The 57,671-nt window shown below is 56.3% G+C and carries 49 protein-coding genes and 1 pseudogene (2 of these 50 running past the window's edge); 31 read left to right on the forward strand and 19 right to left on the reverse strand.

The annotated features are described in order from the left end of the window. Window positions 1–235 carry the 5' end (the start) of an NAD(P)H-dependent oxidoreductase gene (locus IB226_RS15655; protein ID WP_008103382.1) on the reverse strand. 344 nt of this gene lie to the left of the window's left edge, so only the first 235 of its 579 coding nucleotides appear in the window; the start codon lies at window positions 233–235; the stop codon falls past the left edge of the window. Between the two features lie 163 nt (window positions 236–398). Between IB226_RS15655 and IB226_RS15660 the strand changes: the two genes are divergently transcribed. Then, window positions 399–1,163 (forward strand): transporter substrate-binding domain-containing protein, encoded by a 765-nt coding sequence (locus tag IB226_RS15660; protein WP_192236287.1) that lies wholly within the window; start codon window positions 399–401, stop codon window positions 1,161–1,163. A 138-nt stretch (window positions 1,164–1,301) separates the two neighbouring features. Here the strand turns inward: IB226_RS15660 and IB226_RS15665 are convergent, their stop codons facing one another. From IB226_RS15665 to IB226_RS15690, 6 genes are all read right to left on the reverse strand, one after another. Continuing rightward, window positions 1,302–2,165, reverse strand: coding sequence for a ketose-bisphosphate aldolase (locus tag IB226_RS15665; protein ID WP_101763006.1), 864 nt, complete (start codon window positions 2,163–2,165; stop codon window positions 1,302–1,304). A gap of 128 nt (window positions 2,166–2,293) precedes the next feature. Then, entirely contained in the window at window positions 2,294–3,145 is an 852-nt protein-coding gene (locus tag IB226_RS15670) for a class II fructose-bisphosphate aldolase (protein WP_101763007.1), read from the reverse strand. Window positions 3,146–3,154: 9 nt separating this feature from the next. Continuing rightward, on the reverse strand, window positions 3,155–4,246 hold the full coding sequence (locus IB226_RS15675; RefSeq protein WP_101763008.1) for a PTS fructose transporter subunit IIC: 1,092 nt from the start codon (window positions 4,244–4,246) through the stop codon (window positions 3,155–3,157). An 11-nt stretch (window positions 4,247–4,257) separates the two neighbouring features. Next, window positions 4,258–4,572, reverse strand: a complete 315-nt coding sequence (locus tag IB226_RS15680) for a PTS fructose transporter subunit IIB (protein WP_101763009.1) — start codon at window positions 4,570–4,572, stop codon at window positions 4,258–4,260. 24 nt (window positions 4,573–4,596) lie between these two features. Continuing rightward, on the reverse strand, window positions 4,597–5,067 hold the full coding sequence (locus IB226_RS15685; RefSeq protein ID WP_061720482.1) for a PTS sugar transporter subunit IIA: 471 nt from the start codon (window positions 5,065–5,067) through the stop codon (window positions 4,597–4,599). A gap of 17 nt (window positions 5,068–5,084) precedes the next feature. Further along, window positions 5,085–6,647, reverse strand: coding sequence for a transcription antiterminator (locus IB226_RS15690; protein WP_101763010.1), 1,563 nt, complete (start codon window positions 6,645–6,647; stop codon window positions 5,085–5,087). A 407-nt stretch (window positions 6,648–7,054) separates the two neighbouring features. Between IB226_RS15690 and parC the strand changes: the two genes are divergently transcribed. The 3 genes from parC to ftsP all read left to right on the forward strand — a co-directional run bounded on the left by parC (window position 7,055) and on the right by ftsP (window position 11,651). After that, window positions 7,055–9,325, forward strand: coding sequence for a DNA topoisomerase IV subunit A (gene parC / locus IB226_RS15695; RefSeq protein WP_192236289.1), 2,271 nt, complete (start codon window positions 7,055–7,057; stop codon window positions 9,323–9,325). 41 nt (window positions 9,326–9,366) lie between these two features. Continuing rightward, window positions 9,367–10,104, forward strand: a complete 738-nt coding sequence (locus IB226_RS15700; protein WP_101763012.1) for a 1-acylglycerol-3-phosphate O-acyltransferase — start codon at window positions 9,367–9,369, stop codon at window positions 10,102–10,104. Between the two features lie 119 nt (window positions 10,105–10,223). After that, window positions 10,224–11,651 (forward strand): cell division protein FtsP, encoded by a 1,428-nt coding sequence (ftsP, locus tag IB226_RS15705; RefSeq protein ID WP_192236291.1) that lies wholly within the window; start codon window positions 10,224–10,226, stop codon window positions 11,649–11,651. 173 nt (window positions 11,652–11,824) lie between these two features. Here the strand turns inward: ftsP and dkgA are convergent, their stop codons facing one another. Then, entirely contained in the window at window positions 11,825–12,652 is an 828-nt protein-coding gene (gene dkgA / locus IB226_RS15710; protein WP_101761794.1) for a 2,5-didehydrogluconate reductase DkgA, read from the reverse strand. Window positions 12,653–12,857: 205 nt separating this feature from the next. Here dkgA and IB226_RS15715 point away from each other — a divergent pair, with 205 nt between their 5' ends. Beyond that, window positions 12,858–13,769: an AraC family transcriptional regulator gene (locus IB226_RS15715; RefSeq protein ID WP_192236293.1), complete on the forward strand. Its 912-nt coding sequence runs from the start codon at window positions 12,858–12,860 to the stop codon at window positions 13,767–13,769. Here IB226_RS15715 and IB226_RS15720 read toward each other — a convergent pair whose 3' ends face one another. Both IB226_RS15720 and metC read right to left on the reverse strand, forming a co-directional pair. Beyond that, window positions 13,770–14,432, reverse strand: coding sequence for a DedA family protein (locus IB226_RS15720; RefSeq protein WP_101761796.1), 663 nt, complete (start codon window positions 14,430–14,432; stop codon window positions 13,770–13,772). Window positions 14,433–14,530: 98 nt separating this feature from the next. After that, window positions 14,531–15,721, reverse strand: a complete 1,191-nt coding sequence (metC, locus tag IB226_RS15725) for a cystathionine beta-lyase (RefSeq protein WP_192236295.1) — start codon at window positions 15,719–15,721, stop codon at window positions 14,531–14,533. A 260-nt stretch (window positions 15,722–15,981) separates the two neighbouring features. On the opposite strand from metC, the gene exbB reads away from it, so the two are divergent. From exbB to IB226_RS15740, 3 genes are all read left to right on the forward strand, one after another. Beyond that, a complete protein-coding gene (gene exbB / locus IB226_RS15730) occupies window positions 15,982–16,710 on the forward strand; it encodes a tol-pal system-associated acyl-CoA thioesterase (RefSeq protein ID WP_192236537.1) in 729 nt (242 codons plus the stop codon). 5 nt (window positions 16,711–16,715) lie between these two features. Next, window positions 16,716–17,138 (forward strand): TonB system transport protein ExbD, encoded by a 423-nt coding sequence (gene exbD, locus IB226_RS15735; RefSeq protein WP_008103349.1) that lies wholly within the window; start codon window positions 16,716–16,718, stop codon window positions 17,136–17,138. Between the two features lie 181 nt (window positions 17,139–17,319). Beyond that, window positions 17,320–18,666 carry an MFS transporter gene (locus IB226_RS15740; protein WP_110867293.1) on the forward strand — a complete coding sequence of 449 codons (1,347 nt, stop codon included), beginning with the start codon at window positions 17,320–17,322 and terminating at the stop codon, window positions 18,664–18,666. A gap of 65 nt (window positions 18,667–18,731) precedes the next feature. Here the strand turns inward: IB226_RS15740 and IB226_RS15745 are convergent, their stop codons facing one another. From IB226_RS15745 to IB226_RS15765, 5 genes are read right to left on the reverse strand one after another with little or no spacing between them, the layout of a single operon-like run. After that, complete coding sequence (locus IB226_RS15745) at window positions 18,732–19,697, reverse strand: spore coat U domain-containing protein (RefSeq protein ID WP_192236297.1); 966 nt, start codon at window positions 19,695–19,697, stop codon at window positions 18,732–18,734. Then, window positions 19,694–22,129 carry a fimbria/pilus outer membrane usher protein gene (locus tag IB226_RS15750; RefSeq protein WP_225608327.1) on the reverse strand — a complete coding sequence of 812 codons (2,436 nt, stop codon included), beginning with the start codon at window positions 22,127–22,129 and terminating at the stop codon, window positions 19,694–19,696. The genes IB226_RS15745 and IB226_RS15750 overlap by 4 nt, the downstream gene beginning before the upstream one ends. After that, window positions 22,129–22,827: a molecular chaperone gene (locus IB226_RS15755; RefSeq protein WP_192236538.1), complete on the reverse strand. Its 699-nt coding sequence runs from the start codon at window positions 22,825–22,827 to the stop codon at window positions 22,129–22,131. The genes IB226_RS15750 and IB226_RS15755 overlap by 1 nt, the downstream gene beginning before the upstream one ends. 24 nt (window positions 22,828–22,851) lie before the next feature. Continuing rightward, the gene (locus IB226_RS15760) at window positions 22,852–23,361 is read right to left on the reverse strand and encodes a spore coat U domain-containing protein (RefSeq protein ID WP_192236301.1); all 510 of its coding nucleotides are present in this window, start codon (window positions 23,359–23,361) and stop codon (window positions 22,852–22,854) included. A 23-nt stretch (window positions 23,362–23,384) separates the two neighbouring features. After that, window positions 23,385–23,954, reverse strand: coding sequence for a spore coat protein U domain-containing protein (locus tag IB226_RS15765; protein WP_008103338.1), 570 nt, complete (start codon window positions 23,952–23,954; stop codon window positions 23,385–23,387). Window positions 23,955–24,502: 548 nt separating this feature from the next. On the opposite strand from IB226_RS15765, the gene IB226_RS15770 reads away from it, so the two are divergent. The 3 genes from IB226_RS15770 to IB226_RS15780 all read left to right on the forward strand — a co-directional run bounded on the left by IB226_RS15770 (window position 24,503) and on the right by IB226_RS15780 (window position 30,348). Then, complete coding sequence (locus IB226_RS15770) at window positions 24,503–26,605, forward strand: bifunctional diguanylate cyclase/phosphodiesterase (RefSeq protein WP_192236303.1); 2,103 nt, start codon at window positions 24,503–24,505, stop codon at window positions 26,603–26,605. Window positions 26,606–26,763: 158 nt separating this feature from the next. Continuing rightward, window positions 26,764–28,854, forward strand: a complete 2,091-nt coding sequence (locus IB226_RS15775) for a bifunctional diguanylate cyclase/phosphodiesterase (RefSeq protein ID WP_192236305.1) — start codon at window positions 26,764–26,766, stop codon at window positions 28,852–28,854. An 81-nt stretch (window positions 28,855–28,935) separates the two neighbouring features. Beyond that, the gene (locus tag IB226_RS15780) at window positions 28,936–30,348 is read left to right on the forward strand and encodes a PLP-dependent aminotransferase family protein (protein WP_192236307.1); all 1,413 of its coding nucleotides are present in this window, start codon (window positions 28,936–28,938) and stop codon (window positions 30,346–30,348) included. On the opposite strand, the gene IB226_RS15785 is transcribed toward IB226_RS15780, so the two are convergent. Next, complete coding sequence (locus IB226_RS15785; RefSeq protein WP_101761807.1) at window positions 30,345–30,827, reverse strand: YlaC family protein; 483 nt, start codon at window positions 30,825–30,827, stop codon at window positions 30,345–30,347. The two genes, IB226_RS15780 and IB226_RS15785, sit on opposite strands and share 4 nt — an antisense overlap. Before the next feature lie 71 nt (window positions 30,828–30,898). Here IB226_RS15785 and IB226_RS15790 point away from each other — a divergent pair, with 71 nt between their 5' ends. Continuing rightward, window positions 30,899–31,336: an endonuclease domain-containing protein gene (locus IB226_RS15790; RefSeq protein ID WP_370579887.1), complete on the forward strand. Its 438-nt coding sequence runs from the start codon at window positions 30,899–30,901 to the stop codon at window positions 31,334–31,336. A gap of 249 nt (window positions 31,337–31,585) precedes the next feature. Here the strand turns inward: IB226_RS15790 and IB226_RS15795 are convergent. Continuing rightward, window positions 31,586–33,298, reverse strand: a pseudogene (locus IB226_RS15795) (flagellar biosynthesis protein FlhA); the annotation flags it as partial. On the opposite strand from IB226_RS15795, the gene IB226_RS15800 reads away from it, so the two are divergent. From IB226_RS15800 to IB226_RS15825, 6 genes are all read left to right on the forward strand, one after another. Continuing rightward, window positions 33,276–34,076, forward strand: coding sequence for an OmpA family protein (locus tag IB226_RS15800; protein ID WP_370579889.1), 801 nt, complete (start codon window positions 33,276–33,278; stop codon window positions 34,074–34,076). The pseudogene IB226_RS15795 and the gene IB226_RS15800 sit on opposite strands and share 23 nt — an antisense overlap. Before the next feature lie 428 nt (window positions 34,077–34,504). Further along, window positions 34,505–35,119 carry a cupin domain-containing protein gene (locus IB226_RS15805; RefSeq protein ID WP_101761810.1) on the forward strand — a complete coding sequence of 205 codons (615 nt, stop codon included), beginning with the start codon at window positions 34,505–34,507 and terminating at the stop codon, window positions 35,117–35,119. A 111-nt stretch (window positions 35,120–35,230) separates the two neighbouring features. Then, window positions 35,231–36,670 carry a circularly permuted type 2 ATP-grasp protein gene (locus tag IB226_RS15810; protein WP_101761811.1) on the forward strand — a complete coding sequence of 480 codons (1,440 nt, stop codon included), beginning with the start codon at window positions 35,231–35,233 and terminating at the stop codon, window positions 36,668–36,670. Next, entirely contained in the window at window positions 36,664–37,593 is a 930-nt protein-coding gene (locus tag IB226_RS15815; protein WP_101761812.1) for an alpha-E domain-containing protein, read from the forward strand. The genes IB226_RS15810 and IB226_RS15815 overlap by 7 nt, the downstream gene beginning before the upstream one ends. After that, entirely contained in the window at window positions 37,590–38,390 is an 801-nt protein-coding gene (locus tag IB226_RS15820; RefSeq protein WP_101761813.1) for a transglutaminase family protein, read from the forward strand. Before IB226_RS15815 ends, IB226_RS15820 begins: the two co-directional genes overlap by 4 nt. 17 nt (window positions 38,391–38,407) lie before the next feature. Beyond that, window positions 38,408–39,112 carry a proteasome-type protease gene (locus IB226_RS15825; RefSeq protein WP_101761814.1) on the forward strand — a complete coding sequence of 235 codons (705 nt, stop codon included), beginning with the start codon at window positions 38,408–38,410 and terminating at the stop codon, window positions 39,110–39,112. Window positions 39,113–39,147: 35 nt separating this feature from the next. On the opposite strand, the gene IB226_RS15830 is transcribed toward IB226_RS15825, so the two are convergent. Continuing rightward, window positions 39,148–39,768: a response regulator transcription factor gene (locus IB226_RS15830; RefSeq protein WP_101761815.1), complete on the reverse strand. Its 621-nt coding sequence runs from the start codon at window positions 39,766–39,768 to the stop codon at window positions 39,148–39,150. A gap of 275 nt (window positions 39,769–40,043) precedes the next feature. Between IB226_RS15830 and IB226_RS15835 the strand changes: the two genes are divergently transcribed. The 5 genes from IB226_RS15835 (at window position 40,044) to IB226_RS15855 (ending at window position 49,176) form a co-directional block, all read left to right on the forward strand. After that, a complete protein-coding gene (locus IB226_RS15835) occupies window positions 40,044–41,744 on the forward strand; it encodes a lysophospholipid acyltransferase family protein (protein WP_192236541.1) in 1,701 nt (566 codons plus the stop codon). A gap of 566 nt (window positions 41,745–42,310) precedes the next feature. Beyond that, the gene (locus IB226_RS15840; protein WP_192236311.1) at window positions 42,311–43,378 is read left to right on the forward strand and encodes an ABC transporter ATP-binding protein; all 1,068 of its coding nucleotides are present in this window, start codon (window positions 42,311–42,313) and stop codon (window positions 43,376–43,378) included. A 49-nt stretch (window positions 43,379–43,427) separates the two neighbouring features. Beyond that, entirely contained in the window at window positions 43,428–44,393 is a 966-nt protein-coding gene (locus tag IB226_RS15845) for an ABC transporter substrate-binding protein (protein ID WP_225608357.1), read from the forward strand. A gap of 2 nt (window positions 44,394–44,395) precedes the next feature. After that, window positions 44,396–46,132 (forward strand): iron ABC transporter permease, encoded by a 1,737-nt coding sequence (locus IB226_RS15850; RefSeq protein ID WP_192236315.1) that lies wholly within the window; start codon window positions 44,396–44,398, stop codon window positions 46,130–46,132. 200 nt (window positions 46,133–46,332) lie between these two features. Continuing rightward, complete coding sequence (locus IB226_RS15855; RefSeq protein ID WP_192236317.1) at window positions 46,333–49,176, forward strand: bifunctional diguanylate cyclase/phosphodiesterase; 2,844 nt, start codon at window positions 46,333–46,335, stop codon at window positions 49,174–49,176. A gap of 84 nt (window positions 49,177–49,260) precedes the next feature. Here the strand turns inward: IB226_RS15855 and ftnA are convergent, their stop codons facing one another. Then, the gene (gene ftnA / locus IB226_RS15860; RefSeq protein ID WP_101761821.1) at window positions 49,261–49,767 is read right to left on the reverse strand and encodes a non-heme ferritin; all 507 of its coding nucleotides are present in this window, start codon (window positions 49,765–49,767) and stop codon (window positions 49,261–49,263) included. 238 nt (window positions 49,768–50,005) lie between these two features. Here ftnA and IB226_RS15865 point away from each other — a divergent pair, with 238 nt between their 5' ends. From IB226_RS15865 to deoA, 8 genes are all read left to right on the forward strand, one after another. Then, window positions 50,006–51,109, forward strand: coding sequence for an amidohydrolase (locus IB226_RS15865; protein WP_192236319.1), 1,104 nt, complete (start codon window positions 50,006–50,008; stop codon window positions 51,107–51,109). Between the two features lie 238 nt (window positions 51,110–51,347). Next, entirely contained in the window at window positions 51,348–52,937 is a 1,590-nt protein-coding gene (prfC, locus tag IB226_RS15870; RefSeq protein ID WP_101761823.1) for a peptide chain release factor 3, read from the forward strand. Window positions 52,938–53,198: 261 nt separating this feature from the next. Beyond that, window positions 53,199–53,813 carry a molecular chaperone OsmY gene (gene osmY / locus IB226_RS15875; protein ID WP_101761824.1) on the forward strand — a complete coding sequence of 205 codons (615 nt, stop codon included), beginning with the start codon at window positions 53,199–53,201 and terminating at the stop codon, window positions 53,811–53,813. 93 nt (window positions 53,814–53,906) lie between these two features. Further along, window positions 53,907–54,068, forward strand: coding sequence for a DUF1328 domain-containing protein (locus IB226_RS15880; protein ID WP_007893192.1), 162 nt, complete (start codon window positions 53,907–53,909; stop codon window positions 54,066–54,068). Window positions 54,069–54,247: 179 nt separating this feature from the next. After that, on the forward strand, window positions 54,248–55,300 hold the full coding sequence (locus IB226_RS15885; RefSeq protein ID WP_192236321.1) for a patatin family protein: 1,053 nt from the start codon (window positions 54,248–54,250) through the stop codon (window positions 55,298–55,300). Then, window positions 55,297–56,076, forward strand: coding sequence for a TatD family hydrolase (locus tag IB226_RS15890; RefSeq protein WP_192236323.1), 780 nt, complete (start codon window positions 55,297–55,299; stop codon window positions 56,074–56,076). Before IB226_RS15885 ends, IB226_RS15890 begins: the two co-directional genes overlap by 4 nt. A 292-nt stretch (window positions 56,077–56,368) precedes the next feature. Next, complete coding sequence (gene deoC / locus IB226_RS15895) at window positions 56,369–57,148, forward strand: deoxyribose-phosphate aldolase (protein WP_101761827.1); 780 nt, start codon at window positions 56,369–56,371, stop codon at window positions 57,146–57,148. Window positions 57,149–57,305: 157 nt separating this feature from the next. Then, window positions 57,306–57,671, forward strand: the 5' end (the start) of a protein-coding gene (deoA, locus tag IB226_RS15900) for a thymidine phosphorylase (RefSeq protein ID WP_192236325.1). The gene runs 957 nt beyond the window's last position; the window shows 366 of its 1,323 coding nt (coding positions 1–366); it begins with the start codon at window positions 57,306–57,308; the stop codon falls past the right edge of the window.

Consider the following 57,671-nt stretch of genomic DNA (forward strand, 5'->3'; position numbering starts at 1 on the left):
TTTTTACTGTCCACGGCTCGCCCATCCACCAGCCGGGCATTTGATAGATCACCACATCGCTGTCGAGGTATTTCTGCACTTCTTCTGCCACGTTGTAGTCGCTGTCGGCAATCGTTACCTGTACCTGATGACCAAGATCGCGCAACTGGCTGGCTGCGACGTCAGTTAAGGTATGGTTCAGTTCGCCTTTCGAATGGGCGAAGGTTTTGCCACCATCGATAATTAAAAAGTTCATGTAATCCGCTCCGTTTCTCGTTGATGCCGCACACTCTACGCGCGCGCAGCAGCGAGAAAAATGCGTGATCGATCACAACACTTTTGCTAATAAAGCAATAATACGCAGGGTTATGAAACAATCCGTGATCAAACCAACATCAACTCCCATAAAAGAAGAAAACATGAAAACCGCGATACTGAGTGCATTACTTATGGTGACGGGCGCTGCTCAGGCGCAATCCCACCTCGATGACATCCGCGCAAGCAAAACCTTAAAAGTCTGTACCACCGGTGATTACAAGCCATATAGCTATTTGCGCAGCGATGGCCAATACGAAGGATTGGATATCAGCATGGCGCAATCGCTGGCGGCAAGCCTGGGCGCAAAAGTGCAGTGGGTGCCAACCACATGGAAAACCCTGAGCGATGATTTTGTGGCCAGGCAGTGTGATATCGCATTGGGCGGCGTATCAGTCACCCTCAAGCGTCAGCAGATCGCCTGGTTTGCTCAGCCGCTCGGTGTTGATGGAAAAATTCCACTGGTGCGCTGTGCTGATAAAGCGAAATACCAGACGGTTGAACAGATTAACAAGGCGAGCGTGCGCGTGCTCGAACCGGCGGGCGGCACCAACGAAGCCTTCGTGCACAGCCATCTGCCGCAGGCAACGCTGCAGCTGGCTGACAATGTGGGGATTTTCCAGCAGTTAGTGGATAACAAAGCGGACGTAATGATTACCGATGCGTCTGAAGCGCTGTTCCAGCAGCAGCATTATCCCGCGCTGTGCGCCATCAATCCGGACAAACCGATGCAGTACGGCGAGAAGGCCTACATGATCCCGCGCGATGATATGAGCTGGAAGTTGTATGTTGATCAGTGGCTGCATCTCAGCACCGCCACCGGCGAATACGCGCAGATTGCTAAACAATGGTTGGGTGCGACTAAATAACAAAAGAGCGCGATAAATCGCGCCGCTACAAATATGTGCGCGTGGCTGATTACCATACTTAATATCTGCACATACCGTAGCGGCGCAATTTATTGCGCATTGCCGAGCACGTTGAAGATGCCAGGCTTACTACTTAACTCAACGATACAAACTCGCCTTACCCAACCCGCCAAACAGATTCATTTTGTAGCGAATGACTTCCTTCGCCGCCGCAATGGCATCGGGATAAATCACATTCGGATCCCACCAGGTTTCGCGTGCCAGAATCTCGCGCAGCTTAGCGAAATAGGCGAACTTCATGTCGCTGGAAATATTGATTTTGCCCACGCCCAGCGTCACCGCTTCCGCGATCTCGGCATCCGGATTTGCTGAACCGCCGTGCAGCACCAGCGGAATAGTGGTGCGCTGCGCAATGTCTCTGAGGATATGCATCTGCAGCTCAGGCTTCATATCTTTCGGGTAGATGCCGTGCGCGGTGCCAATCGCTACCGCCAGCGTATCTACACCGGTGCGCTGCACGAAATCCTCTGCCTGCGCCGGTTCGGTGTAGATCACTTTACTCACGCCGCCTTCCACTGAAGTGCCGGTATCGCCGATGGTGCCGAGTTCACCTTCCACCGAAACGCCCACCGCATGCGCCAGTTTCACCACTTCTTTGGTCAGCGCCACGTTCTCTTCATAAGGCAGCAATGAACCATCGATCATCACTGAGGTAAAGCCGCATTGAATAGCGCGCAGCACCTGAGCAATGGACGCACCGTGATCGAGGTGGATGGTGAACGGCACTTTGCTTTTCAGCGTGCGCTCGCGCACATAGCCAAAGAACTCATCAGTGACAAACTCCAGCTCGCTTGGATGGATGGAAATGATCGCCGGCGTATGGGTAGCTTCAGCTTCTTCAACTACCGCGCGGATAAAGCAGCTGTCGGCCACGTTAAAAGCGCCAATCGCGTAGCGGTGTTCACGAGTCGGTGCCAACATCTCTTTCATTGAAATCAACATGTTAATATTTCCTCAGCGTGATGTTTACCGGAGCCGACGCATGCGCCGACCCGATAGTGGATATGAATGTGAAATTGATAATGCGACCTTGTGTCGCCATTCATGGCGAACACCAACCAACCTGATGACTAAACCTTGCCCGCCGATCCCGACCAGCTTAGGTACTCCGCCACCACTTCGCGGCAGGCGGACTCCATCAGCCCAAGCACATCGGCTAACTCAGCGTGAGGATGCTGCTTCAAGGCCTGTTCCACCGCCATTTTTCCGGCATCAAACACCGCCGCGCCGACGTTGATCTTAGCAACGCCAAACTCACTGACGCGGCGAATATCCTCAGCGGGCGTGCCCGATCCGCCGTGCAGCGCCAGCGGTCGCGAAGAAACCGCCTGCAACTCCTGCAAGCGCTGAAAGTCGATCTTTGGCTTCACACCCGCCGGATAAAGCCCGTGCGCGGTGCCAACCGAGATCGCCAGCAGGTCGATATCGGTCTGTTCGATAAACGGCAGCACATCGGCCACCTGCGTCATCTTCACTGAGGCATCAGCCAGTTCGTAGGTTGGCGCATCGGCGATATGTCCTAGCTCGCCCTCGACGCACACGCCGGCGGTATGCGCCATCTTCACCACGGCGGCGGTCTGGCGAATGTTCTCGGCGAGCGGTTCAGAAGAGGCATCGATCATCAAGCCGGTAAAACCGGCGCGAAACGCCTGACCAATCAGCGGGAACGCTTTGCCGTGATCGAGTGCCAGCGCCACCGGCACGCTGGCGGTCTCGGCCAGCGCACGCACTAACGGCACCGCGACAGCAGGCGGGAAGTGCGCGCTGTGTCCCTGATAAACATTGAGGATCAGCGGAGCACGCTGCTGCTCGGCGGCCTGAATGGCGGCGCGCGCGGTTTCAAGGTTGAAACAGTTGATCGCTAACACCGCATAGCGCTGTTGGGCGGCGGCCTGAATCAGGTCGTTCATCATGGCAAACATGGTGGCTCCTTATTCCAGAGTGAATTTGATCTCTTCATCGCGGACGCCGGGAGCTTCCACGTCATCGAACTCTTCATCCGCCTGCGTCACCGGCTTTTTCAATACCGACAGCATCACGCCGCACACTGTGGTGCCGATGCCGAGTGCCAAACAGAACAGCCAGGGTTTGGTGAACAGCGGCACCACAAACATGCCGCCGTGCGGCACCGGTGCGCCGACGCCCCACACCATAATCAGCCCACCGGCGATGGCGGAGGCCACCACGCAGCTGCCGACCACGCGGAACAGGTCGCGCGCTGCAATTGGAATCACGCCTTCGGTAATCATGCAGATGCCCATCGGGAAGGCGGCTTTTAGCGCCTCTTTTTCCGCTTTGGTATATTTGTTGCGGCTCAGCAGATAAGAGAGCGTGATGCCGAACGGCGGAATCATTGAGCCGACAAACTTCACCGCTTCCGGTCCGTAAATGCCATCAACCAGCATACCGTCGGCGAACAGCGACATGGTTTTATTCACCGGACCGCCGAAGTCGAAGGTGGCCATCGCGCCGAGGATCGCGCCCATCACAAATTTCGAACCGCCTTGCATCGACTCCAGTAGGGCAATCAGCGCCTTCTGCAGCCAGACAATCGGCTGGCCGATGAAGGTCATCATCAGCAGCCCGGCGATGATGGTGCTCAGCACCGGCAGCACCATAATCGGCATCAAGCCCTGCATCGATTTCGGCAACTTAATAGTGCGGCGCAGCAGCAGCACGGTGTAACCGACCAGGAAGCCACCGAAGATGCCGCCGATAAAGCCTGTGCCGATCTGCCCGCAGATAAAACCGACGATCAGGCCAGGCGCGAAGCCGGGACGATCGGCAATCGAGTAAGCAATCGCCGCGCTGATCAGCGGCACAATCAGCCCCATGCCCCAACCGCCGATCTGATTCAGCATCCACGCGAGAGTGCCGGTCTGTTTACCGACATCCGGCCCGCCGATCACCTGGCCGAGCGCGATGCAGATCCCGGCGGCGACGATCAGCGGGATCATCCACGAGATCCCGGTAAGCAAATGCCCTTTGATCTCCTGGCCGTACTGACGTTTGTTGTCACTCATGATGGATCTCCTCAGGCGCGCGCCAGTGAATCCGCCACTTTTTCGAGGAATTTCACCGGTGATTTGATCACTACTTCGGTTTTCACTCGCACAATGGGTTTGCCCTGAAAGCGCTCCTCGCCTTTGATCTTCACGTCAACGGCGAGGATCACCACGTCCGCAGCGGCGATATCTTGCTGCGTCAGCGCCGTTTCGGTGCCGATGGTGCCCTGAGTTTCAACGTGGATGGTGTGGCCCAGCGCGTGGGCCCCTTTAATCAGTTTTTCGCGCGCAATGTAGGTATGCGCGATGCCTGCCGTGCAGGCCGCTACACAGACGATATTCATGTGTCACCTCAGAGAGTTAGGGTGTTAACAGAGGTCGGTTTCGGCGTACTGACTAAACAGCCGGATGATATTGCTGGCATCGTTTTCCACCAGCAGTTGGGCTATCACCTCATCATCGGCCAGCGCACTGGCCACCTGCGACAACAGGCGAATATGGGTGGTGTTCTGATCTTCCAGTCGCACCGCGAACAGGATGATGCAGCGCACCTGGCTGCCATCGAGCGTTTCCCACGGAATGTCGTGTTGGGTGCGGCCGATGGCGAGCGTGGTTTGTTTCACCGCGGCGGATTTACCGTGCGGGATGGCGATATGATTTTCGAAGCCGGTGGAACCTTCAGCTTCCCGCAGCCAGACGTCTTCAATAAAGGCAGCGCGGTCGCTGATGGCGCCGTCGTGGTAGAGCAAATCGGTGAGCTCATGAATCGCTTGCTCTTTGGTGGTGGCGGTCAGCGCCAGGTTAACGCGGCGTGGCGTCAGAATGCGCGAAATATCCATGATCAATCCTCATTCAATTAATGTTCAGCCAAAGCGCAGGAGGCGCCGTCGGGCAGCTGGCTGCCAATCATGGCGTCAGTCACCCGCCGAATATCGTCATCGTTAAAAAAGGCGCTGACATACACCGCCGGAACCGCTCCGGCGTTGAGGTGAATAGTAGTAATCACCAAATCCACCGTTTCTCGCTGGCAAAACTCCGCGTGATTACTGGCGGAAACCACGCCGACAATCTCCCAATCCGGGAAGGCGCGCAGAATGCGACTCTTCAAAAGGTGCGAGGTTCCCACGCCGCTGGAGCACACCACCAGAATGCGTTTGTGGGCGATTTGTCGCTCCAGCGCTGCCTGGAAATGCACGCACAGATAACCTATTTCGTCATCCGCCACCGATGAAAGTCCCTGGCTGCGCGCGGTTAATTGCATCGCCTGTTGCGTTAATGAAAATATTTCCTTCATCTCCTGCTGAATATCCTCCAGCAGCGGATTACGAATATGAATATGATATTTGAGTCGATTTAATAATGGCTTTATATGAACTAATAATCCTTCAAATAATAATCGGTCCTGCGCTAAGTCCTGCTGAATAAATGACGCGAAGCGATCGATTAATTCACAGGTTATTTTTACTGATTCAGCGGTGGAAAATTGATTATGCAGCGGCGCGTTATCGCCACGCTCTTCTACCACAATGCCGGACGAGACAATATATTGATAAATAAAACCCACTTCATCGGCTGGCAATGCGCAGCACATGCGCTGTTCAATCTGCACCACCATATTTTGGGCAATCTTCAGAATGCGCTGGTCGAGATCCTGCGCGCTGGTCAGGGTTTCCAGCGCCAGCGCGTTACCTTGCGCCATGCGATGCATCATGATCAGAATATGGGTGCAGAGATTGAGGTACCACGCGTCGCCCAACGGATAACTCAGTTGCTGCTCCATTTGCTGCAGCAGCGCCTGCACAAAAGCCACATCCTCGTCGCCAAAATAGTGCACCAGCGCTTGCTGGCTGCCGGGATCGAGGCGTGGTAGCAGCGGCGTGCCGGCTACGTTCTGCTGCATCACATCATTGATCAGCGAGACCATCGCCTGGCGCAGCGTCTGCTCATTGCCTTCGATGTGGGTGCCGCCGGGGCCGCGCTGCAGCACCAAACCCAGCGGCTGCAGCCACTCTTCGATCACCTTCAGGTCATTCACAATCGACGCATGACTGATAAAGTAGCGTTCCGACAATTTACTGATTGAAGTCGCGCGTGGCGCATCACTCAGCAGCTGCGAGGCAATCTTCACCCGTCGGCTGTTGTGGCTCAGCGCATCCGAACTGCTTTCGTCGCCGTTAAGCTGCTGCTCCAGTTGCAGACGCTGCTGCAGATCGTCTACCCGCAGACGTATGCCGCGTCCCGGCATTTTTTCCAGCTGCAGCGACCAGTCGCGAAGCCAACTCTCCAGCCACTGCAAATCGCGCTGGATGGTTTTCTCCGACACGCCAAGCTGTAAAGCTAATTCTTTTGTCGGCTGCGGTGCGGCATGATGCAGCAGCAATTTTACTAATCGGTGTTGTCGCGAAGTCAGTATTTGCATTCGTTCACCCTTATTTTGGCAAAACGTTTATGGCTAATTGGTGGTTATATTTATTCCATGCCAGAAATCAGACGTGCAAAAATGTGGGGCTTGTGGAGTATGAATTTAGGAGAGTAATCACTAAGCAACAATACTAAATGTTGTCCCGGCTTGCGGACACCATTAATACGCTAAATGCCTCGCGATATTAATTGCGAAGTTGCTCACAGATTATTGCCGATATTCACTGTGACATGGCTCCCATTCCGTTTTAATTTTCCAACCAATATCACGCTATTTAATGCAAGACGATTCTGTTTGCTGAACGGGCTTCTCTGTGACTAAACCGCACGAATAAGGTAATATCCTCGCCAAATGACCGCCGGATGTCCCGCCGTTGCGGGCCACGAAGTGAGGATGCGAGCTGAATGAGCGAATTGACGCAGGATGGTGCAGAGCGTCTTGCCCTGCACACGTTTACCGAAAACGCGTACCTGAACTACTCCATGTACGTGATCATGGACCGCGCGCTGCCGTACATCGGCGATGGCCTCAAGCCAGTGCAGCGCCGTATTGTGTATGCCATGTCGGAATTGGGTCTCAATTCCAATGCTAAATTCAAAAAATCGGCGCGTACCGTTGGTGACGTGCTGGGTAAATACCATCCGCACGGCGACAGCGCCTGTTATGAAGCGATGGTGTTGATGGCGCAGCCGTTCTCCTACCGTTATCCGCTGGTGGATGGCCAGGGAAACTGGGGTGCGCCGGATGATCCAAAATCCTTCGCCGCGATGCGTTACACCGAATCGCGCCTGTCTAAATACGCTGAAATCCTGCTGGGTGAACTCGGTCAGGGCACGTCCGATTACATTCCGAACTTCGACGGCACCCTGCAGGAGCCGAAGATGTTGCCGGCGCGTCTGCCCAACATTCTGCTCAACGGCACCACCGGCATCGCCGTGGGGATGGCGACCGACATTCCGCCGCATAACCTGCGCGAAGTAGCGGAAGCGGCGGTCAAGCTGATCGACAACCCGAAAACCACGCTGAATGAGCTGCTGGATATTGTGCAAGGTCCGGATTACCCGACCGAAGCGGAGATCATCACGCCACGCAGCGAAATCCGTAAAATCTATCAAAGCGGACGCGGTTCGATTCGTCAGCGTGCGGTGTGGAAAAAAGAAGATGGCGATGTGGTGATCACCGCGTTGCCGCATCAGGTGTCGGGCGCACGCGTGCTGGAGCAGATCGCTAACCAGATGCGCAATAAAAAGCTGCCGATGGTGGAAGATCTGCGTGATGAGTCCAACCACGAAAACCCGACGCGTTTAGTGATTGTGCCGCGCTCCAATCGCGTGGATCTCGAGCAGGTGATGAATCACCTGTTTGCCACCACCGATCTGGAAAAAAGCTACCGCGTTAACCTGAATATGATCGGACTGGATAACCGTCCGGCGGTGAAAAACCTGCTGGAAATCCTTTCTGAATGGCTGGTGTATCGCCGCGATACCGTGACGCGCCGCCTCAACTATCGTTTAGATCGCGTGCTGCGTCGCCTGCATATTCTTGAAGGTATGCTGGTGGCGTTCCTCAATATTGATGAAGTGATCCACATCATCCGTACCGAGGATGAGCCGAAGCCGGTGCTGATGTCGCGTTTTGACATCAGTGAAACCCAGGCCGAAGCGATTCTCGAACTGAAACTGCGCCATCTCGCCAAACTGGAAGAGATGAAGATTCGCGGCGAGCAGGCGGAGCTGGAAAAAGAGCGCGATCAGCTGCAGGCGATTCTGGCGTCCGAGCGTAAGATGAGCAATTTGCTGAAGAAAGAGCTGCTGGCCGATAGCCAAACCTACGGCGACGATCGCCGTTCGCCGCTGCACGAGCGCGAAGAAGCCAAAGCGCTGAGCGAAACCGAGCTGGTGAGCGCTGAGCCGGTAACCATCGTGCTGTCGCAAATGGGCTGGGTGCGCAGCGCCAAAGGCCACGATATCGATCCGGCGGGCTTAAGCTACAAAGCGGGCGACAGCTATCTGGCCGCCGCACGCGGCAAGAGCAATCAGCCGGTGGCCTTTATCGACTCCACCGGACGCAGCTACACGCTGGATCCGACCTCATTGCCGTCCGCGCGCGGGCAGGGCGAGCCGCTCACCGGCAAACTGACGCCACCGCCGGGCGCGGTGATTGAGCAGGTGCTGATGGAGCCCGACGATCAGAAGCTGTTGATGGCCTCTGACGCCGGTTACGGTTTCATCTGTACCTTTGCCGATCTGGTGTCGCGCAACCGTGCCGGTAAAGCGCTGCTGACGCTGCCGGAAAACGCCAAAGTGATGACGCCAATGGCGGTACATTCGGGCGATGATATGCTGCTGGCAATTACCCAGGCCGGACGCATGTTGATGTTCCCGGTTGGCGATCTGCCGCAGATGTCGAAAGGCAAAGGCAACAAGATCATTTCGATTCCTGCTGCGGAAGCCGCGGCGGGCACCGACAAACTACAATGGTTGCTGATTCTGCCGCCGGGCGCGTCAATCACCGTGTATGTCGGTAAACGTAAGCTGATCATGCGTGATGAAGATCTGCAGAAAGTGCGTGCCGAGCGCGGTCGTCGCGGCAGCGTGGCGCGTGGCCTGCAACGCATCGATAGCGTTGAAGTGAATGCACCAGCGCGTCCGAAAGCCGACGCGAGCGAAGAGTAACGCTGTAATTCAGGCGATGGAATGCCCCATTTGAGGAATCTATGTTACTAATTTTACGAGCAATTATTGTTATTGTTTATTCGATTCTGGTCAGTATTGTTGGCTGTATCTGGTGTCTGTTTTCACCGCGTAATCCGCGTCACGTCGCAACCTTCGGCCATCTGCTCGGTCGTCTGTCGACGGTGTTTGGTCTCAAAGTGGAACTGCGTAAACCGGCGGAAGCCGCGCATTATGGCAACGCGATCTATATCGCTAACCACCAGAACAACTACGACATGATCACGGCGGCTAAAATCGTGCAGCCGACCACCGTGACCGTGGGCAAGAAAAGCCTGCTGTGGATTCCGTTCTTTGGCCAGCTCTACTGGCTGACCGGTAACCTGCTGATTGACCGTGATAACCGCTCCAAAGCGCACGGCACCATCGGTGAGTTGGTGGAACAGTTCAACAAAAAGCGCATTTCGTTCTGGATGTTCCCGGAAGGGACGCGCAGCCGCGGTCGTGGTTTGCTGCCGTTCAAAACCGGTGCGTTTCATGCAGCGGTAGCCGCCGGTGTGCCAATCATCCCGATTGTGGTTTCCAACACCCACGACAAGATCAAGCTGAACCGCTGGAACAACGGTTTGGTAATTGTGGAGATGTTGCCGCCGGTCGATACCTCGCAGTTTGCTACCACCTCGGTGCGTAAGCTCGCCACGCACTGCCGTGAATTAATGTCGACTAAACTGGAAGAATTGAACGCCGAAGTCGCCGAACGCGAAAAAAACGGTAAACTCTGAGCAGCCAAAATGGGGCAGGTGATCATCTGCCCCGTTCTCAAGCCACACAGCAACTCATCATTAATTAGAACAACATGGACACGGCGTCCTCACGCCACGCTCAAAAGGTCTGAAGTTTTATGTCTTGCAGCAGACGTCAGTTTATTCAGCTTTCTGCCGGTGTCGCACTGGCTTCCAGTGCTATGCCTTTCGCCGCCCGCGCCGCCGCGCCATTGGGCGATACGCCACTTCCTATTCCACCGCTGATTGAATCCCGTCGCGGTCAGCCGCTGTTTCTCACCTTGCAGCGCAGCCATTGGTCGTTCAGCGGCAACAGCAACAAAGTGCCGGTGTGGGGCTTTAACGGCATGTATCTCGGCCCAACGGTGCGCGTGTATAGCGGCGACGATGTGAAGCTGATTTACAGCAACCGCCTCAACGAACCGGTATCGATGACCGTCAGCGGTTTGCAGGTGCCGGGCGCGTTAATGGGCGGTGCGCCGCGCATGATGTCGGCCGGAGCTGATTGGGCGCCGGTGCTGCCGATTCGTCAGGGCGCGGGCACATTGTGGTATCACGCCAATACGCCAAATCGCATGGCGCCGCACGTCTACAACGGACTCGCCGGCATGTGGCTGGTGGAAGATGACGTCAGTAAATCGCTGCCGCTACCGAAGCATTATGGCGTCGATGATTTCCCGCTGATTATTCAGGACAAGCGCCTCGATAACTTCGCCACGCCGGTTTATAACCCGCCCTCCAGCGGCGGTTTTATGGGCGACGTGCTGCTGGTGAACGGCGTGCAAAATCCCTATGTCGAAGTCTCACGCGGCTGGGTGCGTTTGCGTTTGCTGAACGGCTCGAACGCGCGCCGCTTTGATCTCACCTTCTCCGATAATCGTCCCTTTACGGTGATCGCCAGCGATCAGGGCTTCCTGCCTGCGCCGGTGGCGGTGCAGCTGCTGACGCTGGCTCCCGGCGAACGTCGCGAAGTGCTGGTGGATATGTCACAGGGCGATGAAGTTTCGATCATGGCCGGAACGGCGGCGGGTTTGATGGATCGCCTGCGCGGATTGTTTGAGCCGTCATCGATTCTGACCAATACGCTGGTGCTGAGCTTACGCCCAACCGGCTTGTTGCCGCTGGTGACTGACAATCTGCCGATGCGTTTGCTGGCGGATCAGATTCTTGATGGCGTGGCGGTGCGCACGCGCGAATTCCGCATTGGCGATAGCGAGCCGGGCATTAATGGCGTGTTGTGGGACATGAACCGCATTGATACCACCGTGCAGCAGGGCACCTTTGAGCGCTGGATTATCCACGCGGATCGCCCGCAATCGCTGCATATTCAGGGCGTGATGTTCCTGATTAAGAACGTCAATGGCGCGCAGCCGATGGGCGAAGATCGCGGCTGGAAAGATACCGTTTGGGTGGATGGCAGCGTGGAGCTGCTGGTGAGCTTCCCGCAGAGTTCGTCGGATCACTTCCCGTTTGTCTATTACAGCCAGACGTTAGAGATGGCGGATCGCGGGACGGCGGGGCAGTTATTGGTGAATTCAGCGTCTTAATGCCCTCACTCCAGCCCTCTCCCGCAAGCGGGCGAGGGAGCAGATCGAGCAAAACGCACCTTAAGGTTCCCTCTCCCGCAAGCGGGCGAGGGAGCAGATCGAGCAAAACGCACCTTACGATTCCCTCTCCCGCCTGCGGGAGAGGGTTAGGGTGAGGGGAAAAGCGCGCCATCCTACCCGTTAAACGCCTCCGGATCCGGTCCCAAACGGTTGCCGCTATCCAGCTTACTGATCTCACTCACTTCAGTTTTATCCAGCCTAAAATCAAACACCTGGAAATTCTCACGAATACGTTCCGGGGTAATCGACTTCGGAATCACCACCAAACCGCTATCCAGATGCCAGCGAATCACGATTTGTGCCGGCGTCTTGCTATATTTCTTCGCCAGTTCGCGGATAATCTCCTGATCAAACACGCCTTTACCGCCTTGCGCCAGCGGGCTCCAGGATTCGGTTTGAATCTGGTGCAGCGCATTCCACGCATGCAGCGTGCGCTGTTGCAGCATCGGATGCAGCTCAATCTGGTTCACCACCGGCGACACGCCGGTTTCATCGATCAAACGCTTCAGATGCGCCTCGTGGAAGTTACATACGCCGATGCTCTTGGTTAAGCCCTGTTGCTGCAGCTCAATCAAACCTTTCCAGGCTTCAACGTAGTTATCTTTTTCCGGGCACGGCCAGTGCATGAGATACAAATCCACCTGCTCTAACTGCAACTTCTTCAGGCTGGTTTCCATTGCCTGTTGCCAGTTGGTTTGGTCGTCGTTCCACAGCTTGGTGGTGATAAAAATGTCATCGCGCGCCACGTCGGTCTCTTGCAGCGCTTGCCCAACCGCTTCCTCATTTTTGTAGATAGCGGCGGTATCGATGGAGCGATAGCCGACTTTCAGGGCTTCCAGGATGGCGTTGCGCGCATCCTCAATGCTCGCTTGCCACACGCCGAGGCCAAGCTGCGGCATCATGTTGCCGTCGCGCAATTTAATAATGGGTTGATCTGCCATAATTGCTCCTTATCTGTTGCAGGGACTTACCGTAGAAAAGATGTGCTTAAGTCTAGTCAACAAACCTCACCTCAGGATCATTGTGGCAAGCGGGCGGCACTTTTGCCTGATGGATTTCTGCAAGAATCTTGCCTGATTCTCCAGAATAGTGGAGCTTTGCACAGCCTTACGGCAAACTGACTTTTTAGCTGCCCAAGAGAGATGCATGCCAAACGACGCCCTTTGCCGCCAGCTAGCGCAGCGCGTAGTTGCGCTGATGAGTGACCTGCTTAAGCCGCTGTGCGCGGTAGAAAATGTCAAATTGATCTATGCCTGCGAAACCTTGCCGCGTACGCCGATGATGTATCAACCCGGCATCGTGATTCTGTTTCAGGGGCGTAAAACCGGCTATCTCGGCAGCACCGTTTTCCACTACGACGCCACCAAATATCTGATGCTCACCGTACCGCTGCCGGTGGAGTGCGAAACCGAAGCCACGCTGGCGGAGCCGCTGGCCGGCATGTGTTTGAGCGTGGATGTCGCCAGCCTGCAGGATTTGCTGATGGATATCGGCGATGACGAGCAGTTCCAGCCGCAGGCGCAAACTTCCGGCATCCATTCGGCGTTCATGAGCGAAGAGATGCTGTGTGCGGCCGAACGCTTGCTGGATGTGATGAATAACCCGCGCGACGCCCGCGTGCTGGGGCCGCAGCTGGTGCGCGAGATCATCTATTACGTGTTAACCGGACCGATTGGCGGCGCGCTGCTGTCGCTGGTCAATCGGCAGACGCAGTTCAGTCAGATTGCGCGTGCGCTGCGTCGCATCGAAAACCACTTCGCGGAGAGTTTGAGCGTCGACATGTTGGCCGCTGAAGTGAACATGAGCGTTTCGGCGTTTCATCATAACTTCAAAGCGGTGACGCAAACCTCGCCGCTGCAATACCTTAAGCGCTATCGCCTGCATCAGGCGCGCCTGATGATGCTGCAGGATGGCATGAAAGCCAGCGCGGCGGCGGTGCGCGTCGGTTATGAAAGTCCATCGCAGTTTTCGCGTGAGTTTAAGCGCTATTTCGGCGTGACGCCCGGAGAAGAGGCGAGCCGCGTGCGTCAAACCTTACCGTTTGACGCCGCGTCGTAATCAGGAGAGTTTCTGGCGGCGTTTTTTCCAGATCACCACAATGCTGCCGGCCAGGCCGATAAACAGCAGCGCGATCGGCAGAATCATCAGGATCGCCATCACCTGATCTTCATGGCGCTTGATAAAGGGCACATGGCTGATGCCGTAGCCCAGCGTCACCACAATCCCAACCCACAACAAGCCGCTCAGCCAGTTAAACAGCTGGAAGCGGCCATTGTTTAAGCCGGAAATCCCGGCCATGGTCGGCAGTAAGGTGCGCACAAAGGCCAGGAAGCGGCCAACCAGCAGCGCCATCAAACCGTGGCGGTTAAACATATTCCACGCGCGCTGATGATATTGCGCGGGCAGATGCAGTAACCAGCTTTTCACCAGTTTGGTGTTGCCGAGCCAGCGTCCTTGCAGATAGCTGAGCCAGCAGCCAAGGCTGGCCGCCGTGGTCAGAATCACAATGGTCGGCACGAAGTCCATCACACCTTTGGCGACCATCGCGCCCGCCAGTAACAGCAGGCTATCGCCCGGCAGGAATGACGCGGGCAGCAAACCGTTTTCCAGAAACAGCGTTAAAAACATCACGCCGTAGACAATCCAAACCACATCCGGATTGCCGAGCGCGGCAAAATCCTGATGCCAAAGCGCCTGGACAATCTCATGTAAAACACCCATCAGCTATTCCATCGAGTCACAAGGAGTCTAATTTTAACCTTCTGTGGCATTGCATACGTTGATCTCTCATCGCCGCCACAGCGTGGTTTATCTTCTGTTTAACTTCTTAAACGTGCAAAACCGGCTTTAAGATCATCCAGCAAGTCATCGACATGTTCGAGGCCGATATGCAGACGCACCAGCGTGCCGTCAAAATCCACGCCGCCCGCCGGACGAATCGCCGCCAGCTCTTCAGGCTGGTTCGCCAGAATCAGGGATTCATAGCCGCCCCACGAATACGCCATGCTGAAATGGTGGAAGTGATCGAGGTAATTTGCCAGCTGCTCACGGCTCAGTTTTTCATGCAGGATGAACGAGAACAAACCGCTGCTGCCGCTGAAATCGCGCTGCCAGAATGCGTGGCCTTTACACTGCGCCAGCGCGGGATGATTAACGCGCGCCACTTCCGGCTGCGTGGCCAGCCATTCCGCCACCTGCAATCCGCTCTCTTCGTGCTGACGCAGACGTGTGCCCAACGTACGAATGCCGCGGCTCGCCATATAAGCGGTATCGGCATCGACCATTTGGCCCATCAGATAGGAGTTTTCGCGCAGCTGCGGCCAGCAACGCTCATTTGCTACCGCCGTGCCAATCATCGCGTCGCTGTGACCAATGATGTATTTGGTGCCGGCCTGAATCGAAATATCGATGCCATGCTCCAGCGCGTTAAACAACACGCCCGCCGCCCAGGTGTTATCGATCATGATGATCGCATCCGGCGCTTTGGCGCGTACGGCGGCAACAATCGCGGGAATATCCTGCACTTCCATGGTGATCGACGCCGGTGATTCCAGGAACACCACGCGCGTATTCGGCTGCACCAGTTCGCCAATTTCGCTGCCGATGCAGTGATCGAAATAGGTGGTGGTGACGTTCAGCTTACTGAGAATTTTCGAGCAGAAATCCTGCGTCGGTTCGTAGACCGCGCCGCTCACCAGAATATGGTCGCCAGCTGCGACAAAGGACAAAATGGCATTAGAGACCGCCGCCGCGCCGCACGGATAGAGCGCGCAACCTGCGCCGCCTTCCAGCTCGGTCATGGCGTCTTGCAGCGAGAAATGGGTGAGGGTGCCGCGACGACCATAAAACAGCTCGCCTGACGCGCGGCCAGCGGTAGCACGTTTCTTGTCGGCGACCGTGTCAAAAACCAGGGATGAAGCGCGTTGAATTACGCTGTTAACTGAGCCTTGCGTGTAACGTTTACTGCGTCCCGCGCTGACAAGCGTGGTGTCTATTTTTTTCGTTGCCATCACTGCCTTTCCTGACATTTCCCACAAAACATTCACGTTACCACGAATCAGTGTAGCGGGTTGAGCCTGATTGCGGATTATCAGAGTGAGGCCAGTATTGCGCATAACATCCGCTAACTTGTGGAAATCGCGGGCATCTTTGCTTTGTAAATAGTAATGAGAACCACTATCACTTCGGTGGTGTTTTTTGCTATGATCCGCGCTTCAATCGTGAACTGTGCAACAGAAGTTGGAGATGCAGCGTGGTAGCCAGTGATTTGATGCAAACGGATCTTTCCGTTTGGGGCATGTATCAGCATGCCGATATCGTGGTAAAGATTGTGATGATTGGCCTGTTACTGGCTTCGGTTGTCACCTGGGCAATTTTCTTCGGTAAGTTTGCTGAGCTGAGCGGGGCGAAACGTCGCCTGAAACGCGAGCAGCAAGCGCTGGGCGAAGCCCGCTCATTAAACGATGCTTACCGTGCTGCTGAAAACTTCAAAAGCAACAGCCACAGCGCTGTGCTGCTAAACGACGCGCAGAATGAGCTGGAGCTCTCCGCTGGTACTGAAGATCTGGATGGCATCAAAGAGCGCACCAGCTTCCGTCTCGAACGCCGCGTGGCTGCATTTAGCCGTCATGCCGGTCGCGGTAATGGATTCCTCGCCACCATCGGTTCCGTTGCGCCGTTTATCGGTCTGTTCGGTACCGTTTGGGGCATCATGAACAGCTTCATCGGCATCGCGAAAACGCAAACCACTAACCTCGCAGTCGTCGCGCCGGGCATCGCCGAAGCGCTGCTGGCTACCGCGATTGGTCTGGTGGCGGCAATCCCCGCCGTGGTTATCTACAACGTCTTCGCGCGTATGATTGCCAGCTACAAAGCGTCGCTGGGCGATGTCGCCGCGCAGGTGATGTTGCTGCAGAGCCGCGATCTGGATCTCGGCAACGTTGATACCGCGAAAGAAGCCAACCGTCCAGCGGCGGCACAGAAACTGCGCGTAGGATAAGTATTATGGCGATGCGTTTAAACGATGACTCGGTCGGCGATGGCGAAATGCACGAAATCAACGTGACGCCGTTTATCGACGTCATGTTAGTTCTGCTGATCATCTTTATGGTCGCCGCGCCATTAGCTACCGTCGATGTGCGCGTTAACCTGCCAGCATCGACCAGCGCGCCGCAGCCGCGTCCGGAAAAACCGGTTTATCTCTCCATCAAGGAAGATAAGCAGATCTTCATCGGAAACGATGCGGTCACCAAAGAGACGCTGGTGAATGCGCTGACGGCACAAACCGAAGGCAAGAAAGACACCACCATCTTCTTCCAGGCGGATAAATCGGTGGATTACGCCACCCTAATGGAAGTGATGGATCAGCTGCGTGAAGCCGGTTATCTGAAGATTGGTTTGATGGGCATGGAAACGGTGAAGAAGTAACGTCACTCCACTTAGCCTTGCCGTAAAGGTCGCTCCCGCAGCGGCCTTTTTTAATGCCTGCACGCAATTTGTTAATTTATTGTTACTATTGGTCGTATTTTTGTAAACTGCAATGGTGAAGAAGATCACGTTTATTCCTGGCCCGGCACGCTACAACGGAAGAAAAACCAGGAAGGACAATATGAGCGCGAGTCACTCTTTACAAAAGTCGCCGCAAAGCGGTGCCAAAACCATCTTTAGCGTTACCAGCGGTAACTTCCTTGAGATGTACGATTTCATGGTGTTTGGCTATTACGCCACGGCGATCGCCAAAACCTTTTTCCCCGGCGATGATCCCTTTGCCTCTCTAATGCTGACGCTGATGACCTTCGGCGCAGGCTTCCTGATGCGCCCGCTCGGCGCGATTATTCTTGGTGCTTACATCGACCATCATGGCCGTCGTAAAGGCTTGCTGTTAACGCTCGGCTTGATGGCGATTGGGACCTTAACCATCGCGCTGGTGCCCGGATACGCCACGCTCGGTGCCGCCGCACCGATCCTGATTCTGCTCGGTCGTTTATTGCAGGGCTTCTCGGCGGGCGTTGAGCTGGGCGGCGTATCGGTGTATCTGGCGGAAGTGGCGCCGAAAGGGCGCAAAGGCTTCTATGTCAGCTGGCAATCGGGCAGCCAGCAGGTTGCGGTGATCTTCGCCGCGCTGCTCGGTTTGGGCCTGAACCATCTGCTGGCGAAAGACGCCGTCACCGAATGGGGCTGGCGTATTCCGTTCGTGGTGGGATGTATGATCGTGCCGTTCCTGTTCTATATCCGCCGCATGCTGGAAGAGACCGAAGCCTTCAGCCAGCGTAAACATCACCCCTCAATGCGTCAGATTATGCGTTCGGTCGGGCAGAACTGGGCGCTGGTGCTGGCAGGGATGTTGATGGTGGTGACCACCACCGTAATGTTCTACATGATCACCGCCTTTACCCCGACGTTCGGCAAAACCGTGCTGATGATGAGTGACAAGCAGAGCTTCCTGGTGACGCTGTTTGTCGGCATCTCCAACCTGTTTTGGCTGCCGGTGATGGGTTCGCTGTCGGATCGCATCGGTCGTCGTCCGCTGCTGATTGTCTGCACCCTCTTGATGATTTTAACTACCTGGCCGGTGCTGCATTGGCTGGTGGGAGCGCCGACCTTCTCCCATCTGGTTGAGGCCGAGCTGTGGCTGTCGTTCCTGTATGCCAGTTATAACGGCGCGATGGTGGTGTATCTGGCTGAGATCATGCCGGCAGAAGTGCGCGCTTCGGGTTTCTCACTGGCCTACAGCCTGGCAACCGCGCTATTTGGCGGTTTTACGCCAGCGGTGTCGAGCTATCTGATTCATGCGACAGGCGATAAAGCGATGCCGGGCGTGTGGCTCTCTTTTGCTGCGGTGTGCGGATTGGTCGGCACGCTGCTGATTGGCCGCATGGTGAAGCAATATCAAGCGCAACATCGTTCCCCTCACCCTAACCCTCTCCCGCAAGCGGGAGAGGGAATGTTTAGGTAACGGCGCGATCAGCGCCTTCTCCCGCCTGCGGGAGAAGGCTGGGATGAGGGACTGCGCGCACCCCGCTAAAACGACACATCCACCACCACGCTATCGGTATAATTCCCCGCCGCGGGCGTATTCTGCGTGGTCAAAATCTGCGCCGTATAGGTAAAGTTGCGCGTCACGGTATCCGCATTCAACGATGTCGAGGTGGTGCTGCTCCAGCGATCGGTGCCGGTCGGTCCCCAGCGCGATGTGGTGGTGGTGCCTTTGTAGATGTCATACGCCAGCCGGTTAGTTCCGCTCGCCATCTGCCGCGTGGTGCCGCTGTAGTAACTGCCGTTGCTCAAGCCCACGGTATAAGTGCTGCCCTTCGAACACACCACGTTAATCGTCTGCTGCACCGTTGAGAAACTGCCCACCAAAGGCGCGCTGCCAAAACTGACGTTGGGCGCAGTGATGGTGGTGCAATCGTTGGTCACCACCAGATTCACGGTAATCGGCATCGCCGTACCCGTGCTGCTCTGTACCGTTCCCACACACAATCCTGCCACGTTCAACCCGGCGCACACCGTATAACTGACGGTCAACGTAATAGTGGTGGTGTAAGTGCCTGCGGCGATCACCTGTCCGGGAATGGTACGGAAATAGAGCGGAATATTGAAGTTAAGGGTGTTTCCCAACGCCAGCAGCGAGGCTGAACTCCAGCGATAGCTGCCGCCCTGCTGTAATTCGGTGGCGCAGGCGCTGTCGATACACAGCTGAATCGGAATGTTATCGGTGCCGCCGCTGGCGGTTTTCAACACGGCGCGCGTGCCACTGAGGTTTGAGGCGGTGGTAAAAGCGTAGGTAATGTTATCGGAGCCCAGCAGCGAAAGTGTACCCGAACCGCAGTTGACGTTAGTGGTGCTTGAGGTGTTATTCACCGTTGAAGCGACGGAAAACGTGGTAACCGATCCGAACGTGGCGGCGGGGGCCGATAAGCTACACAACGCATAGCTGGTGCCCGGCAGTAAAAACAGCGCCAGCAGGAGCAGAAGCTTTCTCATGGTGAAATCCCTGACGGTGAATTATCCGCGCTGCTCACCGCAGAGCCTTGCGGCGGCGGTGGCAGCGGGCAGGTAAGCGGTCCGTAAGTTTCCAGCGCTTTTGGCTGCCCGTCGGCGATAGCCAGTTGCGTATCGCAGCTGCGTCCATCCGGCGTCACCACATGAATCGGGTTATTAGCACCGAGATCTTCCATCCACACAATGCCGTCCCAGCCGACATATTCGGTGGCCTGATTCGGACGTAACACCTGGCTGGAAATCGGCAGCGGCTGATGATTGCTGTCATGCAGTACCACGCTGGCGGCGCGCAGACGCTCCACCGGGAAGTTGAGCAGATAGCCACTCTTACGCTTCACCGCAAAGCGCTGTTCAACTTTCGGCGCGGTGCGATCGGCGGGCAGATCCAGCGTATCGATATCGTACTTCGCACCGTAATAGCTGCTGATCGATGGCACCAGCAGATAGCCTTGTTTATCGGTGCGGCCCATGGTCTGGTTCTCATAACGCACCGTGACATCCGGATAATCGGTTTTCACTACCACGAAGGCATCGTTAATGTCGTTAGCAGCGAACACGCGGTTATCCATCAATACCACCGAGCCGGTAAAATCGGCCCATTGCGTGGTATTGTCGTTATCGCCGTAGAAACCGGCTGAGGTATCAATTTTGTTATTGCGATAACGCAGGCTGCCCTGACGATAATCGCCGCTGTCGCTGGCCTGATTAGCCCAGGCCGCATCCCAGGAGAAGCCACCGTCGGTGGGCATCGCGCGCGACACATACAGACGCTGGCTGTTATTGCCCTCCTGATCGCGTTCCGTACTTACCGAGGCGCTGCTCTGTTCGCCGAACGGGATGATCAGCGAAATGGCGCCGCTCCAGTTGCCCTGATCCTGATCGCGGCTGGCGGAGATATACAGGCTGCTGTTGCCCCACAGATTTTTACTCCACGACAGATTTAATAAACGGGTGCGGTCACCGTTGCCGCCGGAGATATCAAAATAAGCCAGGCCAAGGCTGCCGTAGTCACTTAGCGACACGCTGGCGGTGTATTGCGCGCTGCGTCGTGCCAGCGAGTAACTGGTGTTCGCGCTGTCACCACGGCTGCCGACCAGCGCGAGATTACCGAAATCGACGCTGCGAATGATGTGCTGGGTTCCCAGGCTGAACCAACTATTGTTGTACTGATAGCCCCAGCTGTATTGCGTACCGGGATTACCGTCCATCTGGCTCTGCGCCAGCGCGCCATTCACCACGCCAAAACTGCCGAGCTTCACCAAGCCACCCGCACCGCCCATCGCCACACTGTCGCTGCCTTCCGCATGGCTCTCCAGCGTCAGCCAGTCGTTCAGCCCGTAGCGATAGGAGCCGCTGGCCGCCGCTGCGCCGTAATCAAAATTGTTGATGCCGTAGTTTTCGCGAATGGCACCGGCGGAGAACGAATAATCGGATAACCCGGTTTTCAGCAAGCTGCTGGAGACGTAAAACGGCAGCGTGGTGGTGACTTGTCGGCCCACCGCATCGGTGGTGGTGATCACTGCATCGCCGGCGCCGTTAACGAAAGGGACATTGGTGAGCGACCACGGGCCCGGTTGCACGTCGGCCTGTGTGCTGCGATAGCCGTTGATAAATAGATCGACCGAAGAGGGCACCGCCGCCTGGCCGGAAAAGGCGGGCAGCGGATAGGTCACCAGATCCGGCCGAACGCTGAAGTCGCGGCCAATCTGCACGCCACCCAGCCGCACGCTGTTGCTCCAGCTCAGCGCATCAGTAACCAAATCCCCGGCGCGCCAGCTGATTGCTGCGTTCTCGTTTTCATTACTGAACCACGTATCGTAGCGGATATAGCCTTCCTGCTGACCGGCAACGCCACCTTCCAGTTGCTGCACGTAAACGCCGTTGGTAGAAAACTGGCCAGCCGGGCCAAACAAGCGCAGTTCGTTCCAGCTGGAGAGGCGCGAACCGGCGTTATCGGTACGGGTGGCGTAGAAGTCATAGTTGAGCAGCGCGCCATTGCTGGCGCGACCGGGAAAGCGCGGTGCATGCTGTAACTGGCCAATGGTTTGACCCGGCAGCCAGGCGGGTGGCACCGTCAATAACAGGCGCTGGCGTCGTTCGTCATACTCCACTTTCGCTCCGCTGAGTTGATTGACATCGATCTGCTGACCTTGCAGTTTCTCGGCCGGAATACCGGCGCGTTGCAGATCGCCGCGTCGCAACCAGAAATCACCATTCTTACATTCAACCGGCACGATGTCGCCACGTTCGCCCTGATTCACCACCAGTTCCAGCATGTATTGCTGACCGCTGGCGTTATTCTCCAGCGCAGGCGGCGGTGGCAGTTCGGAGAAGGTCTCCGCGCTGCTACTCATCGGACTGATACAAAGCACGCTGGCGACGGCCAGCGCGCAGGGATGCGGCGTAAACTTCATCAACGCGCGGCCGCGCTGCTCCAGTGACCTTTATTCATTTCGGCCGACAGCTCACCGCTCACGCTGCGGGTTAACGGCCAGCGATGGCTGCTGTTGGCCAGCACATAGCCAAACAAGCCGTTGCCCATTTTGCGTCCGCCAATGGTGACGTTACTTAAGCGCGCGTGGCCATTACCGCGATTAGTCAGCTCCAGCCAGCGTTTGCCGCCGCTGTTCACTTCCTGCCAGCTCAGCTGCGGTTTTGCCGTGTCGCGCGTCACGCCGCTGCCGTAGATGAACAGCGGCACCGAATAGCGCATCTGGAAAGTGAGTCCGGCCTGATTTTCGCCTGGCGTACGCGGCGTAGGGATCTCATCCAGCACCACGCGAAAGGCCACTTCACGTCCGGCTTCAGGTGGCGTTTGCTTAATTAAACGCACCAGTTGCTTCTGTCCTGGCTCGAGGCGCACCATCGGCGGGCTCGCCACCACTTGCTGCTGGGTTTGATACTGCTCCTGGCCGTTAACCTGCTGCCAGCTGAAGATGCGCACCTGCATCATGGTGGTGGCATTGCCGCGATTCTCCAGCCACAGCTCGCTGGCTTTATCTTCCGGATCAATCGCCGGATCGATCGGCCACACCATCAGCGAATTGGCGGCGTGCACCGCAGGCGTTAGGGCCACAAATAACAACAGGATCAGGGCGCGCAGGTTAATCATCATTCCTCCTTTTGATTGACGCCATCACCAACTCAGCGTGACGGTTAAAGTGTCGGTATAGGTCCCGGCGCGCGTGGGGCCGGGCAGCGTTAATAAGCCGTAAATCGGCAACGTGATGTTGTTGGCATTGCTGTAGCTCAGCGCCATCGGGCTATTCACCGGAATAGCCGTGGTGTGTGCCGCATTGGTATACAGGCTGTACGCCACGGTATTGGTGTTACTGGTGTGTTTGAGATTGCGCGTGGAGGTGTAATTACTGCCGCCGTTGATGCTCATACTCACGGCGGTGCCTGGCGTGCAGGCGAGCGTGATGGTGGTGCTTTGCACATAGCTGGCGCTGACGCTGCTTGCGGCCACGCCAGATTGGGTACCAAAATTAAGCGTGCCAAATACCCCGGTACTGGTTCCGGAGACAACACAGCCTGCCACTACTGATGCTGAAACCTGAAACGTTGCGGTCGGCAACCCCCAGGCGGAGACGCTCCCTATCAGCAGGGCAAGGCCGCCTGCACTGTGCACCCACCGCTGCACCACGGCCTCCCTGATTATCCTTTCCCTCAGTAATTCACCGCCACGTTAATGGTGTCGGTGTATGTTCCTGCCGGAATCAACGGGTTAAAGCCACCGCCCACCACGCGACCATAAATGGCGTAGTTGGTCCCTAGCGTGGGATCCGTGGTACCACTGGCGGCGATATTGGTGTTGTTGGCAATAGCGGTAGTAAACGCGGCGTCGCTATACAGCGTATAGGCAATGCCTTGCGTGTTGTTGGAGCCGAGGATCAGGTAGCGCGGCTGGCCGCTCACCGTTCCGTAAATGGTCGCCGGAGCGGCATTACTGCTAGTGACCTGCACGTTGAAGGTTTGTCCGGTGGTGCAGCGGACAAAGATACCATTACCCGACGCGCCGACCAGGGTGGCGTTGAGGGTATCAAAGGTGGCTGCGCTGCTACCAAAGTTCAGGGTACCAAAGTTCACCCCCGTCGTAGCAGATTGACCGTTCACCAAACAACCTGTGGTCAGCGTCAACGTAGCATTGATGGTTCCCGTTGTGGTGGCGGCAAAAACAGCAGTGGGTGCAAGCGCGGCGCTTAGGCTAGTGGCCACAAGAAAAAGCTTGAGTTTCATAATCATTCCTTACTGATTATCCAAGGTCAGTGCTTTTTCACCTGGTCATTCATTTATGAAAATACATCCGAATTAAAACAAGAGCCGCATTCGGCCCGACCGCATAAGCGCCTGCCATCTAAGAAAATTCCTGGATGGCGGATTAATGATTTATATCAATTTTCTTTACTATAGATCAGCAAATTGGCCCCTGTATGCAGATGGTTCAATTTTTCCCTAATCAATTCACACTTTTCGCCGATAACTCAGTAATCACAAGGGGTAGCGAGCGGTTAAAAAAACTAAATAGACGATGATTTCACCCTCTACCGCGCGCTTCGGTTCAATGTTATGTTCGTGCATTAATCAGATATTATTAATTTTTTGCTTAACGACTGACGATGAAAATAAAAAAAATCCGCACGACAACTCCAGATTTTTCTGGACCAGTTCTGTATTGAACTGCGCCGCAGGGGGACATTAATCGCCCTTGATCGGCGCTTTATCATTCTTGTTTTGTTTTGACGACACCGCACCCGCTCCGCAGCGGGTGGAGTTTAGGAGCGCACATGCTGCTGGTTACCTGGGATAGCGTTCTGGTTACCGTTTCACTGATCGTGGCCTTCATTGCCGCGTTCACCGCCTTAGATACCGCCGGGCGCGTGGCCGTTTCACGCGGTTATCTGGCAACACTGTGGTTGATCGGCGGGGGCACCGCGATGGGCATCGGCGTGTGGGCAATGCACTTTATTGGCATGCTGGCGATGATGATGCCGATGACCATGCGCTACAACGTCGAGCTGACCGCCATCTCATTGCTGGTGGCGATTATCAGCGCCATCTTCGCCTTTGCGCAGGGCGTGCAGGGCAGTCATCTCACCCGACGCCGCTTAATTCGCGGCACCCTTATCATGGGAAGCGGCATCATTGTCATGCACTACCTCGGCATGAACGCGCTGATGATTGCCACCCCGATTTACTGGAATCTGCCGCTGGTGGCGCTTTCGGTGCTGATTGCCTACGCAGCATCAGGTGCGGCGTTATGGCTGGCCTTTCATCTGCGCCAGGGCGAAAGCCTGCTGCTGCTGCGCGCCTGTGCAGCACTGGTGATGGGCATTGCGATTGCCGGCATGCATTACACCGGCATGGCGGCAGCAGAATTCGTTATGCCGGTGAGCATGCAACATCACGGCGCCAGCGAAGAGGGAATGGCGGTGTGGGTCACGATTATCACGCTGAGCATTCTGGGGCTGATGTTGCTGATCTCGATGCTGGATGCACAACTGCGTGCCGCGCGTCTCGCTGCCAAACTCAAGCGCGCCAACAGCGAGCTGCGGCAGCTGGCGATGCATGACAACCTCACCGCGCTGCCAAATCGCGTGATGCTGGAGCAGCAACTCACCACGGCGATCAAGCAGGCGACGCTGCAGGATGAAAACTTCGCGCTGATGTTCATGGATCTGGATGGTTTCAAAGCCATTAACGACACATGGGGCCATCACGTTGGCGACCGCTTGCTGATCGCGGTAGCCGATCGTTTGCGCGATGAACTGAGTGAGGAGATTCTTTTGGCGCGTCTGGGCGGCGATGAATTCGTCATACTTTGCCCGCAATTTCATCTGCATCAGGCCACCAAACTGGCGCAGCGTTTGGTTCAAATCATTGATGCGCCTTTCGAACTCGATCGCTATTCGCTGCGCGTCTCGCTCAGCGTCGGTATCGTTATCTTCCCGCTGCATGGTCGCAGCCAGCAGGAGCTGATGTTCAACGCCGACTCCGCCATGTATCACACCAAACACAGCGGGCGTAACGGCTGGTGCCTGTTTGAACCGGCGATGAGCGCGGTGGCGCAGCATCAGTTGGCGCTGGCTAACGATCTGTGGAACGCGCTGGAGTATCAGGAGATGCGCCTGTTCTATCAGCCAAAATTCCGCGCGGGCGGCACCGTATTGATGGGCTTCGAGGCGCTGCTGCGCTGGCAGCATCCGCGTCGCGGCCTGCTGATGCCCGATATGTTTCTGGCGCGCGCCGAGAAAACCGGGCAAATTGTCGCGCTGGGTAACTGGGTGATCAATGAAGCCTGCCGCCAGCTGAAGCAGTGGCACGATGAAGGTAACGGCGACTGGACGGTATCGGTCAATCTCTCGGCTCTGCAGTTTCAGCAGCGTGATTTGATTGAGAGCGTGCGCCAGGCATTGCAGCGCCATCAAATCCCTGACGGGGCGTTGATGCTGGAAATTACCGAGAACATTGCGATGCGCGATCCGCAGTTCAGCCAGCAGCGCATTGCCGAACTGCATCGTCTTGGGGTGAAAGTGGCGATTGATAACTTCGGCATCGGCTACGCCAACTTGCTGCACTTGAAACACCTCGAAGCCAGTGAGTTGAAAATCGACCGCGCCTTTATCAACAGTTTGCGCGCCGGCAGCGAAGACGCCACGGTGGTCACTGCGATGTTGACGCTGGCACAAACGCTTAACCTGCGCATGGTGGCGGAAGGGGTCGAAACCGAGGAGCAGCAGCGTTTGCTCACCGGGTTAGGCTTCGACACGCTGCAAGGTTATCTGCTCGGCAAGCCCACACCAGCCGATCGCATCGGTGAATTTACCGCTGCGCTTGCGGCGCCGCTGGCCTTTAGCGATAACGTGGTGCCGCTGGCGGGCGCGCAATAAACAATTTTTAGTTTCTTCCCCATCGGAAGGTTTCATCGTTCAAAAACTCATATCGGCAGTTACGCTGCCGATAATTCCTACAATAAAACCAATAGACCGCACTTTTTTAACAACAACACCACAGCTGACTTACACCGGCTTTTACTTGGGAAATCACTATGTTAGTGACTTCGTACGATTCGTTTACCGTCATCGTCTCGATTCTGGTAGCGATGCTGGCCTCGTTTACTGCGCTTGATATGGCAGGGCGCGTGGCTTCCTCAACTGGCAAGGTGGCGCTGGTTTGGTTATTCGGCGGTGGATTCGCTATGGGCGTGGGCATCTGGGCGATGCACTTCATTGGCATGCTGTCGATGAGCCTCGATATGGTCATGAGCTATGATCCTACGCTCACCGTCACCTCCATGGTGGTGGCGGTATTAGCCTCGGTTTTTGCGCTGTGGCTGGTGTGCTCAACGCCCACTTTGCCGTGGCTGCGACTGTGTGGAGGCGCTGTGGTGCTGGGTTCCGGCGTTGTAGCAATGCACTACACCGGCATGGCGGCGCTGATGTTTACGCCCGGCATCACCTGGAATTGGGGTTGGGTGGCGGCATCGGTGGCGATTGCGCTGGTGGCCTCAGGCGCCGCGCTCTGGCTGGCGTTTAACCTGCGCGAAGGTCACGGCCGCGTCACCGCGCTGCGTTTAGGCGCATCGGTGGTGATGGGCTGTGCGATTGCCGGCATGCACTACACCGGCATGGCGGCGGCCAATTTCCCGATGCACAGCCATGCGACGCACATGGGCGTAAACAGCAACTGGCTGGCGGTGGTGGTGACGGTGGTGACGCTAGCGATCCTCGGCATTACTTTGCTGGTCTCAATGCTCGATGCACGTCTGCAAGCGCGCACCTCGATCCTTGCCCACTCGCTGGCGGAAGCCAACCGTGAGCTGGCACAGCTGGCGCTACACGATAACCTGACGCGTCTGCCCAACCGTATTTTGTTGGAAGATCGTCTGGAGCAAGCCCTCAATAAAGCCAACCGTGAGAAAACGCAGTTTGCGCTGATGTTTATGGATCTGGATGGATTCAAAGCGGTAAATGACGCTTTTGGCCATCACGTGGGCGACAACCTGCTGATTGGCGTGACCGAGCGCATGACCGAACAGATGAAAGGGCACTACACGCTGGCGCGCATGGGCGGCGACGAGTTTGTGCTGCTGCTGGAAATTGCTGAACCCAATGATGCCGCAGCGGTTGCTGATACGCTGGTGAAAGCGGTGGATCGCCCATTCGATATCTCGCGCTATGAGCTGGTGGTGTCGCTGAGTATTGGAATTGCGGTTTACCCCGGTGACGGCAAAGATGATCGCGAGCTGATGTTCAACGCCGATGCCGCCATGTATCACACCAAGAACAACGGCCGCAACGGTTACACCTTCTTCCAGCCGTCAATGAACACGCTGGCGCAGTCGCAATTGCAGCTGAACAACGATCTATGGCAAGCGCTGGATAACGAAGAGTTACGCCTGTTCTATCAGCCAAAATACTGCGCGCCGAGCGGCCCGATCCTTGGCTTTGAAGCGCTGCTGCGCTGGCAGCACCCTTCACGCGGTCTGCTGGCGCCGGACGCCTTTCTGCCGATGGCGGAAAAGACCGGCATGATCATTAACATCGGCAACTGGGTGATCAACGAAGCCTGTCGCCAGCTGCGTGCCTGGCATCTGCAGGGCCACCCGCACTGGTCGGTGGCGGTCAATTTGTCGGCTGTACAATTTGAGCAAAGCAATCTGGTGGAAAACGTCACCGAGGCGCTGACGCAGCACCAGATTCCGGCTGAACTTTTGACGCTGGAAGTGACCGAAACCACGGCGATGCGCGATCCGGAAGAGAGCGTGCGTATTCTTACCGAGCTCACCAATATGGGCGTAAAAGCCTCGATTGATGATTTCGGCACCGGTTACTCCAGCTTGTTGTATCTCAAGCGGTTACCGGCCAGCGAGCTGAAAATCGATCGCGCTTTTGTTAATGAACTGCAGGCGCATTCGGAAGATGCCACCATCGTCTCCGCCATTGTCGCGCTGGCGCAGTCGTTGCATCTGAAAGTGGTCGCCGAAGGGGTAGAAACCCAGGATCAACAGGCGTTCCTCACCGGTTTAGGCTGCGATACCTTGCAGGGCTATTTGCTGGGTAAACCGGTGCCGCCGGAACGCATTGGCGAGTTGCCGAATTTTTATCAAGAAGAGTTAGCGCTGGAGCAGGTGCCTTAACGCCTTCATTCCCTCTCCCGCTTGCGGGAGAGGGTTAGGGTGAGGGAAACTAGCCGCCAAATCCTCTACATCGGAGTTCGGGTGGCGAAATATCAGCAGTTGGTCGAGCAGCTTCGCACGCAAATCGAGGCGCGCATCTGGCCGCCGGGCGAAAAACTGCCGTCGCTTCGTCAGCAGGCGGAGCAGAGCGGGTTGAGCCTGATGACGGTGATGCACGCCTATGAAGTGCTGGAGAGTCAGGGCTGGATCGTCTCAAAGCCACAATCCGGCTATTACGTGGCGCCACGCGCCGCCGAAAGCCGTCCGCGCCTGCCCACGCAAGAGATCGGCAAAACCGATCAGGCGGATACCAACAGCTTCGTGTTCGACGTGCTGCAAGCCACGCGCAATCCCGCCATCATGCCGTTTGGCTCAGCCTTTCCCGATCCAGAACTCTTCCCGCAGCGCCAGCTGATGCGCTCGCTGGTAAAAGTCTCACACAACTTAAAGCCCACCGATGCGCTCAACAACCTGCCGCCAGGCAATGAAGCGCTGCGCAAAATTCTCGCCCAGCGCTACGCACAGCAGGGCATCACGCTGTCGCCGGATGACATCGTCATCACCAATGGCGCAATGGAAGCGCTCAACCTCAGCCTGCAAGCCGTCACCGAACCCGGTGATTGGGTGATCCTCGAAAACCCGTCGTTTTATGGTGCGCTCCAGGCGATTGAACGCCTCAAGCTGAACGCGATTGCCATCGCCAGCGATGTCGAACACGGCATGGATCTGGATGAGCTGGAGCAGGCCTTGCAGCGCTGGCCGGTGAAAGCCTGCTGGCTGATGACCAACCGACAAAATCCGCTCGGCTTTACCCTGAGCGCCGAGCGCAAGCAGCAGTTGGTGGAACTGCTGGCGCGCTACAACGTGGCGATGATTGAAGACGATGTGTATGGCGATCTGTATGAAGGCCATGACAAACCGCTGCCGGCTAAAGCTTTTGATCTTGATGGCAACGTGCTGCACTGCGGAAGTTTCTCGAAGAATCTGGTGGCGGGATTTCGTGTCGGTTGGGTCGCGGCCGGACGTCATGCGCAGCGCGTGCAGCGTATTCAGTTGATGAGCACGCTCTCGACCAGCGCGCCGATGCAGCTGGCCCTCGCCGATTTCCTCAGCACGCGCAGCTACGATACGCATTTAAAGAAGCTAAGGCAGACGCTGGCTAAACGTAAGCAGCTGGCGCAACAGGCGCTGCGCCGGGTATTACCTGCTGAGGCCAACATCAGCGATACGCCGGGCGGTTATTTTCTCTGGGTTGCGCTGCCAGTGCAGATCAATACCACTGAGCTGTATCATTTGGCCTTGCAGCAGGGCATCAGCATCGCGCCCGGCCAGCTGTTTTCCAGCAGCGAAGGCTTCAGCCACTGTTTCCGCTTCAACACCGCCTGGCCGTGGGATGCACGGGCCGAGGCGGCGGTAGAGACGTTGGGAAAACTGATTGGCACGCTAAACGGTTAAACCTGGGCCGCCTGCTGGTGGCCCCAGGTGAGATAGTAAACGTCGTAGAAATCCACTTCACCTTTCTGCTTCATCAGGCGATCAATGCCGCTGCGTACGCGCTCCGGCGTGTGGGGGTTATCAAGGATCTTATCCAGCGCTTGTTGAGAAACCGGCTGCACGTAATACCATTCGCCGTTATAACAAACGCGCAAATCCAGCGTGTCGATATCTTCGAAGCGATATTTAGGGTTGATATCCATCAGCATCAGCACGCTCATCACCACCACAAACACCGTGGCAAACCAGAACGCTGGCCAGCCGAGCATGTCGGTTGAAAAGATCAGCGCCACGCACAGCGCGTAGCACAGATACATAATGGCCCAGAGCCCCGGATGGGTTTTGAGGAAGGAAAAGCTAAAGCGCGGCAAATTATCACGCTGTCCTTCGCGGTTCAGCGTGGCGATTTCGTCGAGCAGGATTTGTTTGATCGCGTCCATTGTTCACCTCTAATTATCACTGCCTGCCAGTAAAGCACATAACAGTGAAGCGAATTAGAGACAGATTCGCTGTGTTTTTTTATAACAGTTGCGATGTGTTGCTCAAGATTGCACTGCATGCGTTGAGATTGAGCCATTGCGGAAACAAGATGCGCTTTTTCAGGATGAATAACATGCGACATCATGTGCTGCGCGCGAAGGAACTGAGAAATAACATGACGCCAGCAGAGCGAAAGCTATGGTCTGTGCTGCGTGCCAGACAATGTGGCGGTATGCGATTTCGCCGACAGTACCCTTTCGGCCCGTATATTTTGGATTTCGCCTGCCTGGAGAAGCGGCTAGCGATTGAACTCGATGGATCGCAACATGGTGAAACTATCAGATATGACGATGAACGTACGCAACGGTTAAATAGACATGGCTGGCGGGTGCTGAGATTTTGGAATCATGAGGTGATGCTGCAGCCGGACGCGGTTTTTGCGGTGATTCTGGCGGCGCGGGAGGGTTAGTGCTAGTGGTGCCTGGATCGTGCTCGCTGTTAGATTTCGCTCGTGCTTGCTGTCCCCCTCCTCGGTTGGTGCTTGCTGTCCCCCTCCTCGGTCCTCCCCCATAAATGGGGGAGGAAGATGCTGCCACATGCAGCTTCAGCACTGGCATGTGGCAGCATCTCCTTCCCCCGCTTGCGGGGGAAGGCCGGGATGGGGGACAGCCAGCACAATCTGGGGACAGCCAGCACAATCTGTGACAGCCAGCACGATCTAACTCACCTGACCCACAATCTGCAAATTCGCATCATCGGGCACTTCGTTGTACGACAACACATTCAACCCATTGGCAAACAGACGGGCGTAGCGCGCAATCAGCGGGCGCAGTTGCGGTGTTACCAGCAGCACCTGCGTCAGGTTCTGCGCTTTCAACTGCTCCACCATCACCGGCAGCGTGCTCTGCAGCTGCGTCAGGATATTCGGATCAACCGGGAAGCTATCCAGCGCCACTTTGCCGGCTTGCTGTGCCTGATTCAGCGCCGCCAGCAGCAGATTCTCCAGGCTGTTTTCCAGCGTATAAGCCGACAGCGGTTTGTTGTCCGGCGCAATCGCCGCCACCATGGCGCGACGCAGGGCATAGCGCACATCGGAAGTCAGCAGGATCGGATCTTTGGTGATCGCCGCGCTCTCCAGCAACGTCGTCGCGATGGTGGTGATGTCTTTCAGCGACACCTGATCGTTCAGCAGCAGACGATACACTTTCAGCTGCAAGCTGAAGTTCACCGCCGCATTCACATCTTCCGACAGCTTAGGCGCCACATTCGCCAGACGCTGATGCAGCTGAGTGATGTCATCGTAGTTAAACAGCTCCGGCAGATTCTCGCGCACCACTTTATTCACATGGGTGGCCACCACGCTGGCGCAATCCACCACCTGATAACCCAGGTTCAGCGCTTTGGCTTTCTGCTCGGGCAGAATCCACGTCACCGCCATGCCGTAGGCCGGATCGGTATCTAATACGCCATCGATTTCGCCGTACTGTTCCGGCGTCGGGATCGCCATCAGACGATCGGCATGCACTTCGCCGACGGCGGTGCGCACGCCATTGATCTTGATCGCGTACTGCGCCGGCTTGAGGTGGAAATCCTCGCGCAGCGCAATCTCCGGCAGCAGCACGCCGCTGGTTTCCGACACCACTTGCCGCACGCCACGCATACGCAGCGTCAGCGGCGCACCTTTGCCTTTATCCACCAGCGTCACCAGCTTGTAGCCGAGATTCAGCCCGATCGGCTCAACCATCGGGATAGTGTCCCAACCGATGGCGGGCTGATCGTCCGGCTGCGTCAGCGCCTGGCTGATCGCTTCCATAGCGTGATGATCTTGCGTCGGCGCTTTAATTTTCTGGCTTTGACGCCACGCAGCGAACAGCAGCAGGCCGGTAAATACCAGGAACACCAGATGCGGCATGCCCGGCACCACCGCCAGCACAAACATCACGGCCGCAGCGGTATACAGCGTACCTGGCTTAGCCAGCAGCTGAGACTTGATGTCATCGCCCATGTCCGCACCATCGCTGATGCGCGTCACGATAATCGCCGCCGCCGTTGAGAGCAGCAGTGAAGGAATTTGTCCGACTAAGCCATCACCGATGGTCAGCAGGACATATTGTTCAAACGCTTGTCCTGCCGGTAAACCGTATTTGAATACGCCAATCAAAATACCGCCAACCACGTTAATCAGCAGGATCATGATGCCGGCGATGGCGTCGCCGCGTACGAATTTGGATGCGCCATCCATTGCACCGTAAAAGTCGGCTTCGTTTGCCACATCCTGGCGACGCGTGCGCGCCTGTTCCTGATTGATTAACCCGGCATTGAGATCGGCATCGATCGCCATCTGTTTGCCTGGCAACGCATCAAGCGTAAAGCGCGCCGAGACTTCAGATATACGTTCGGCACCTTTGGTGACCACCACAAAGTTGATCATGGGCGCGGTGAGTGAAGAGGAGCGTAAAGAGATCGTCGCGCAATTGAACGGCACGTCGGTTTTTGATGGCACCAATTTCAATCCTTTTGACGTTGAGAACTCGGGCGGATCGGCGATTATCGGCGAAACCATGGCAATTTCCCCGCCGACGCAACCAGCGACTGTCAGCCCAGGTAAAGCTGACATCAGTTTGAACGCCGGCAGCAAGCCACAGGAAGATTTAGACAGCGTGCTGTCACGCTCGGATGCGGAGTTGGTGCTGCTACACAACCAGCTGCAACGGATGATCAACAGCTATAACGCGCAAAATTACCTGATGCTGGAAACCTTGCCACAAGGGCTGCGCATTCTGATTCAGGACGATCAGGATCGCATGATGTTCCCACGCGGTAGCGCGGTGCTAACGCCATTCTTCCAGAAACTGCTGACCGAGCTCGGCCCGGTGTTTAACCGCATCGACAACAAAATCATGATCAGCGGCCACACCGATGCCGCGCAGTACAGCGGCAACGCCGCCTACAACAACTGGAATCTGTCGGGCGATCGTGCGCTGGCGGCACGCCGCGCGCTGGAGCGTGGCGGGCTGGAGAGTGCGCGCGTATTGCAGGTTAACGCCATGGCGTCACGCATGCCGCGCGATCATGACGATCCCATGAGTGCGCGTAATCGCCGCATTGAAATTCTGGTGTTAACCGATGCCGCTGCAGAAACCCTGTTCCAGTTTTATGGTCGCGAAGGGGAGAACGTTGTGAAACCTATCGCTGAGCGCCTGCGATAACCTGTCAGTGCCTTTGAATCGCTTTTTTTGATTCGGCCGGTGGCGAAATCCACCGGTTTTTTTTGTCTTAAATTCGTGCGCTTTGCCGCCAGGTGCGCATAAATGCGCGCCAGTTAGGGCGTAATGCCGCTCATTTCAGCGCCGTGTTAAATCACCGCACCTTTCGTAGCGGCGCGATTTATCGCGCAATGAATTGCGCCGCTACAATGTGTGCTCTCGGTAATAAGGGTTTTTCGTGTCTTAACTGACGAGCATTAGGTCATTTATGACGACTCTCATTCACCCGCACGAGATGTTAATTATGTTGCTAATAAATTTGGCTTTAGTTAGCTAAATCATTCTTTTTTGTGAATTTTGTTGGTGGGCGCACATTGCAATGCCACTTTGGTAAGCCACAATTAAGCATCGTGATTAACCGGAGAAAGAGTATGACTGCCAACCACTCCAGCCTGCTGTTACTGATGTCTTTCGCCGCCGGCACCTTTTCCGCTGGATCCTCCAGCAATCCGCAACATCTGATGTTATCGCTGCCGTCGGGCGGCGTGCCCAACAGCCCGCTGCCGCTGATCATCTGGCCCGGCATTGTGCCGTATGACGATGAAAATCCGACGGAAGACAGCGCCGCCTGGTTTGAAAAAACCTTTACCCGCAACGGCTGGCCCGCCGCATGGCGTGCGCCGATCTTTCCTTATACGCATTACCATCCGAACACCCATGAAGTGCTGGGTGTTGCGGCTGGCTGGGCGGAAGTGCTGTTCGGCGGCGACAGCGGTCGCATGGTGACGCTGCGTGAAGGCGATGCGGTACTGATCCCGGCGGGCGTCGGCCACAAACAGGTATTTGCCTCAGAGGATTTTTTCACCGTTGGCGCCTATCCTGAAGGCATGTCCCCGGAAACCGTGCGTGATGAGCCGTCGCGTTTACGTGCGTCGAAGGAGAAGATCCAGCAGGTGCCGCTGCCATCCCGCGATCCTTTTACCGGTGGCGAAGGCGCGATGACGGAGATCTGGCTGCCAATCGCGCAGCAGCTAATGCACCAGTAAAGTGCAAAACAGCCATCTCCGTTGACGCGGCGCGTGTGCCTTACCGGGGCAAGCCTCTGGCACAGTTTGTGCAGGAGAGTGTGAGGTCCTCTGACAAGCGCCGGGTAAATCATGAAAGAAAGCTACCAGATAGCATCACAATTCTATGATGAGATGTGGCTGAGCGATGGCCAACACCGCGCTCACTACCAGCAATACTGGGAATGGTTACAACAGGCGGACAAAGAGGCCGTGGCGCGCAAACGTGAAGAAGCGGAACTGCTGTTTCATCGCGTCGGCATCACCTTCAACGTCTACGGTGATGACGGCGGCGCGGAACGTTTAATTCCTTTCGACAGCGTGCCGCGCATCATACCTGCCAGCGAGTGGGCGATGCTCGATCGCGGCATTCGCCAACGGGTACAAGCCCTTAACGCCTTCCTGCACGACATCTACCATCAGCAACTGATCCTCAAAGCCGGCATCGTGCCCGCTGAACAGGTGCTGGTGAACGATCAATATCAGCCCTGCATGCAAGGCGTCGATCTGCATCGCCACATCTACGCACACATTGTTGGGGTAGACATGGTGCGCAATAACGACGGCGAATATTACGTTCTCGAGGACAATCTGCGCACGCCGTCTGGCGTCTCCTATATGCTGGAGAACCGCAAGATGATGATGCGCCTCTATCCGGAACTGTTCGCCGGGCAGCACATCGCGCCGGTAGAACGTTATCCTTCGCATCTGCTGCAAACCCTGCGCGAAAGCTCGCCGGTCAACGATCCGGTGGTGGTGGTGCTGACGCCGGGCCGCTTTAACAGCGCCTACTTCGAGCACAGCTTCCTCGCGCAGCAGATGGGCGTTGAGCTGGTGGAGAGCGCCGATCTGTTCGTCAAAGATGGCGCGGTGATGATGCGTACCACCGCCGGGCCGTGCAAAGTCGATGTGATCTATCGTCGCGTTGATGATGCCTTCCTCGATCCTCTGGCGTTCCGCCCGGATTCGATGCTCGGCGTGCCGGGCTTGTTGTCGGTGTATCGATCCGGCAACGTGGTGCTGGCGAACGCGATCGGCACCGGCGTCGCCGATGATAAATCGATCTATCCCTACGTCCCGGACATGATCCGTTTCTATCTCGATGAGGATCCGATCCTCAATAACGTACCCACCTGGCAATGCCGCAAACCGCAGGATCTCACCTACGTGCTGGCCAACCTGGCGAAAATGGTGGTGAAAGAGGTGCACGGCGCAGGCGGTTACGGCATGTTGATTGGCCCGGTGGCGAGCCAGCAGGAGCTGAGTGATTTCCGCGATCGCCTCAAAGCGCGCCCGGAAAACTACATCGCGCAGGACACGCTATCGCTCTCCACGTGTCCAACCTTTATCGATAACGGCCTCGCGCCGCGCCACATCGATCTGCGCCCGTTTGCGCTGTGCGGCGCGGATATTCGTCTGGTGCCCGGCGGCTTAACCCGCGTGGCGCTGAACGAAGGTTCGCTGGTGGTGAACTCGTCGCAGGGCGGTGGCACCAAGGACACGTGGGTTCTGGAGGATGACGCATCATGCTAAGCCGCACGGCCAGTGGCCTCTATTGGATGGCGCGCTATCTTGAGCGCGCAGAACAACTTGCTCGCGTGTTAGACGTGACCAACCGTTTGTCGTTAATGCCGGTGCGCGGTGACCAGGGCGACGATCTGCTGCTGCCGCTTAATCTCACCGGCACGCGTGAACTGTTTGAAACCCTCAACGGCCGCTTCACCATGCCGCAGCTGTTCAACTTTTTCGCCCTCGACGATCGCAATCCGTGCAGCATTTTCAGCTGCTGGCAGGAGGCGTGGAACAACGCGCATGCGGTGCGCGGCAGTTTGTCGTCGGAAGTGTGGGAGAGCATCAACTCGACGTGGATTGAGATGCGCAATACGCGGCGGCGCGGTATTACCAGCGCCAACGCCGATAGCTTTTTCGATTGGGTGAAAGAGCGCTCGCACCTGTTTCGTGGCGCGATGTTCGGCACCTTGCTGCGCGGTGATGCCATGAGTTTTATCCGCATCGGCACGCTGATGGAGCGCAGCGACGGCACCGCGCGTTTGCTGAGCGTCAATCAGCAACTGCTGGAACAACAGTCCGATTCGGTGCGCGAATATTATCGCCTCGATACCTTGCTGCGCGCGGTGTCGGCGCGTGAAGCCTACAACGCCATCTTTAAGCAGCAGCTGTTACCGGATCTGGTGAATGAGATGCTGATCCTGCGCAGTGAAAGTCCGCGATCGCTGCACTCCTGTATTGATGAGATCGCTACCCAGCTCGAGCAGATCGGCAGCAGCGGCGAAGATCGTCCGCGTTATCTGATCACCGTGCTGCTGGCGGAAATCAGGTTTAGTACCTGGGAAAGCCTGACCCAGGAAGGGTTAACGCACTGGCTCAATGCATTCCTGACGCGCCTGAACGCGCTGGCAGACAGCATCAATCACACCTATCTGGAGGCGAAATGAGACTGAACATCGAGCACAAAACCCGTTACGCCTACGAGCAGCAGGTGACACTCAGCACCCAGTATCTGCGTTTGACGCCGCAAAATTCGGTGCATCAGCAAATTATCTCGTGGGATTTGGAGCTGCCCTGCGCAGCCACCTGCACGCAGGATGCTTACGGCAACGTGATGCATGTGCTAACGCTGGATACGCCGCATCAGCAGCTCGATATCGCCGCGCGCGGTGTGGTGGAGATCCTTGATGCCGGCGAGTGGGCACCCGATCCGGAGTGCGCCTTGTCGCCGCTGGTGTTTCTGCGCGCCACGCCGCTGACGCTGCCCAATCCCGAGATCCGCGAGTTTGCCCAGCGCTACTGGCGGCCGGAAAAGCCGCTCGCCAGCCTGGAAAAGTTGATGGATGAATTGCTGCTGAAGATGCCGTATCGTCCCGGCAGCACCCAGGTAACTGATACCGCCGCGAAAGTATTTGCCGCAGGCAGCGGCGTTTGCCAGGATCACAGCCACGTGTTTCTCGCCTGCTGTCGCACTCTGGGAATTCCGGCGCGCTATGTAAGCGGCTATCTCTATACTGAAAACGTTGAGCACGTCGCCACTCACGCCTGGGTTGAAGCCTGGCTGGATGGCAGTTGGCACAGCTTTGATATCACCAATAATACCCGCAGCACGCGCCAGCATTTACGTCTGGCGGTTGGTGTGGATTATCTCGATGCCTGTCCGGTGCGCGGTATGCGGCTGGGCGGCGGCGGTGAAGATATGCTGGCGGTGGCTGCGGTGCTTCAGGTGCATGCGCAGCAGTAATCAGAACAGGCGTAACTATGACTTATTGTGTGGCAATGCGTTTATCTTCAGGGATGATTTTTGTCTCTGATTCGCGGACCAATGCGGGCGTCGATCATATTTCCTCGTTCCGTAAATTGCATGTGTTTCAGGTCGATGATGAACGCACGCTGGTGCTGCAAAGCGCTGGCAATCTGGCTACCACGCAGAGCGTGCTGAGCCTGCTGCGACGGCATAACGGCGATAACGATCAACCTAATTTGCTGAATGGACGATCGCTGTATGACATTGCGTTGATGGTAGGTGAAACGCTGCGCGAGGTGATCAAGCGCGATGGCGAGGAGTTTGGCGGCACGCTGCTGCTGGGGGGACAGATTCGTGGCGAGGAGCCGCGTCTGTTCCAGATCTATCCGCAGGGCAACTTCATCGAAGCCAGCGTTGATACGCCTTATTTCCAGATTGGTGAGAGCAAGTACGGCAAACCGATTATTGATCGCGTGCTGCGCTATGAAACGCCGCTCAGTCAGGCGATGCAGTGTGCGTTGATTTCAATGGATTCCACGTTAGCGAGTAATATTTCGGTGGGATTACCGCTGGATGTGATGGTCTATCGCACCGACAGTTTCAGCGATAGCGAGCAATATCACATCACCGAACAGCATCCCTATTTTTCACAAATTCGTCAGCTGTGGAGCAAAGGATTGTTGAGCGTGTTTTCGCAGCTGCCACCGTTAAAACTCTAATTGAGTGGGGTCGCCATTTATGGCGACCCGATCTTTCACACCAACTCATTCAATTTTGCTGTCATATTAATGCCACTAATCCCTTTTAAACCTAATTTACGCAGGATTTTTATTTTATAGGTACTCACCGTTTTACTACTGAGTTGTAATTGTGAGGCGATCTCTTTATTTGTCATTCCCGACGCCAGTTTCACCAATACCATCAGTTCCCGGCGCGTCAGGCTCATCAATTTTTCACTCTCAATTAACTCGTTTACCTCGGCCGCTTCCTCCGTTACCGGATAAAAACGCTTACCACATTCCACCTCTTTTATTGCGGTAAGGAGAGTGTCTAAATTGCCGCGTTTACACACATAGCCTTCCACGCCTAATTGCAAGCAACATCGTTGATAAAAAAGGCTTTCTGAAGCGGTATAAACAATGATTTTGAGGTCTGGCAGCGCGCGCTTAATGTCCGTAATCAACGGAATGCCAGCGCGTCCAGGCATGGTGAGATCGAGCAGTAAAACGTCCGGACGTGTCCTATGCAGCTCGGTTATTAACAGATCGCTTTTATTAGCAGTGCCAGCAATGGCGTAGTGATATGACTGCAGTAATGCCTGAATGCCCGTACAGATTAACGGATGGTCATCAACAATAAATACCGAATGAATCATATGTGTAGCCCAGAGGAAAAAATAAAAAATAAACGCAAAGTTAAAACACCCTTTAACAAACAATTTAACTGGTGTGACCAGATTAATTCACGCTGCTTAACAATAAGCTTTAAGTCATGTCTTGAATTTGGGGTTTTAAGGTGAGTTTTTGTTTTTTATGCGCAAGAACAATGCAAGTGGCTGCTTTTTAGGCTCTCACGACGCTGCAGTCATAAATCTGAAAACAAGCCGTTTTAACGTCGAAGCGATAAACCGCTGCGTGTAAAAGGTGAATGATGTTTTCCGTTGATCAGCTTCTCGATACCTACTGGCCAGGTCATCAACCGGCAAACTGGCAGAAAAGCGCCCTGAAATGGGCCGTTCGCGAACATGAATTCCAGGCGTTTGCCGCCCGCTATCGTCATCTGAAAGGCGTGGATATGGTGGAGCAGGTACTGGAGCATCTTGATGTGCGCTGTGAACTGAGCGAGCGCGATTTGGAGCAGATTCCCACGCGTGGCCCGGTGGTGATAGTTGCCAACCATCCACTCGGTGCGCTGGATGGTTTAGCATTGCTGGCGGCGGTTTCGCAGGTGCGACGCGATGTGAAAATTGTTGCCAACCGCATGTTGATGATGCTGGAGCCGATCAACAACATGATGTTGCCGGTGGATAACATGGGCAACCGTACCAGCCGCGAACAGCTAACGCGCATGCAGCAGCATCTCGATAATCAGGGCGTGCTGATTATCTTCCCGGCGGGTGAAGTGTCGCGCCTTTCCAGCCGAGGCGTGCGCGATCGTCACTGGCATCACAGCTTCTTACGCCTCGCGGCCCGCGCTCGCGCGCCAATCGTGCCGGTGCACGTGGTGGGGCGCAACAGCCTGGCATTTTACGCCGCCGCAAAAATTGCCTCGCCGCTCGCGTTACTGATGCTGGTACGCGAAATGTTTCGTCAGCGCGGTTCGCGCATTAAGTTGCACATCGGCGAACAGATCCCGTTTGCCAACTGGCATGATGGCCACACGCCAGGCAAAGAGCTGGCGAAGCGGCTGCGCAAACATCTGTATCGCATTGGTCAGGGACGACGCGGCTTGTTTCAGACCGAAGCGGCGATTGCGCGGCCGGAAGATCGCGCCGAACTGAAAAAAGCGCTGATGGAGAGCGAGCGACTCGGCACGCTGCCGGATGGCAAGCAGATCTACCTGTGGCGACGCAACGGTGCCAGCTGGGTGCCGCTGCTGCGTGAGCTCGGGCGCTTACGGGAAGTGGCATTCCGCGCGGTGGGTGAGGGCAGCGGGCGGCGTCGCGACCTCGATAAATACGATGACGATTACTATCACCTGATTCTGTGGGACGACGATGCGCTGGAGATCGTCGGCGCCTATCGCTTTATTCCGGGCGCCGAGCAGCTGGAGCGTCGTGGGCTGGAAGGCATCTACAGCGACAGCCTGTTCCACTATGACGAGCGCATGTTGCCGATCATCAATCAGGGGCTGGAGCTGGGCCGCAGTTTTATTCAGCCTGCCTATTGGGGCAAACGCGGCCTCGATTATCTGTGGATGGGCATTGGTGCCTACATCGCTAAATATCCCGAAACCCGCTACTTATTTGGTCCGGTCTCGATCTCGGGCGGCATGCCGCTGGCGGCGCGCGATCTGCTGGTGGCGTTCTATCGTCTGTATTTCGCTACCGAACTGCCGCTGGCGACTTCACGCCGCCCTTATCCAGCCTCGCTGCCGGAAGTGCTGGCGCAGTTCACCGGCGATAACTACAGCGAAGATTTACGCCGGTTGAAACATCTGCTGGCGAATCTCGGCACCGCCATTCCCACGCTCTACAAGCAATATTCCGAGGTGTGCGAGCCGGGCGGCGTGCAGTTTATCGATTTCGGCAGCGATCCCGATTTCAATAACTGTATTGATGGCTTAGTGCTGGTGGATCTCACGCGGGTGAAGCCCGCGCGTTATGAGCGCTATATCGGCATGCATCTGTGAATCGCGTCATGCCGCTCAGTTAAGCTCGGAGCGGCTTTCGTTCGCCTTAAACCTGGACAGTTGCAGCACTTCGGTGCGGCGACCGAGCAGAGGACGCCTGGCCGCGCCCTCTGCACTCCCGGGCCCTGCGCCAGCCCAACCCGCCGCTTCGCGGTGCCTTCACTCATTCACGATTCCTGACGGACCGGCGGCGATTCGCTCCTGCTCAGCGCCACCTCTCGCCGCATCCCTGCGGCTCGCCCTGGAATCCCTCATTCGTTCAGCGGGTTAGGATGTCGCCCCAACACCCTCGCTGCAGCAGTGGTACGTATCCTTAACTCAAAATCGCTATGAATCCCCTGGGATTGCCATTCATGGCAACCAGATGCGCATAAATGCAGACTCTCGAAAAACCAAGCCAGGCATTCTGAAACTGTTGGATGCTTAGCGGGCGATACCCCTGCGATGTCAGCGCGCTGATTATCAGACAAGCATTACGCCATTTAGGGCGACCAGCTGCAATGTCATGGAATCGTCATCACAGTGTCGTAGGGTCTTAGCCGGACGGTTAGCGAAAGGCCAGAAACATGGCATCAATCACACTGCGCGGGCTGCGCAAATCCTTTGCGGCGCAGCCGGTATTGCAAGACATCTCACTGCAGATTGCGCAGGGGGAATTTATCGCCGTATTAGGCCCGTCGGGCTGTGGCAAAACCACCTTGCTGCGCCTGCTGGCCGGTTTTGAAACCGCCGATGCCGGAGAGATCCACGTGGGCGAACGCTGCTTCGCTGCGCCGGGCGTGCATCTGCCGCCGGAAGATCGTCAGCTTGGCGTGGTGTTCCAGAGCTACGCACTATGGCCGCATATGACGGTGGCGGAAAATGTTTCCTACAGTCTGAAAGTGAACGGCGTCGCGCGTGCCGAGCGCGAGCGCCGCACGCAGCAGGCGCTGGAGCTGGTGGGATTGGAAGCGTTCGCCGCCCGTCGTCCCGCCGATCTCTCCGGCGGTCAGCGTCAGCGCGTGGCGCTGGCGCGCTGTTTAGTGGCGCAACCGACCTTAGTTCTGCTCGATGAGCCGCTCGCCAACCTCGATGTCCACCTGCGCGCCACCATGGAAGAGGAGTTCCGCCGCTTCCATCATCACAGTCACGCCACCTTGCTCTACATTACCCATGATCAGCATGAAGCGATGGCGCTGGCCGATCGCATCGTGGTGATGGATGCCGGCCGTGTGATGCAGTTCGCCACGCCGCAAACGCTGTGGCGCGAACCGGCGAACGCCATGGTCGCGCGCTTTATTGACGACGGCAAAGTGCTGCCGATCAGCGATATCGAACCGCTCGGCGAGGGCCGCGCTTATGCCACGCTGTGCGGCCTGCGCGTGTCGTTACGCTGCGCGCCGCATCAGCGCCCGCAGCCGCAGGCGCAAGCCAGTTTTCACGCAGTCGATTTCCACTTAGCCGCGCCGGGCGAACCGCAGTTTGCTGCACGCGTGCAGCGGGTGATCTATCGCGGCGGCCACCATCAGCTCAACGTGACGCCGCTGGCCGCGCCCGAATGCAGCATCACGCTGCTGCTGGCCGATCAGCCTTTACCCGTTGTCGACGCCACTGTGGGGGTGGCGCTGCGTGACGGCTGGATTCTTCCTTATTAACCTCTTCAACCTTCAGGGAAATGCTATGCGTACGACGTTAAACGTGTTGATGTTAGCCAGTGGATTCGTGATCTCTGCCGCCAGCTTTGCCGACGAGGCGCCAGCAGGGAAATTGGTGGTTTATACCTCGCAGGCACCCGAAATTGCCCAGCAAACCATGGATGCGTTTAAAGCCGCCTATCCCAATGTGCAGGTCGAGTGGACGCGCAACGGCACCACGCAGTTAATGAACGTGCTGCGCACCGAAATGATGAGCGGCGAAGCCAAGCCGGATGTGCTGCTGATTGCCGACGCTATCAACCTCGGCGCGCTGAAAAACGAAAACCATCTCTACAGCTACAGCGATGCGCCGCTTAGCCACATCAATCCATCGTTTTATGACAAAGACAAAACCTTCTTCGGCACCAAAATCATCGCCACGGTAATTGCCTACAACACCCAGCATGCGCAGCCGATTGATAGCTGGAACGCGCTGGCGGTGGAAGCCAACAAAGGGCAGATTGCGGTACCAAGCCCGCTTTACTCCGGCGCGGCACTCTACAAGCTGCACACCGATATCAACACGCCATCGATTGGCTGGAGCTTCTACAAAAAGTTGGCGGCCATCGGCATCGCGCCGCAGGGCGGCAACGGCCCGGCGCTGAAGGCGGTCGCCAGCGGGCTGGATAAGTACGGCATCATCACCGACGCCGACGTGATTCTGGCGAAGAAAAAGGGTTCGCCGGTGGATCTGGTCTATCCCAAAGAGGGGGTGTCATATGTCACCGAACCGGTTGCCATCATGAAAACCGCGCACAACCTGCCGGCCGCCAAAGCCTTCGTTAACTTTATGCTTTCCGAGCCAGGCCAGAAGCTGGTGGTCGAGCAGGGCAACCGTCCGGTGGATGATCGCGTCTCAGCACCGGCAGGTTTCACGCCGATCAATAAAATCAAGCTGCTGTCGCCGGACGTGGCGAAAGCGATCAAAGAAGATGCGGCAGTGCGCGATCGGTTCAGCGCGCTGTTTGGTGGCTAAGCATGAGCGTGTTGAGCAACGAATGGCGCAATGTGACGCGCAAAGCGCCGCGCGTTAACAGCGAACGGCTGATTCTGGCGCTGCTGGTGCTGCTGATTGGTTTGCTGTCGGTGGCGCCGCTGATGCGGCTGGTGTGGACCGCCATTGCGCCCAGCGGCGTGCCGGATATCGCACGCTTAACGCGCCTGCTGGCGAGCGATCGCGTGTTGATCGCCAGCGGCAATACGTTGCTCATCGCGCTCAGTTCTACTCTGATTTCCGTGGTGCTCGGCACTGCCGCTGCGTGGCTGGTGGCGCTTAGCGATCTGCGCGCCAAAACCGCGTGGGTGTTTGCGTTTATCCTGCCGCTGATGATTCCGCCGCAGGTGACGGCGCTGGCCTGGCTGCAGGCGCTGGCTCCGAGCAGTCCGCTGGCGCTGCTGTTCGCCACGCTTGAGTTGCCGTGGTTTGCGCCCGGCGAGCAGCCGCTCTACTCCTTAACCGGCATTGTGCTGCTGCTCGGCACGCACAATGCGCCGTTGGTGTTCCTCACCGTGCGCGCCGGTTTGCGCCGCTTGCCCGCCGACTTGGTGGAAGCGGCCCAGGCCAGCGGTGCGTCACGCGCGCGCATCCTGTTCACCATTGTGCTGCCGCTGGCGCGCCCGGCAATTTTTGCCGGTGCCGCGCTGACCTTCGTTGCGGCGGCGGGCAACTTCGGTATTCAGGCGATGCTGGGGATTCCGGCGCGCGTGCCAACGCTGATCACGCTGGTGTATCAGCAGTTGAATGGCATTGGTCCGAGCGCGCTGCCAAACACCGCGGTGTATGCGTTATTGATTGCGGTAATTACGCTGGCGGGCATGGCGGCCAGCGCCTGGTTGGGCGGACGCCATGATGTGCGCGTCAACGGTGCACCGCGCCTGTGGCAGCAATCGCTGGGGCGCTGGCGTATGGCGGTTGAGGGCGTCGCCTGGCTGTGGATGGCGCTGACCTTGCTGTTGCCGCTCAGCGCGCTGTTGATCACCGCGCTCACCAGCGGTTTTGGCCAGGCGCTGAGCTGGCAAACGCTGACGCTGGAGAACTTCTGCGCCGCGTTGTGGGGTTATCCGGCGGTGCGACAGGCGTTTCTCACCAGCCTCGGATTGACCACGCTGGCGGCGCTGATTTTAACGGTTTGCGCGCTGTTTCTCGCCTATTTCCTCAGCTGGCGGCGAACCAAATTAGTGCGCGGTTTGTGGCTGGCGAGTGAACTGACTTACGCGCTGCCGGGCATTGTCACCGGCGTAGCGGCGATGCTGTTCTTCCTGCGTCCGCTGCCGATCGTTAATGTCTCGCTGTATGGCACGGTGTGGATCATCCTTGCCGCCTATCTGGCGAACTTCCTCGCGCTGGTGCTGCGCCCAACGCTGGCCGGATTCGCCCAGTTGGAACCGGCATTAGATGAAGCGGCACGTTTGTGCGGCGCCGGTTTTCTGCGCCGCATGCGCGACATCTTATTGCCACTGGCGGCACCGTCGGCGCTGGCGGGCAGCGTGCTGGTGTTTCTCACCGCGCTGAATGAAATCCAGGTTTCGGTGCTGCTGGTCACCTCGCAAACGCAAACCATCGGACCGACCATCGTATTCCTTGATGAAGGCGGATCCGCGTCGCTGGCGGCGGCGGTGGGCTGCCTGATGATTGTGGTGGTTTGCTTATTAATGGCGGTTGCCACACGCCTGACGCGACGCTTGCCGCACGGCATTTTACCGTGGCAAGCGTAACGCCAGCCTGCCGTCAACGTATGATGATTTGTGAAGTATCCTACTGAACATTTTCTCGCCACTGCCGATAACTTACCTACCAACATTTGTCTGCGGATGAATAGCGCTTGTCAGCGCTGCGTATTTGCGCTTAAGTCTGCTTGATAATTAAGAATTTTCTTAAGTTTCGACGATACCAGCCCAGCAATAGGCGAATAACAATGAATAATAACTCTGACGTCATGTACCGACTTTTGGTACAGAGCGTGGTGGATTACGCCATTTACATGCTCAAACCCGATGGCACGGTGGCGAACTGGAATAGCGGCGCGCAGCGCGCCAAAGGTTACACGCCCGATGAAATCGTAGGGAAGAATTTTGCGCTGTTCTACAGCGAAGACGATCGTAAAAACGGCGCGCCACAGCGCGGACTGGCGACCGCGACAGCAACCGGGCGCTTTGAAACCGAAGGCTGGCGTTACCGTAAAGATGGCAGCGCGTTTTGGGCGCATGTGGTGATCGACGCTGTCCGCGATGAGTTTGGTGAGCTGCTGGGTTTTGCCAAAATCACCCGTGACTGCACCGAGCAGCAAGAGCAGCAGCGCAAACAGCGCGAGCAGGAACAGCGCTTTCGCATGCTGGTGGAAGGCGTCAGTGATTACGCCATCTATATGCTCGATTTGGACGGCAACGTGGAAAACTGGAACGTAGGCGCACAGCGCGCGAAAGGCTACGTTGCCGAAGAGATTGTTGGACAGCACTTCTCACGCTTCTACAGCGCCCAGGATCGTAAAAACCATATCCCGGAAAAAAATCTCACCACCGCCTTCAAAACCGGTCGTTTCGAAGACGAAGGCTACCGGTACCGCAAAGATGGCAGCGCATTTTGGGCACATGTCATCATTGACGCGATTCGTGATGATGCCGGCAAGCTGATTGGCTACGCCAAAATCACCCGCGACTGCACCGAACAACAGGCGCTGCTGCGTAAACAACACGAGCAGGAGAAGAACTTCCGTCTGCTGGTGGAAGGCGTGCGCGATTACGCCATCTATATGCTGGATGTGCAGGGCCGCGTGGTGAACTGGAACAACGGTGCACAGCGCGCTAAAGGTTATCTGGCTGACGAGATTGTCGGTCAGCACTTCTCGGTGTTTTACAGTTCAGCGGAACGTCATGCCAATGCGCCCGAAGCTAACCTCGGCATTGCGTTGAAAACCGGGCGTTTTGAAGATGAAGGCTGGCGCTACCGCAAAGATGGCTCGGCATTTTGGGCCCACGTTGTTATCGAAGCGATTCATGATGAAAGCGGCAAACTGATCGGTTTCGCCAAAATTACCCGCGATATCACCGAACGGCGTGAGAACGAGCAGCAGCTGCTGCGCGCACGGGATCTGGCGCAGTCGCAGAGCGCGAAAATGTCGGAGCTGTCGGGTTTTCTCGACACCATCATCAGCAATATTCCCTCGTGCGTGATCGTTGAAGATGCCATCAGTCGTGAAATCCTGATGGTGAATGACAAAGCTGAGCAGCTGTTTGGCATTAACAAAGCGCTGATCATGCACAAGCGCCCGCACGAATGTATGTCGGCGGAGCTGGGTGATTACTTCAACAGCCTGGCGGATGTGGCGCTGCGCAGCGAAGGCATCCACTCGCGTGAACAACTGCTGCTGACGGCGGGCGGCGAGCGCATTCTGCATACGCGTGCCACCACCATCAGCGGCAAAGATATGCGTCAGAACTACGTGATGCTGATTGTCGAGGACGTGACCGATCAGCGCGAAGCCGATGCGCGTATTCGTCATATGGCGCATCACGACAATCTCACCAGCCTGCCGAACCGCGTGCTGTTCCGCCAGAAGCTGAGTGAAGCGCTGCGCGTCGATAGTCAGAACCACCAGGTCAGCGCCACGCTGTGTCTCGATCTCGATAACTTCAAAAACGTCAACGATGCGCTCGGCCACCAGATTGGTGATGACCTGCTGCGCGTGGTGGCGAAACGCCTGCGCAGCGCGCTACGCGATCACGATACGCTGGCGCGCATTGGCGGCGATGAGTTTGCCATCGTGTTGCCCAATGTTCGTGCTGCCGATGAAGCGGCGGTGGTGGCGCAGCGGCTAATCGAGGCGATACGTCCGCCGATCAACGTTGAAGGGCATAATCTGTCGGTGGGCTTGAGCGTTGGTATCGCGCTCACCTCGCAGGCCACCAACACGCCGGAGCATATGCTGCGCTGCGCCGATATGGCGCTGTACGAAGCCAAACGTAATGGCCGTAATCGCTTCGAACACTTCACCATTGAGATGGACAATCAGGCGCGCAGCCGTCGCGTGATTGAGAACGATCTGCGTGATGCGATTTCGGGTCGTCAGCTCAAGCTTTACTATCAGCCGATTACCAACGAGCAGGGCATCATCGGCTATGAAGCGCTGATGCGCTGGCATCACCCGATCAAAGGGCTGATCATGCCGAACGATTTCATCCCGATCGCTGAAGAGACCGGTTTGATTCACATGCTCGGCGCCTATGCGCTGTATGAAGCCTGCCGCGAAGCGCAGAGCTGGAACACCGAACAATCGGTGTCGGTGAACCTGTCGCCGCTGCAGTTTAAAAACAGCTCGCTGGTGTCGGTGGTGGAAGGTGCGCTGCGGGAATCCGGGCTGGCGCCGCATCGGCTGGAAGTGGAGATCACCGAATCAGTGCTGTTGGACGACACGCTCGGTAATATCCGCACCTTGCAGAGTTTGAAAACGCTTGGCGTGCAGATTGCGCTGGATGATTTCGGCACCGGCTACTCGTCGCTCAGTTATCTGCGTTCATTCCCGTTCGACAAAATCAAAATCGATAAGTCGTTTATCAACGATATGGGCGACAGCCGCGAGGCGCTGGCGATTATCCGCGCCATTACCGGCATGAGCCGCAGCCTCGATATTCAGATCACCGCTGAAGGCGTGGAGAACGGCGAGCAGTTTGCGAAGCTGCGCGAAGAGGGGTGTACGCTATTCCAGGGCTATTTCTTTGGTCGTCCGCAGCCGTCGGAGTTGCGGTTGAAAGAGTTGGAATAGATTCGCGCCATTGATCGTGCCGCTACATAAAAAAACGCCCGACATGTCGGGCGTTCTCTATTTTGCTGTGTGTAATCTTTATTATTATGCGCCGTGGCCGTCGACGGACATGTGGCCGAGATCTTTGTCCACCAGGAACAGGCCTTCGCCTTTGTTGCCGACCATCGCCAGTTTATCCAGCACGGTTTTGAACAGCTTCTCTTCTTCATGCTGCTCGGCAACGTACCACTGCAGGAAGTTGAACGTTGAGTAATCCTGGGTGGTTAAGGCGGTGTGCACCAGCTCGTTGATTTTTTTGGTGATCAGCTGCTCATGCTTCAGCGCTTCTTCCAGCACGTCGTTCAGTGAAGTCCAGCTAATCGCCGGCGCCGCAATACTGCCCAGCACCGGCAAAGCGCCGGCATCGCTGACGTAATCGAACAGCTTCTGCATGTGCTGCATCTCTTCGCGAGAATGCATTTTCAGGAATGAAGCGGCACCTTCATAGCCTTTATCGCTGCACCAGGCACTCATCTGCAGATAGAGGTTGGCAGAGAAGAATTCGAGGTTCAGTTGGTCGTTTAAACGCGAGGTCATTTCAGCAGTTAACATGGCTGAGTCCTTTTTAATTTGTCAGGTGAAGTACGGCGAATTATGCATCAATCTATACTTTTATGTGAAGGGTTTTTCGCAAAAAGGTTGAATTTATCTTATTGATTGTAAATGGAATTATTTCACATGTTGAATGCGAGGAGTTCTCATTTTTGACTAATTTTCATTCACGCTGGATTGATTATAGCTGCGCATCGGGCGATGCTGAGGCTTGCCTTTACTTGTCAGGAGCTTAGCGGTGTCGAACGTCTTAGAGCATTACCATTTTCTGCATGAAATTCCCGAACTGGGTTTTCAGGAATTCAAGACCTCTGCTTATATTGCCGATCAGCTGGAGAGCGCCGGAATTAAGGTGACGCGCGGCATCAATAACACCACCGGCATGGTGGCGGAAATCGACAGCGGCGTGCCCGGTCCGGTGCTGGCGCTGCGTGCGGATATGGATGCGCTCGGCCACATCATTGATGGCGTAGCCTGTGCGCGTCACACCTGCGGCCACGATGGCCATTCGTCGGTGGTGCTGACGGCAGCGCAAGAGCTGATGAAAGAGGGCGCGATCAAGAAAGGGCGGCTCAAGCTACTATTCCAGCCGGCGGAAGAGCTCGGTGCGGGTGCGCTGGCGATGATTGAGGGCGGCGCGCTGGAGGATGTGGAGATGATTCTCGGCTTCCATGTGCGTCCGCTGGAAGAGTGTCATGTGGGACAGGCGACGCCAGCGGTGATTTACTCTGCCTGCAGCACGCTGGAAGCCACCATCAAAGGTGCACCGGCGCATGCGGCGCGTCCGCATTTGGGCGTCAACGCGCTGGATGCGGCGGTGCAAGCTGTGCAGGCCGTCAACGCCATCCATCTGCCGCCGGGTTTGACCTGGAGCGTGAAAGCTACACGCTTTCTGTGCGATGCGGGCGTGACCAACTCGGTGCCGGATGAGGCGCGCGTGGTGTGGGATCTGCGTTCGCAGGAAAACGCGCCAATGGCGGTGCTGAAAGAGAAAGTCACGCTGGCGATTCAGCACAGCGTGGCGGCGCTGGGTGCCACGGCGGACGTGGTGGTGCTAAAAGAGATGCCAGCAGCAGAAATTCATGAAGAAGCCACGGCGGTGATTCGCGCGGCGATTATCGACGTGCTGGGCGAAGCCGGTTTGCTGGATACCAAAACCACGCCGGGCAGCGAAGATTTCTTCTATTACCCGGTGAAAAACCCGCAGGTTAAAGCCGGTTTCTGGGGATTGGGAACCAATCTGGTGCCGGGTTTACATCATCCTGAGATGCGCTTTGAGCTGAGCTCGCTGGAGATTGGCGTGAAGATCTTCAAGGCGGCAGTGGTGCGGGTGTTGGGGTGATTAGAGGGTTAGGGTGAGGGCTATTAGGGCACCGATTCCCCCTTTCTGCGAAATATTGTATGCTATGCCGCCTCAATGCTGACGGGATTCAGGACTGCCGCCAATGTAGATCGCACACCTCTTGCTGTGAACCGACGCCACTGCGTCGCCATTGGCCGCGTTATCCTGCGGAATGACCTCGAAACGATTTATTCGCAGCGCGCTGTCCGCGTGTTGCCCTTGAAGAAGAATTCACTCAATGTCTAATGCCTCCTTTTTAGAAGAAGTGGCGCGCCGCCGTACCTTTGCGATCATCTCGCATCCGGACGCCGGTAAAACCACAATCACCGAAAAAGTGCTGCTGTTCGGACAGGCGATTCAAACCGCCGGTACCGTCAAAGGCCGCGGCTCCAACCAGCACGCGAAATCGGACTGGATGGAGATGGAGAAACAACGTGGTATCTCCATCACCACCTCGGTGATGCAGTTCCCGTATCGCGACAGCCTCGTGAACCTGCTGGATACGCCAGGACACGAAGACTTCTCTGAAGATACTTACCGTACGCTGACGGCGGTTGACTGCTGTTTGATGGTGATCGACGCCGCAAAAGGTGTTGAGGATCGCACCCGCAAGCTGATGGAAGTCACGCGCCTGCGCGATACGCCAATCATCACCTTTATGAACAAACTCGACCGTGACATCCGCGATCCCATGGAGCTGCTGGATGAAGTGGAGAGTGAGCTGAAGATCGCCTGCGCACCTATTACCTGGCCGATTGGCTGCGGCAAGTTGTTCAAAGGGGTTTATCACCTCTACAACGACGAAACTTACCTGTATCAAACCGGTAAAGGCCACACCATTCAGGAAGTGCGCATTGTTAAGGGGCTGGCGAATCCAGAACTGGATGCCGCAGTAGGCGAAGATCTGGCACAGCAGCTGCGCGATGAGCTGGAGCTGGTGCAGGGCGCTTCGCACGAGTTCGATCAGGAGCTGTTCCTGAGTGGCGAAATCACGCCGGTGTTCTTCGGCACCGCGCTGGGTAACTTCGGCGTTGATCATATGCTGGATGGCCTGGTTAGCTGGGCGCCGCGTCCAATGCCGCGCAACACCGACGCGCGTTTGGTGGAAGCAAAGGAAGAGAAATTCAGCGGCTTCGTGTTTAAGATCCAGGCAAACATGGACCCGAAGCACCGCGACCGCGTCGCCTTTATGCGTGTGGTATCCGGCAAGTACGAAAAAGGCATGAAGCTGCGTCAGGTGCGAACCGGTAAAGATGTGGTGATTTCCGATGCACTGACCTTTATGGCCGGCGACCGTTCGCACGTAGAAGAAGCCTATCCGGGCGACATCATTGGTCTGCACAACCACGGCACCATTCAGATTGGCGACACCTTTACGCAGGGTGAAAACATGAAGTTCACCGGCATTCCGAACTTCGCGCCAGAGCTGTTCCGCCGTATCCGTCTGCGCGATCCGCTGAAGCAGAAACAGCTGCTGAAAGGGCTGGTTCAGCTGTCGGAAGAGGGCGCGGTGCAGGTGTTCCGTCCGGTGCACAATAACGATCTGATTGTGGGCGCGGTCGGTGTGCTGCAGTTCGAAGTGGTGGTGGCACGCCTGAAAAGCGAATACAACGTTGAAGCGATCTACGAAGCCATCAACGTCTCAACCGCTCGCTGGGTTGAGTGTGATGATGCGAAGAAATTCGACGATTTCCAGCGTAAAAATGAAGTGAACCTGGCGCTCGATGGCGGTGATAACCTCACGTATATCGCGCCAACCATGGTGAACCTCAACATCACTCAGGAACGCTATCCTGACGTGAGATTCCGCAAAACGCGCGAGCACTAATCGCCGTTGCCAGCAGGGCCTGTGATTTTCACTGGCCCTGTTTTGTTTGTTACAGACTCCTCCTAATTCCGCTGTTTTTTTCTCTTTTTGGCGATATATCAACCACAAGAGCCAGCAAAAGCTGTAATCCCTACTACTATTATCCTGTCGGACGAGAAAAGAGACCTTTCGGGTTTCATTACGTCCAGTAACTCAGCAACGCCGTTCGTTGCTGGCGCATCCGCGATAACGGATGAGTTAACTGATAGAAGGATGATATCGATGAATAAGACTAAGATTGCTAAAACCCTGATTGCTGCCCTGGCCGGTTCTGCTCTGCTGAGCGGTGCGGCGTTTGCAGATGAATCACTGTCGCAGAAAGCACAGCAAACCTCCGACAGCGCGGGTGCGAAGATCGATAGCTCTATGAAAAAAGTCGATGGCTATATGGATGACAGCGGCATCACGGCTAAAGCCAAAGCGGCGCTGGTGGATGATGACGCAATTAAAAGCACGGATATCTCCGTCAAAACGCACGATGGCGTGGTGACACTGAGCGGCTTCGTGGCTTCTCAGGATCAGGCTGAAAAAGCCGTCGCGCTGGTGCAGAAAGTCGAAGGTGTGAAATCCGTCAGCGACAAACTACACGTTAAAGACAGCAAAAATGCTTCTCTGAAAGGTTATGCGGGCGATACCGCAACCACCAGCGAAATTAAAGCTAAGCTTTTAGCAGATGATATCGTGCCATCACGCAACGTTAAGGTGGAAACCACCGACGGCGTGGTGCAGTTATCAGGGGAAGTGGCGAATCAGGCACAGTCCGATCGTGCTGAGAAGATCGCCAAAGCCATTGAAGGCGTGAAAAGCGTGAAGAATGACCTGAAGGTGAAATCTTAACGCGAGCGACTCGGCACCAGCAGGTGCCGTTTCGTAATAAAAACAAAGGTGTAAATAAGCAGTTCGATTTTCACAATGGTAAAGGAGAGGCTTATGTTTCGTTGGGGTATTATCTTTCTGGTCATCGCTCTGATTGCTGCGGCATTAGGTTTCGGCGGTCTGGCGGGTACGGCAGCATGGGCAGCTAAAATTGTCTTCATTGTCGGTATTATTCTGTTCCTCGTGAGCCTGTTTACCGGGCGCAAACGACCCTGACTACTTGCGTCTCAATAGACGCTAACCCGCGAGTCACCTAAAGCGGAGACCGGTCTTGTGCGGCATACTACGAAGCCGCAACGATTGCAGAAGCAATTGGTCAGGGAACGACAATGACTGGTTCTCCGGGATGCTGCTTCGGCGACTCCCTCAGAGCAAGCAACACTGAGGGACATCCATTGGGCACACGTATACCGTTGACATTAGGTTCATTCGAACCGCTGGCTTTAACTCCTTTCAAATCAAATAAAATTGCCTTGGTGTGCGAAGGCGGCGGTCAGCGCGGCATCTTTACCGCAGGCGTGCTGGACGAATTTCAACGCGCAGGCTTCAATCCTTTTCAACTGTTACTCGGCACCTCGGCCGGGGCGCAAAACCTGTCGGCATTTGTCTGTGGCCAGCCTGGCTACGCGCGACGCGTGATCTCCCGTTACACCACCAGCAAACTGTTCTTTGATCCGCTACGATTCGTGCGCGGCGGGCATCTTATCGATCTCGATTGGCTGATCGATATCACTAAACAGGAATTCCCGCTGGCGCTCAACACCGCCGAAGGGCTGTTTGCCAAAGGCAGCGAATTCTATATGTGCGCCTGCCGCAGCGACGATTACAGCGCCGAGTACTTCAACCCGATCAGCACCAACTGGCACGACATCCTAAAAGCGTCCAGCGCGATCCCCGGTTTTTACCGCAGCGGCGTGCAGATGGACGGCGTGAGCTATCTTGACGGCGGCATCAGCGATGCCATTCCGGTACGCGAAGCTGCGCGCCGTGGCGCGGACACCATTGTGGTGATCCGCACGGTGCCGTCGCAGGTGTCCTACACGCCGAAGTGGTTTAAACGCATGGAACGCTTTTTGTCCGACAGCGCATTGCAGCCGATGATCAACATCCTGCATCAGCATGAAGAGAGCTATCGCGAGATTCAGCAGTTCATCGAGCAGCCGCCGGATAATCTGCGCATCATCGAAATCTGTCCGCCAAAACCGCTGGCGAGCATGGCGCTTGGCAGCCGCTTGTCATCGCTGAATCAGGATTACCATTTAGGTCGCCGCAGCGGGCGCTATTTCCTCGCCACGCTTGGTCAATGGCTGAGTGATGCTGAGCCGCTGGTGCGTTCAACCACGGTTACCCCGCCGGCCGCGGTGGCGAATGCGCCCGACAATCGCCCGCTGATTACGCCCGCGCTGGCGGAAAACGATGCCGATTTTGATAAAGGTTCGCTGGCATGAAGTTTATCGACACGCATTGCCATTTCGATTTCCCGCCGTTCGTTGATGATGCGCACGCCAGCATTGCACGCGCTGCGCAGGCCGGCGTGGAACGCATCATTGTACCGAGCGTGGATGCCAGCCGTTTCGCGCTTGTGACGCAACTGGCGCAGCAGCATCCGGCGCTGTATGCCGCGCTGGGCCTGCATCCAATCAATATTGCTGAGCATCAGGAAGATGCGCACCTTGATGAATTAGCGCGCTGGCTGAAAAAGCCCGATAGCAAGCGTGTGGCGATCGGCGAGATCGGCCTCGATCTCTATATGGACGATGCGCAATTTGCCAAACAGACGCGGCTGCTCGATAAGCAGCTCAAGCTGGCGAAGCAATACGATCTGCCAGTGATTTTGCACTCGCGCCGCACCCACGATCAATTAGCGCTGCATTTACGTCGTCACGATCTGCCACGTCGCGGCGTGGTACACGGTTTTGCGGGTAGCCAGCAGCAGGCGGAGCGCTTTATTCAGCTTGGCTATGCCATTGGCGTTGGCGGCACTATCACCTATGAACGCGCCAGTAAAACCCGCAACACCATCGCCAACCTGCCGCTCAAGGCGTTGTTACTGGAAACCGACGCGCCCGATATGCCGCTGCAAGGATTTCAGGGGCAGCCCAATCGCCCCGAGCGGGCGCGCAATGTGTTTGACGTGCTGTGTCAGTTACGCAGCGAATCCCCTGAAGCGATCGCCGATGCGCTTTGGCATAACAGCCAGCAGCTGTTCGCCTTGCCTGCCTGATTCTCCCCCCGACAGATTCTGCATTTACGCTGCCTTACGCCTGATTAGCTACATTGATAAAGCTGAGAGTACACTTTTGCGTCCATTTTTGTGATAATAATAACAATGACCATTACGACGCATTCCCGCCTGATTGGTGGTAATTTGTGATAAATATCACTAAATAATTGTATTTAAATGACAGGTTTTCTTTTTCGTGTGACGTGAAGCGCAATTTAACGTCACGGTAGTTGTTAGAATTATCACATTCCCCGGTGGGTTGTGCCCGCCGATCTGAATTTTGGAGAGCATCATGACCGACTTGAAAGCAGCAGCACAGCGCGCATTGCAACTGATGGATTTAACCACCCTGAACGAAGACGACACCGACGAGAAAGTGATCGCGCTGTGCCGTCAGGCGAAATCCCCAGCCGGTAACACCGCTGCCATCTGCATCTATCCACGTTTCATCCCGGCAGCACGTAAAGCGCTGCGCGAGCAGGGTACGCCGGAAATCCGCATCGCCACCGTCACCAACTTCCCGCACGGCAACGATGACGTTGAGATAGCGCTGGCCGAAACCCGCGCGGCAATCGCCTACGGCGCTGACGAAGTGGATGTAGTGTTCCCGTATCGTGCGCTGATTGCCGGTAACCGTGATATCGGTTTCGAGCTGGTGAAAGCCTGTAAAGAAGCCTGCGCACAGGCAAACGTGCTGCTGAAAGTGATCATCGAAAGCGGCGAGCTGAAAGATGAAGCGCTGATTCGTGCCGCTTCGGAAATCGCTATCGATGCGGGTGCCGATTTCATCAAAACCTCCACCGGTAAAGTGCCGGTCAACGCGACGCCAGAAGTGGCGGCGATCATGATGCAAGTGATCCGCGACAAAGGCGTGAAGCAGCAGGTTGGTTTCAAACCGGCGGGCGGCGTGCGCACTGCAGAAGACGCGGCGCTTTATCTGCAGCTGGCGGACGACATTCTGGGTGAAGGCTGGGCGGATGCGCGTCATTTCCGCTTCGGTGCCTCCAGCCTGCTGGCAAGCCTGCTGAATACGCTGGGCCACGAAACCGCGACCAGCAAAGCCGGTTATTAATCTCTTTCGCTGATGGTTTCGCGATTCGTAGCGGCGCGATTTATCGCGCTGGTTTTTACGCTTCAGCCCCGACTTAACATCGCGCGATAAATCGCGCCGCTATGGCAGGTGCAAGCTGCCGTATCATTTCAATTTCTATCCCTTCAGGGAGGCAACCGTGTTCCTGCCACAAGAAATTATTCGAAAAAAACGCGACGGCCAGGCGCTGAGTGAAGCGGAGATTCGCTTCTTCATCAACGGCGTGCGCGACAACAGCGTTTCGGAAGGTCAAATTGCCGCATTGGCGATGACCATCTATTTCCATGATATGACGCTCGACGAGCGCGTGGCGCTGACTATGGCGATGCGCGACTCCGGCACGGTGCTGAACTGGAAATCGCTGAATCTCAACGGCCCGATTGTTGATAAACACTCCACCGGCGGCGTTGGCGATGTCACTTCGCTGATGCTCGGCCCGATGGTAGCGGCGTGCGGCGGTTATGTGCCGATGATCTCCGGGCGCGGCCTCGGCCACACCGGCGGC

The sequence above is a fragment of the Pantoea sp. PNT03 genome, assembly GCF_014852515.1.
Classification (GTDB): domain Bacteria; phylum Pseudomonadota; class Gammaproteobacteria; order Enterobacterales; family Enterobacteriaceae; genus Pantoea; species Pantoea leporis.

What these genes read in the sequence shown, in the direction of transcription:
- IB226_RS15825 (WP_101761814.1), top strand. Translation starts at nt 38,408, where the DNA reads ATGACTTATTGTGTGGCAATGCGTTTATCTTCAGGGATGATTTTTGTC.
- IB226_RS15835 (WP_192236541.1), top strand. Translation starts at nt 40,044, where the DNA reads ATGTTTTCCGTTGATCAGCTTCTCGATACCTACTGGCCAGGTCATCAA.
- IB226_RS15775 (WP_192236305.1), top strand. Translation starts at nt 26,764, where the DNA reads ATGTTAGTGACTTCGTACGATTCGTTTACCGTCATCGTCTCGATTCTG.
- IB226_RS15840 (WP_192236311.1), top strand. Translation starts at nt 42,311, where the DNA reads ATGGCATCAATCACACTGCGCGGGCTGCGCAAATCCTTTGCGGCGCAG.
- ftnA (WP_101761821.1), bottom strand. Translation starts at nt 49,767, where the DNA reads ATGTTAACTGCTGAAATGACCTCGCGTTTAAACGACCAACTGAACCTC.
- IB226_RS15880 (WP_007893192.1), top strand. Translation starts at nt 53,907, where the DNA reads ATGTTTCGTTGGGGTATTATCTTTCTGGTCATCGCTCTGATTGCTGCG.
- ftsP (WP_192236291.1), top strand. Translation starts at nt 10,224, where the DNA reads ATGTCTTGCAGCAGACGTCAGTTTATTCAGCTTTCTGCCGGTGTCGCA.
- IB226_RS15845 (WP_225608357.1), top strand. Translation starts at nt 43,428, where the DNA reads ATGTTAGCCAGTGGATTCGTGATCTCTGCCGCCAGCTTTGCCGACGAG.
- IB226_RS15670 (WP_101763007.1), bottom strand. Translation starts at nt 3,145, where the DNA reads ATGTTTGCCATGATGAACGACCTGATTCAGGCCGCCGCCCAACAGCGC.
- IB226_RS15680 (WP_101763009.1), bottom strand. Translation starts at nt 4,572, where the DNA reads ATGAATATCGTCTGTGTAGCGGCCTGCACGGCAGGCATCGCGCATACC.
- IB226_RS15820 (WP_101761813.1), top strand. Translation starts at nt 37,590, where the DNA reads ATGAGACTGAACATCGAGCACAAAACCCGTTACGCCTACGAGCAGCAG.
- IB226_RS15675 (WP_101763008.1), bottom strand. Translation starts at nt 4,246, where the DNA reads ATGAGTGACAACAAACGTCAGTACGGCCAGGAGATCAAAGGGCATTTG.
- IB226_RS15810 (WP_101761811.1), top strand. Translation starts at nt 35,231, where the DNA reads ATGAAAGAAAGCTACCAGATAGCATCACAATTCTATGATGAGATGTGG.
- IB226_RS15745 (WP_192236297.1), bottom strand. Translation starts at nt 19,697, where the DNA reads ATGAGAAAGCTTCTGCTCCTGCTGGCGCTGTTTTTACTGCCGGGCACC.
- IB226_RS15740 (WP_110867293.1), top strand. Translation starts at nt 17,320, where the DNA reads ATGAGCGCGAGTCACTCTTTACAAAAGTCGCCGCAAAGCGGTGCCAAA.
- exbB (WP_192236537.1), top strand. Translation starts at nt 15,982, where the DNA reads ATGCAAACGGATCTTTCCGTTTGGGGCATGTATCAGCATGCCGATATC.
- IB226_RS15765 (WP_008103338.1), bottom strand. Translation starts at nt 23,954, where the DNA reads ATGAAACTCAAGCTTTTTCTTGTGGCCACTAGCCTAAGCGCCGCGCTT.
- IB226_RS15665 (WP_101763006.1), bottom strand. Translation starts at nt 2,165, where the DNA reads ATGTTGATTTCAATGAAAGAGATGTTGGCACCGACTCGTGAACACCGC.
- IB226_RS15720 (WP_101761796.1), bottom strand. Translation starts at nt 14,432, where the DNA reads ATGGGTGTTTTACATGAGATTGTCCAGGCGCTTTGGCATCAGGATTTT.
- IB226_RS15850 (WP_192236315.1), top strand. Translation starts at nt 44,396, where the DNA reads ATGAGCGTGTTGAGCAACGAATGGCGCAATGTGACGCGCAAAGCGCCG.
- IB226_RS15700 (WP_101763012.1), top strand. Translation starts at nt 9,367, where the DNA reads ATGTTACTAATTTTACGAGCAATTATTGTTATTGTTTATTCGATTCTG.
- IB226_RS15890 (WP_192236323.1), top strand. Translation starts at nt 55,297, where the DNA reads ATGAAGTTTATCGACACGCATTGCCATTTCGATTTCCCGCCGTTCGTT.
- IB226_RS15830 (WP_101761815.1), bottom strand. Translation starts at nt 39,768, where the DNA reads ATGATTCATTCGGTATTTATTGTTGATGACCATCCGTTAATCTGTACG.
- IB226_RS15815 (WP_101761812.1), top strand. Translation starts at nt 36,664, where the DNA reads ATGCTAAGCCGCACGGCCAGTGGCCTCTATTGGATGGCGCGCTATCTT.
- dkgA (WP_101761794.1), bottom strand. Translation starts at nt 12,652, where the DNA reads ATGGCAGATCAACCCATTATTAAATTGCGCGACGGCAACATGATGCCG.
- deoC (WP_101761827.1), top strand. Translation starts at nt 56,369, where the DNA reads ATGACCGACTTGAAAGCAGCAGCACAGCGCGCATTGCAACTGATGGAT.
- metC (WP_192236295.1), bottom strand. Translation starts at nt 15,721, where the DNA reads ATGGCAACGAAAAAAATAGACACCACGCTTGTCAGCGCGGGACGCAGT.
- IB226_RS15785 (WP_101761807.1), bottom strand. Translation starts at nt 30,827, where the DNA reads ATGGACGCGATCAAACAAATCCTGCTCGACGAAATCGCCACGCTGAAC.
- IB226_RS15855 (WP_192236317.1), top strand. Translation starts at nt 46,333, where the DNA reads ATGAATAATAACTCTGACGTCATGTACCGACTTTTGGTACAGAGCGTG.
- osmY (WP_101761824.1), top strand. Translation starts at nt 53,199, where the DNA reads ATGAATAAGACTAAGATTGCTAAAACCCTGATTGCTGCCCTGGCCGGT.
- IB226_RS15690 (WP_101763010.1), bottom strand. Translation starts at nt 6,647, where the DNA reads ATGCAAATACTGACTTCGCGACAACACCGATTAGTAAAATTGCTGCTG.
- exbD (WP_008103349.1), top strand. Translation starts at nt 16,716, where the DNA reads ATGGCGATGCGTTTAAACGATGACTCGGTCGGCGATGGCGAAATGCAC.
- prfC (WP_101761823.1), top strand. Translation starts at nt 51,348, where the DNA reads ATGTCTAATGCCTCCTTTTTAGAAGAAGTGGCGCGCCGCCGTACCTTT.
- IB226_RS15715 (WP_192236293.1), top strand. Translation starts at nt 12,858, where the DNA reads ATGCCAAACGACGCCCTTTGCCGCCAGCTAGCGCAGCGCGTAGTTGCG.
- IB226_RS15805 (WP_101761810.1), top strand. Translation starts at nt 34,505, where the DNA reads ATGACTGCCAACCACTCCAGCCTGCTGTTACTGATGTCTTTCGCCGCC.
- parC (WP_192236289.1), top strand. Translation starts at nt 7,055, where the DNA reads ATGAGCGAATTGACGCAGGATGGTGCAGAGCGTCTTGCCCTGCACACG.
- IB226_RS15755 (WP_192236538.1), bottom strand. Translation starts at nt 22,827, where the DNA reads ATGATTAACCTGCGCGCCCTGATCCTGTTGTTATTTGTGGCCCTAACG.
- IB226_RS15685 (WP_061720482.1), bottom strand. Translation starts at nt 5,067, where the DNA reads ATGGATATTTCGCGCATTCTGACGCCACGCCGCGTTAACCTGGCGCTG.
- IB226_RS15660 (WP_192236287.1), top strand. Translation starts at nt 399, where the DNA reads ATGAAAACCGCGATACTGAGTGCATTACTTATGGTGACGGGCGCTGCT.
- IB226_RS15750 (WP_225608327.1), bottom strand. Translation starts at nt 22,129, where the DNA reads ATGAAGTTTACGCCGCATCCCTGCGCGCTGGCCGTCGCCAGCGTGCTT.
- IB226_RS15770 (WP_192236303.1), top strand. Translation starts at nt 24,503, where the DNA reads ATGCTGCTGGTTACCTGGGATAGCGTTCTGGTTACCGTTTCACTGATC.